Below are 42,935 nucleotides of genomic sequence, written 5' to 3'. Positions count from 1 at the left end.
CGCTGACGAGAAAGAAAAAATCGAAGCAGCAATTACAGCACTAGAAGGCGTTAAGTCTGGTAATGATAAGGAAGCAATCGATGCGAAAACTCAAGAGCTAATGCAAGCAGCACAAAAGCTAATGGAAATCGCTCAACAGAAAGCTCAAGCACAACAAGGTGCTGAAGCTGGAGCGCAACCTAAGCAAGAAGATGATGTGGTTGATGCAGAGTTTGAAGAGGTAAAATAATACCTCATTTACACGAATGAAGTATTAACAAGGTGATTTCGGGCGTATAGAGGAAACTCAATACGCCCTTTTTTATGTTTGCTCGTTAATATAGCATTTGCGTTATGCTGCTTTGCTATCAAGCTCATTTAATTTAAATTGATTCACCAATGATGCCAAGTTATTCGCAATATTCATAAGTGCTTCATTTTCATCATTCAAAATCGTAACATTCTCATTAGAACTCTCACACAAAATATTGATATTATGCATTTTTTTACTTATCTCATTTGTTGCTTCATTTTGTTCTTGAGTCGCAATTGAAATCTGTTTATTCAAATCACTGACCTGATTGATGGCCTCATTAATGCCTAGTAATGTGCTATTTGCTATCTGAGTTTGACTCAAAGTTTTGGCAGCTTGATTTTCACTTAACTTCATTAAATTAGATGCCGCATGAGCTTGTTCTGTTATGCCTGATGTTAAATTCATGATCTGCTGAATTGCAGACTGAGTTCTAATGGCTAAGCTTCTCACCTCATCTGCCACGACAGCAAAACCTCGGCCAGACTCTCCCGCTCTAGCGGCTTCTATTGCGGCATTTAATGCTAATAAATTCGTCTGACTTGCAATGCCCTCAATGACCTCTACGACATCACCAATTTCATTACTTTGCTCTACCAGTATTTGAATGACTTTAGCTGCGTCATTAACCTCATTTACTAATTCTCGTACATCATCACTGGCTTTTTGTGTGATTTGAGCACCGTTGTGCGCTTCGTTTAATGTCTTAATAGAAAAGTCTTCAGCTAGAGACACACTATTAACCACATCTGAGATCGATACATTCATTTGATTAATTGCACCTGACATCTGCAATATATCGTCTTTTTGACGTAAAGCACTGCTCTTTGTATCATCAACGGCTTTAGACATCTCTTCTGCCATATGGACCAACTCAAAGACCTGAGAAGAAACAAAACTCACAGTATGATTAATTTTACTCACAAAACGGTTAAAAGCTTTGCCAATTTGTGCTATTTCGTCTTGGCCTTTCTCATCCAAGCAAACACTTAAATCTCCATCTCCTTGTGAAATAGTGTGCATTGCTGAAACAATTTGCGATAAACGCCCAGAGATCCTATTCGATAAAAAGACGATCAATAAACCAAGCAGTATCACGATACTCATACCCATGAAACTAAGAATACGCTTAGCCTCTGCCACGACGACTAAAATAGTACTTTCCAAATACTCTGAGTTACTGCGTAGTTCCCCTTCTGTAATACCTATTGTTTTTCTTAATTCACCCACATTCCCTTCGTAATCGGATAATCCTTGCAAATGCGATAATTGAACCAATCTTCCAAATGATTCTTCATATTTTTCCAATACAATAAATGCATCAAGTAGAGAAAGTTTAGATAAATATGTTTTCAGATCAGCCATATTAGTATTGTGTGATAATACGTATTTATCGTCACCTCTCAACATGAAATCTTTTTCATTACGACGCAATTGCAGTACACCAGTCTCTAAAATGATATCATCGCTTTTATTGATTAGTATCTCTAGATTATGAGCATCTTCTCGCAGTTCACCATAAACCCCCTCTTTTTCGGTTAAACCAATATTTACCTCCATATCAACAACATTCATGAAACGAGTTTGGTATTCATCAAATGTATTTCTTAACAAGTCATAATCTGTAAAGGGGATCCCCGCACTATCTAACACTGCCGTTAACTGATTAAAGTTATTGTTAAATAAAGTAAACCTTTCATTAAAATTATCCACGTACTTCATATTCTTACGTGATAGAAAATCTTTTTCTTCTTTTCTAAGATTGAGCATGTCGATTTCAATCAGTGATACCAATTGCGATGCTGTCATGAGTGTTTCTACTTTATTGATCATATAAATTGATGACACAAGTAAAGAAGATATTGAGAAAACCACAAGAACAAGAATCAGTCGCATGAGTTTTTTTATTGTCATTTTTATTATCCACGATTAAGAAATATCCATATTTTCGAACGTTATACTATAAGGTGGATTAAGATCGTACTTGTATATATTTAACATAATGAAAATGCGACACGGTACAAATTTTTAATCTACACTGCCTCATTTTTATTCAGGCTGACTTAAAAATTATAAAGCAGTAACTATTTGTTTTTCTGTACTCAAATCGATACACTAGCACGGTCTTTTAACTAGTGATTTTTTCTCTACAATGTGTCGATTTTTCTTTCTCATTTTCACGCTATTCTCTCTCTCTGTTCATGCTGATCCTTTAGAAACAAAGGCAGAATTAGGCGATGCTCGCGCACAAGTAAAATTGGCAATGGAGTATGAATCTGGAACTAACCGCCCTATTAACATTGACCACGCTATTCAATGGTATAAACAAGCGGCAATACAAGACAATACAACGGCTCAATTTAACCTTGGCCAGATCTATAAAAATGGCTACGGAATTGCTCAAGATTCAAAACAAGCCATCTATTGGTTTACTCGAGCAGCCACACAAAACCACCCTCCTTCTCAATTCTATTTGGGTGAAATCTACGAATATGGTTTGTCTGGCAGTGTCGATTTATACAATGCCTCATTGTGGTACCAAATCGCGTCTCATAATGGTCATGGCGAAGCAATGCTTGGATACAAACGAGTATTGGCTTCCTTGGCTGAACAGCAACATAATTCTAGGCTGAAGCAAGAGCTTGAAGCATCTGAAAAAACCGACACACCTAAGGTTACTGAAATTACACCAGAGCCAAAAACCATCATCATTACGAAAATGGAAAAACCAACCGCTCTGATCACCTTTGGTAGCTATTTATTAATAGCGATTATGTGCACTATTTTGGTTTTCTTACTATTTAGATTACGAAAAACATTCAGTGAAAGTAAAAGTGGGAACACTCAATCAAGCTTTGCTAAATCACTGCAAAATGAAAAAATCAAACAACTGCAAGATTCGAATGATAAATTGAAAATAAGAGCCGATGCTCAAGAAGTTACAATAAAGCGTTTAAATATCGAGCTTGATGGCACAAGAAAATCATCACCACCACAATTTAGTCCTTACCAATTGCTTGGTATAACGGCGCAAAGTGATAACTCAGAAATTAAAAAACAATACAGAAAGCTTGTACAACTCCACCACCCTGATCATGGTACTGATGGTGTGATGTTGGCCGAGATAAATAAGGCCTATAATCAAATAAAATAGTGCTACTCGTCAAAGCTACTCGACAAAAAATTCAGAAGGCCTTTACAAATTATTGCATCTCTATATACTCGGCATCACTTTTATATGTTATGAAAATGTAACGATAATTATATAACGTGTAAACTCGAAGAATAAATAATAGAGAAAGTCATATGTTTAATTTAGAAGGTCACTGCGACTGGTGTAGAAAACCAGCGATGGTATTACAGCATCAATACTGTGATGGCGCAAAATACTACGCCTGCTCAAACTGTAATGATTACGCTAAAATCGATATCAGAGAATACGATTTAGCTGAGATGGAAAGCGTAAATCAAAAGTAATCTTAAAAAGAAATTAAATAAAAAATGCCGATGACGTCAATCATCGGCATTTTTGTTTGTATTCAAACTCTAAAAAATTATGACTCTTTTGCCATTACTTTGTAGATAAGTGCACCAAGTACGGCACCTACAATCGGAGCAACCCAGAACAACCAAAGTTGAGATGTTGCCCAATCACCTACATACACCGCAACCGCTGTACTACGAGCAGGGTTAACTGAAGTGTTAGTAACAGGGATACTGATTAAGTGGATTAGCGTTAAACACAGACCAATTGCGATTGGAGCAAAGCCCACAGGAGCACGGCTATCTGTTGCGCCCATAATGACAATTAAAAACATAGCTGTCAGCACAACTTCTGTAATCAATGCTGCAGTCATAGTGTAACCACCTGGAGAGTGCTCACCAAAACCATTTGATGCAAAACCACCAGCAAGATCAAAACCAGCTTGACCGCTTGCGATTAGGTATAAAATACCACCCGCTGCAATACCACCAAGAACTTGAGAGATGATGTATGGCACTAAATCTTTAACATCAAAACGACCACCCACCCATAGACCGATTGATACAGCTGGATTTAGATGACATCCTGAGATATGGCCAATAGCAAACGCCATTGTTAATACTGTTAGACCAAACGCAAGTGCTACGCCTACAAAACCTATACCTAGCTCAGGGAAGCCAGCGGCTAATACTGCACTACCACAACCGCCCAGCACCAACCAAAACGTACCTATAAACTCTGCCATGTATTTATTCATAATAATTCCTATATAATTTTTATCTCTTGATTTCGCTTTAATTTTTTATCCCGAATCAAGTTATTGTTCAAAAAGAATATAGGTGATAATTAACAAAATAGACACTTTTAGGCTTTCATTTATCTCTTATTTTCACTTTTAAGACACAATTCCAAAGGCTGTAACACTAATTTATACTGTAATTACAGATATTTGAAAGCATTACACAGATCAATTTAATCGCGAGATAATAAAAAAGCCTAGAAATATCCAGACTTTTTTATACTTAAGAAGTAAATCCTTATTTTTTAAATACTAATGCAAGGGAAACTGGAACTCTATCCGATATTTTTATTCCACCAACAGTTGCAGCAAGTTTCGTTAAGTTCTCACTAGGAAGTCCAAAATCTGAAGCGCCTACAATTACTGATGAAGACGAGCTCACCATTACATAGTTGTCATTTTTTAAGATTACAACAGGAAAGCCAATTGATTTTGTTTTGCCATACATTGTGACTTGCACAGGAATAACTAGCTTTTTAGGTCCATTAGATAGCGCAGCCAAGTCCACTTTACCGCTTACTTTAACGTCAGGGTATTTCACTGACTCAAAGAATATATCATTCAATCTAGTATCTCTAATAGGGATCCCAGTACTGATCCCTTTTAGATTTACATCGATAGAAAATTTCCCACTTTCACTTAATTCACCAGATAACGTGTTTATTGTGGCTGGTTCTACAACAAATTGGTTTTTAATTGTAGTAAAGCTGACTGAAGATAATTTAGATTCTAAAAGATAGTTATCAGCAGCTAAAGAGTGGGTGGACATCAGAGCAAGAGCAAGACTAAAAGAAGATAATATTTTTTTCATTATAGTTAACCTTATATTGAGTTATTGTTTTGAATCGATCGAATAATACTCCTAATAAAATGAATCAAATAAAGAATTAAATCGATTGATCTAAAGCATTTTTTCAATGAGATGTAGTCCACAATTCAATCAATGTAAATGAACTAAACTGCAGTAACACAGAATCAATTACACCCTCTCTTTCTAATCACTTAATTTTAACATCTAAACCAAGTGATACTAAGGTTCCGAGCAATGTAGTGATAACCACAGATAACATTGAACCAATCAATACATATTCAGTCATGCTTCGATCGTTTGATTTATTCAATTCACCAAATCTAAATATTGACTTAGCTGCTAATACAAAACCCACCGCTGAATAACTCCCTACGAGGGTAAAGGTCAATATTAAAACTCGTTCTAAATAACCAATCAACTCACCACCAGCGACAAGACCACTAATACTAGAATTACTCTCTCCACCTAATATTGGATACTTTCTTAAAATACTGCCAATAACAATTGAAGTCGGCTTGAGAATTATCAAGTAAGCAAAAATCACCATAACGCCATTTGAGAAGTTCTCATGTTGTATCACTGTATCAATAGTTAGACCATCTACCATGTGAAAAGCAATGATCGCTAGAACAGATACATGTAAAGCCTGATCAATAACAAAGTAGGAAAATTTATCACCATTCGGTGTTGTTACCTTCCACAAGTCGATAACAAAATGACTTATCGCTACGATAGCTACCAAGCAAACAGCTGATCGCAAATCAATACCTAACATTAATGCAGGAACTAATAATGCGATGCCGTGTAATAGAGAATGAAAATATAGCTCAGGTGAGCGGTAGGTGGATTCTTTCTTTGATTCTACCCATTGCTTTGGTTGTAGATAGAAATCGCAGATAATATGCATCAGCAAGAACTGTATTAGAATACCAAAAAAATCAAACATGCCTCAATCCCACCACTTTGTTTATAAATTTTCGATTTAACTCACTAATTAACGGCCAACCAGAAGCTTTAAGTGACTTACTGATAGTTGAGGTCGCAACACTAAGCTTTTCTGCTAGCTCACCAACCAGCAAACCTTCATTAGTTTGAAGCATAGGAAGAATCACTTCACACTGGCGCGAAGTTAATTCGGTGAGTTGTCTATCAAGATATTTAAAGAGTAAGTCAAAGTACTCTGTGAGATCGGAGCTGTCAGAATTAAAAAATAACCTCGCGTTTTTCAAGGTTTTTAACCCTCGACCAGAAAGAACAAATGCTTCACCCATTGATTCAGACACCGACTCGCGTAAATCGGCATTAGAGGCAATAGCAAAACTAATGCGGCTATCAAACTCATTACCAAGAGACTTAATACCAAGCCGATAAATAATGGTGTATCTCAGAGCGCTTTCGATATCATGTACTACAGACTGAAACTCATCACCACGCTCAATACTATGTGCGTTCGATGAATTTCCTTCGGTAATCCATTTCTGAATATCTTTGATTCGTTTAAGTAATTGTTCAAACTGCTCAGAGGTTAACTTAGTTGAATTGACAATATCGCCGCTAATCACTGCGATAGGTTGATAGGTATGCTCCACATTAAAATTCCTCTTTTGCATGAAAATGTAAATTTAGCCGTTTTTGGCTAATAATGCAAATTTAGCCACTTTTGGCTAATAACGTAAATTTAGCCATTTTTGACTAATAATTAAGAATCGGGAGATCTGCCGAAGACTTTCCCACATCCAATAAACGTTACGCATCACGCTAACTCAGAATGAAGTATTAAACAAACAAAGAGATTGAAGAAGAACTTAGGGTTGATTACCCAAAAGCATCAAAGCAGTTAATTTGCCATGATGAGGTTTTAGATATGTTTAGCCTTACCAGTAGAGCACTGTATATATGTCGTAAAAACCGAGGCTTTCTAGCGGAATCAGTGACAAGAACGCCACTTAGATAGTTATATTCTGCTGTTGAAAACTGGAAATTGAAGGTAGGGAGTTAGTACTTTTAGTATATAAAAAGGGAGCGCTATGTGTGCTGCTCCCTATATTCCATTACTTAACCAATATTAAGCTCTGAGTTAATTAGATCTTTAAAGCGAACTTGAATCATCTTACGGGCATCTGTAAGTGTTGTTTTTGAGGGTTCAAATAATGCTAATATACGCTCAAGCTCATCAATACATTGCTGGTAATTTAGATCTGGACGAACTTTATGCATATATAATATATAGAACACTTTTTGTTCGATTTTTTGTAACGTTTCTGTTGCTGAATCATAAGATTTTTTGATTTCAAAGTAACTTTCTATAATTAATGGCGCTTCTGAGATATTAAAGTTGTCCTCTGAAAAAATCTCATCGTAATACTTACCAAAGATATGTTGCTTTTGATTAGATGATTTTTCTGGATTACCTTGAATAGCAAATAAAATTTGACCAAATTGCTCCATACTAATCTTATAGCGATACTCTTTTGAATCATTCATACCTGTATCGCCATTTTTACGAGAATAGATGATGTCATGCTCATCTAGTAATTGTTCTAACTGTATTTGCAAAGTACTTAAGGACTTTAAGTCTACGTTTGAAATAGAGTTTTGACTGTTTGTATATTCTGCTATCTTATTTACTGCATCACTATTTGAGGCATTAAAAATACGAACTAATACTTCGCTTTTCGACAAGTAGTCAGTAATATTAAGTTCATCTAATGCATTGAAATTATGCAAAGTTCTTAATGTTTGACCACCATTTAGAACTTGAAAGTCATTAATTGTGATCCTAATTTTTTTATTCCCATTTACTGGTTCCGCTTTAATTCCCTCAGCAACAATCGTCATTCCATTGTTATACATGAAGAATTTACTCGGTTCTTCTTTCAATGATTTAGCTATAGCTTCATTATATTTAGACTTTTGAACAAAACCACGAACATTATCGAATAAAACACTGTAGTCGATGCGTTCTTTAGCCAAAACTTCAATTCGTTCACAATTATAGTTGTTACGCAATTCTGGATTCTTACAGGTTATACGAATAATATCAGCAGCATTAAGTCGTACAATATAAGACTTAGACGTAGAAATAGAGTTCTCAGAATAAGACATTAAAGCATCATTATCTATTATAAGCTCGGCAACGATAGGTTTAGGTCTTATTGACATCATTGTTTTAATTTGAGGCAAACAAACTGAAATCACTTCCATATCATAGAAGTCTTTAAGCTGTTGAATCGCGGTTTCATCTTCATTAATTGGAACTGGCTCATTACTCAGCATATAAAGAGACATTTTCCATACATCATTTGTATTTAACTTATCTATAGCCTGTTCGACTAAATGCTTCAGTTTTCCTTCCAGTCCTTCAGAATTACCATTCAAAATACAATTGACAAGTTTAGTTGATACAAATGCATCGTTTGAACTTTGCATCTGTCCCGGTTTAAATGCTTCTCTGAATTTAAAATTAAATAACATGATCTCTTTATTTTCATCATTAATATAAAGAGCATCAATACCTTGATCATTGTGGCGTTCGTTCATCAAGTATGCATTGTATTCAGTATCGGTAATGATGTCACTGATACGATCAAGATCCTTTTCGTCACACAAGCTTTCAAGCATAAAAAGATAAAAACCAAATCGCTCTTTTAGCTTATCTCTCTCTGGGACATTAACAAATTTTGCACCTTTAGAATAAAGGTCAAAATACTTTTTACACTTTATATTCAACAACTTAAAATCATTTAAACTAGCTACTTCTGACATGATACTTATAATTCCTTATTTTTTAAGAATATTATCACACAGACAAACTGATAGGATAGATTTTAATATATACATTGATTGATTCATTCCGCTTACGTTTTGCTTGAAATCAATGCTGGTTAAAAGTAATTTATAAACAAAAGTATAAATACTTTACTACATTCCCCCAATCAGCTTCTCCGCATAACACTCATATGACTTTAACTACTCATCCAGACAATCATGCTTATTGTATACGGATAAAACGCTACCGAATTTATGGCCTAGCATCTTCTCCAGTACGTGAGGCATAACACCAAGCTCTGAAGCGCCTGTTGATAACGAGCGTTTGAAGTCTTACTTTCGCCAATATTCGAGCTTTAAGTCGCACATAAATAAGAAATGTATTTGTTCGTCTCTGAGATGAGTATTAAGCAAAGATTGTCACTTAATAAATACCCTTTTTATTTTTCTTCACCTTCCCTTCCTAATCCCTTGCGATTATGTGATAGATCTCTGATAATTAATGTATTGCTCTTAATTGGACACACTTATGCCGCAGGATAACGCACCAAGTTTCTTCTTCTTTGATTATGAAACATGGGGAACTAGCCCATCTCTCGATCGCCCATGCCAATTTGCTGGGGTTCGTACCGATGAAGATTTCAATATCATTGGTGAGCCATTAGTTATTTACTGCCGCCCTCCCATTGATTATCTGCCCTCTCCTGAAGCGTGTTTAATTACGGGAATCACTCCGCAAACCGCAGTAAGCAAGGGCTTATCTGAGCCTGAGTTTATCGCCAAAATTCATCATGAGTTATCACAGCCAAATACGTGTTCATTAGGCTATAACAACATTCGTTTTGATGATGAAGTCTCTCGCTACACTTTATATCGTAACTTCTTCGAACCGTATGGTTGGAGCTGGCAGAACGGTAACTCACGTTGGGATCTACTTGATGTAATGCGTGCTGTTTATGCCCTACGTCCTGAAGGCATTGAATGGCCAAAAGACGAAGAAGGCAAACCAAGCTTTAAATTAGAAAAACTCTCTCAAAAAAATGGCATTGAACACACAAATGCCCACGATGCGATGGCCGATGTAATTGCCACCATCGAGTTAGCAAAAGTCGTTAAAAAAGCACAACCAAAAATGTTTAACTACTTGCTTTCTATGCGTAACAAGAAAAAAGCAGCGACATTAATCGACATAGTAGAAATGACGCCATTAATGCACGTGTCTGGCATGTTTGGCGTAGATAGAGGCAATATTAGCTGGATTGTTCCTGTTGCTTGGCATCCAACCAATAACAACGCTGTAATTACGATTGATTTAGCATTAGACCCAAGTGTATTCCTAGAATTAGATGCAGAGCAATTGCATCAACGCATGTATACCAAGCGAGCTGATCTTGCACCTGATGAATTGCCAGTTCCAGTTAAGCTAGTGCATTTAAACAAATGTCCTGTTCTTGCGCCGGCTAAAACACTGACTGCTGAGAATGCAGCGAACCTCAATGTGGACAGAGAAGCCTGCCTACGCAATCTTAAAGTGATCCGTGATAATCCAGAGATCAGACAAAAGCTAATTGCGCTTTACAGCATTGAACCTAATTACGAGAAATCGACCAATGTAGATACGCTTCTATATGATGGTTTCTTCTCTCATGCTGATAAAACGACGATTGATATGATCCGTCAATCAACGCCTGAACAGCTTATCGATTTTGAACCTAATGTCACTGACCCTCGCATTAAACCATTATTGTTCCGTTACCGTGCGCGTAATTTCCCGCATACACTTAATGAAGCTGAACAATTAAAGTGGCAGGCTCATCTGCAAGATTATTTCCAAACCCATTTACCTGATTACGAATCAAGTTTTGAAACTTTGTATTTGGAATCTGAAGGTAATGACAAGAAAACCGCTATTTTGCGGGCCGTTTATAATTACGTACAACAGTTAGTATCATGATTAAATACCTTTATTCTTTCGCATGGATTTTTGCTTCATTGTTTGCTGGAAACGGCATTCAATCGTGGTTAAATATTTCAGTACCGGGCAGTATTATTGGAATGCTGATTTTATTCACTGCAATGGTCATTGGTGTATGCAGGCCGGACTGGGCTGCGACAGGTTGCCAATTCTTCATGCGGAATATGTTGATTTTATTTATTCCAATCTCTGTTGGGTTAATGACGCATTTCGATTTATTAATCAACAATGCGATTCCAATCATTGTCAGTACCGCTGGTGGTTCATTATTGGTTTTAGTTTGCCTTTCATTACTTATTGATCGTCTTGATAGAGGAAACAAATAATGTGGGTCATTTTAACCGTTATTGTTTTTTATTCAGCACGTTGGTTCGCTAAACGTTTTCCTCACCCAATCAATAATCCATTATTGCTGAGTGTTTTTATCGTTATCCCGATCTTGATGGTATTACAGGTACCTTATGAAACTTACTATGCCGACAATGCATTTTTAAGTTACTTGCTGCAACCTGCTGTTGTTGCTCTGGCGTACCCGCTGTATGAGCAGTTACCGCATATTCGTGCAAACTGGAAAATCATCCTACTTGCTTGTAGTGTTGGCTCACTGTTCTCTATGCTGTCAGGTGCTTTCTTAGCGGTATGGATGGGGGCTGATATGCAATTGGTTGCGAGTATTTTACCAAAATCAGTGACCACACCAATTGCGATGGCTATCTCAAGTCAATTACAAGGTGAGGCGGCTATCGCGGCTATCTTAGTGTTATTAGCAGGCTTAATGGGCGCTATCTGTGCTTATCCTATTTATAATATGTTGGGAATTAAAAGCTCACTGGCAAGAGGATTAACCATGGGTAATGTCTCTCACGCCCTTGGCACTGCACAAGCTGCTGAAGTTAACTCTCAAGATGCGGCGTTTAGCTCTCTTGCCTTGGTTATTTGTGGGATCATCACTTCATTAGTTGCGCCACTTATTTATACATTATTGGTATTTATAAAAGGCTAATTGGTTAAAACCCCTTCAAATCAGTGTGACATCTCTCTCATTGATGTAAATAATGTATCTTTACATCAATGAGTGTGATATTGATCTATGTTTCTATGGCTATAGTCCCTAATAATGAGCCCAGAAGAAATTAAAAAGGATCACACTGATGACCACTCTACACTCTACAACAGTACAACAACGCTTAGAAAATGCCCTTTCTGTTCTGCCTGCAGATTTACAATCAGCGCTGTCTTCTTTCATTAACACCCAATTTAAAGGCATCATTACTAAAGCGCAGTTTCAAGGCCTACTTGCTGACAGCAAACTTAGTGACAAAGAATTACGTTTAGCCTTACTTCCTCTTGCCGCGGCTTTCTCTGTTGCCCCAATCTCTAACTTTTATGTTGGCGCGATTGTTCGTGGTAACTCAGGTGACCTTTATTTTGGTGCAAACATGGAGTTTAGTGGTGTTCAATTGGGCCAAACGGTTCATGCTGAGCAATCTGCGATTAGTCACGCTTGGATCAACGGTGAAACCGGAATATCTGACATTACTATCAATTTCAGTCCTTGTGGCCACTGTCGTCAATTCATGAACGAACTGACAACGGCTGATAGTTTAATGGTTCAACTGCCTGAGCGTGATGAGAAGTCATTGCAAGAGTATTTACCAGAATCATTTGGTCCTAAAGATCTGGGTATTGAAGGCGGTTTATTAGCGTCTGTATCGCATAATCTAACACTAGAGACGGATTCTGCTTTATTGATTAGTGCTGTAGAAGCAGCGAATCATAGCCATGCACCTTATTCACATAACATCAGTGGTATTGCGCTTGAAATGAAAAGCGGTCACATTTATCACGGCATGTACGCTGAGAATGCGGCGTTTAATCCAAGCTTACCTCCACTTCAAGTGGCCCTTATTCATGCCAATATGTCACGCGAGTGCTTATCTGAAATTAAAGCGGCAGCGCTAGTAGAGAGCCATAAAGGTGAGATAAGCCATTTAGCTATCACTCAAAGTACATTAGAAGCGCTGAACCCTGATGTAACATTAGAATACGCATCGATTTAATAAAGAATCACTACAAAAATAAGAGGAGGTTATTAATTTAACCTCCTCTTTTTTCTTCTATCTAATCACTATTATTGATTGCTTTTCCAACGAATAGCAGCATCAATCAGTTGTCTATCCATGCCTTGCTTACCCAATAAAGAAATCCCCCACGGTGAATTATTTACGGTAAACCACGGCAAATGCAACTGAGGCAAGTCAGCCAAGCTTGCTAACGATGTATATCTCAGTATCTTATCGTTCAAATTATACAGCTGCTCTGCTGAAGCAGAAATTGGTGGTGCCGTGTTGGCTGTTGTTGGCATCAATATGAGTGTTTTCTCATCCAAAAGAGAGTCCAACACTGAGAGAACCAGCTCTTTTTGCTCTAATGCAATGCGTTCATCTTTATATTTTAATGTACCAAGCCATTTTAATTGCAGCTTAATTTCATTGCTTAATTCTGGGCTATTTTGCTCAATCCATGGCTCGATATTTCGTAAACCCTTGGTTGCTGATATAACTTTAAAGCTTTCCGCCGCTTTAGTGGTAATGATTTTACTGATCGCTTTACTTCTTACCACATCGTATGGTGATGACGACAATAATTTCTCTAATTTATTTTTCGCTTCTTCAGGAACATCACTGAATAGACTGTCTAGCACCACAATTCGCTCAACGGTTACCAATGGTGACATTGGCGTTAATACGGTTGCTACTTTTCTAATATCTAATAAATTTCGAGCAACCCAACCTAATGCAGTCTCTTCTTGAGCGATAGAAAACACGCCGTCCATATTAATGGCGTTGACTGATGCTTTAAAGCCATATAAGCCAGCATATAGCGCTGGAATACGAATTCCACCATTTAAGTCTGTCCCTAAACCAAAGTCAGCAAAGCCATTAGCGACTGCTGCAACAGCACCACAAGAAGCTCCTCCTATGGTTCTATTCGGACTATTAGGATTTAAAATTGGATCGTAATGCGGGTTATTGCCATGTAGCCCAACCCCAAATTCATCGACTTGGGTTTTCCCAACAAATAGTGCTCCTTTTTGTAATATCAGATCAACTACTGGTGCATTTTCTTTTGCTTTTTTCTGTTGGGATAACCAAGTAGGGTTACCTAATCCATTTGGCGTATCTTTAATATTGATACAATCACTTACGACAAATTTTTTATTTTCTAAAGCGCCATAAAATGCACTTTGTTGTTGCTCTCCAGAGTGAGTTACGCAAGGCATCAAATTATCCATCATTTCATACAAGTACTTAATAACAAAGGAGCATACCTATCATTATAGTGATTACAAATAATCATATTCAGCAAACTTATCATTTAGTTAATAGTGTGATTAAGCTCTCATGAAGCTACAGATAGAAAGTGATGAAAAATAAAAGCAAACGTTTGCGTATTTGTCTAATTTTAGTATCATGCTCATATAACCACTCCCCACTATTACATGAGAATTAATTATGTTTGGTACTGCTCTATCCTCTTCTGCAACAAAAGTATTATTACTTGGTTCTGGTGAACTTGGCAAAGAAGTCGCTATTGAATGTCAACGCCTAGGTTTAGAAGTTATCGCTGTTGATCGCTACCTAAATGCGCCAGCGATGCAAGTCGCTCATCGTAGTTATGCTATTGATATGTTAGATGCAGACGCCCTTGAAGCTATTATTAAAAAAGAGCAGCCAGATTACGTCGTTCCTGAAATTGAGGCAATCGCAACCGATAAATTGGTAGAATTAGAAAAACAAGGGCTTAATGTCGTTCCTACAGCGAATGCAACAAAACTTACAATGAACCGTGAAGGTATTCGTCGCTTAGCCGCTGAAGAATTAGGGCTACCTACTTCTCCATATCGCTTTGTAGATACCTACGAAGAGCTAGTCGAAGCGGTTAAATTTGTCGGTATGCCTTGCGTTATTAAACCAGTGATGAGCTCTTCAGGTAAAGGTCAGAGTGTGATTAAAACTGAAGCGGACATTAAAGCCTCTTGGGATTACGCTCAAGATGGCGGACGATCTGGTGCCGGTCGCGTGATTATTGAAGGGTTTGTGGATTTTGATTATGAGATTTCATTATTAACCGTTCGCGCTGTTGATGGCGTTCATTTCTGTGCGCCAATTGGTCACCGACAAGAAGATGGAGATTATCGTGAATCATGGCAACCACAAGTAATGACAGAAGCGGCACTTAAACTGGCCCAAGGCGCTGCTGAAAAAGTCGTTAATGCCCTAGGTGGTTATGGCTTATTTGGTGTTGAGTTATTTATTAAAGGTGATCAAATTTACTTCAATGAAGTCTCTCCTCGCCCACACGACACAGGTTTAGTAACGCTAATATCTCAAGAAATGTCTGAATTTGCGCTTCATGTTCGCGCCTTTACTGGCATGCCAATTAATCAAATTACTCAATATGGCCCTTCGGCATCATCTGTAATTCTTGGCCAAGGATCTTCGGCTAATATTCGTTTTGATGGTTTAACTGACGCACTTTCTCAACCTCAAACTCAGATAAAGTTATTTGGTAAACCAGAGATTGATGGACGTCGACGTTTAGGTGTTGCTATTACACGTCGTGATAATTTAGAAACCGCTATTGAGGATGCAGTAACGGCTTCAAATAAAGTACAAGTGATCTATTAAGTTAAAAATATGTATAACAGAATGGTTTCAAATACCGTTCTGTTGTACTTTTTTAACCTTCTTATTCTTTTTTTACTGTTAAATCCATTTAATTTGCTTTTTTCGTTACCTAACCGTTGCAAACTTACAGGATTAACAGGTATAAATAAGCTAACTCTTTTATTTTACTTACACCATGGATGATGACTATGTTTGAAAAAATCGCTGCCGCTCCTGCTGACCCAATTCTTGGCTTAACAGATGAATTTAAAAATGACCCTCGCGCTGAAAAAATCAACCTTGGTGTTGGTATTTACAAAAACGAAGCGGGTCAAACTCCTGTTTTAACTACGGTTAAAAAAGCAGAAGCAGTATTGCTTGATACAGAAAAAACAAAGTCATACCTAACCATTCAAGGTACCGCAGAGTACGGCCTTGCAGTACAAAAACTACTGTTTGGCTCTGATGCACAAGTGATCACTGAAAAACGTGCACAAACAGCTCAAGCGCCTGGTGGTACTGGTGCACTACGTGTAGCTGGTGAATTCATCAAACGTCAACTTGGCGATGTGAAAATTTGGATCAGTAACCCTACATGGGCAAACCACATTGGTGTATTTACTGCTGCAGGTATTGAAACAGCGCAATACACTTACTACAACGCAGAAACGAAATCTAAAGACTTCGCTGCAATGCTAACGGATTTACAACAAGCGGAAGCCGGTGATGTGGTTCTTCTACACGGTTGTTGTCATAACCCTACAGGTATCGACCCAACGGCTGATGAGTGGGAAGAGCTAGCTAAGCTGTGTGCAAATAAAGGTCTACTTCCACTGTTTGATTTCGCATACCAAGGTTTTGCAAAAGGAGTTGAAGAAGATGCGGCTGGTTTACGTACTTTTGCTCAATACTGCCCAGAGCTGCTTGTAGCAAGTTCGTTCTCTAAGAACTTTGGTTTATATAACGAGCGTGTTGGTGCATTTACTCTTGTTGCTAAAGACGCGGCTGTTGCAGCAGATGCTTTTTCTCAAGTGAAAGCTATCATCCGTTCTATCTACTCTAATCCACCAGCTCACGGTGCTGCTGTTGTTACGCATATTCTTAATGACGATACGCTACGTGCAGAATGGGAGCAAGAAGTCGCTGAGATGCGTGACCGTATTCAAGAGATGCGTACTTTGTTTGTTACAACACTAAAAGAACAAGGTGTGGATGCAGACTTTAGCTTTATTGAACGTCAAAATGGTATGTTCTCTTTCTCTGGTCTTTCTAAAGAGCAAGTAAACCGCTTGAAAGATGAATTCGCCATTTACATCGTTGGTTCTGGCCGTATCAGTGTTGCTGGTATGACAAAAGACAATATGCTGCCTTTATGTAAAGGTATTGCAGCGGTTCTTTAAGAGTCAAAAGTAATCGTAATACATAGCAAAGGCGCTTTAGTTAGCGCCTTTTTTATGTTTGTTTCACGCTTTCTTAGCCTGAATGACAATATTTCTTGGGGTATCTTCTTTTAAACAAAACTCCCCGATACGAACATTATAGCCAGCCTCTTCTAGCAATAAGACTCGATCCAAACATAACCATACTTCCAATGGACGTTTAAATACTTGCTGCACTAAATCGCATTTTTCCATCACCACAAACGCTTCTTTTCCTTTGTTTAACCAATAGCAAAAATCAATATCGCCAGGCAATTGCAGCTTTTTATGTTCGCTAGCCCATTGGCAAAAAGCTTCAAAACCATCACTTAATAATGATTTTTTTATGCTTGGAACAGGGACATAGTTATCATTGCCAGTAACAAACTGCTGCAAGGCATTAAACCCTAATCGATATTGCATTTCTTGCTCTCGATGATGTTGTGTGCGTTTCCCTGCGGTTACTGTCTCTTGCAGTGGTAATCGTAAATCATCTTTAGATAAACGGATCTGTGCTTGTTTTGATAATGCAGACAGCCCTTCATAAACCGATGACTGAGTTAAATGAAAACAGCAAGGAGATAAAGTAACGGCATCTATCGACTTATCTATGCCCTTTTGAATTAGACTTACGTGAAGATCACCACAGGCATGCAACGCTATCGCATGTTGGTTAGATCTAATCAGTTCAGATGCACTAGTTGCCAACGCATCACCTTGGATAAACGTCATGTCTAATTGATGCTTGTCTGCGTATTCTTGACCACTATGACACAAAGCATCTTGCCACTCTAATGTGGTTACTGGTTTACCTGATGCCACATTAAGCACCCGACCTAAATATCCTTTGCCACCACACCACTCTAGCCACTGATCTTGAGGCTGTGAATATTGAATACCTAAAGCACTTAAATTGGTAATTTGTTGCCACTTACGGCCGTTAATTCCTGAATCTAATCCCTTTGGCATAACTAGCTTAGCCGCTTGTAGTTGCTCAAGCTGACTTAATTCATAAAGCTCATGAACTTCTGGAATAAAAACTGAGAGTGCTTGCGTTAGTTTTTCAGGGACTCGCTTTAATTCCTGCACTTCAACCAGAGTTAATCCATCAAGCCAATGGCTTAAATTTTCATGCGTGGTTCGCCATGGATAATCTGAACTATGAAAAGCAGAAAATTGCCAAAAAAAGACCGTCTGCGATAACAAACGGTCTATATTTAAAAACTGCTGAGAATGCATTATATGCCCCTGAGAATAATATCAGGGCGATCTTAACGGACAGGAAGGTTTATGTCTTTAAACATCTCTTCGATTTCATGATTATTTTTAAGCATGGTCGCTTGCTCTACTATTGGGCGAGTTAAATGGGGTGCAAAGCGCTCCATAAAATCAAACATATAGCTTTTTAAGAATGAACCACGTTTAAAGCCAATCGTTGTAGTACTTGCATCAAAGATATGACTGGCATCTAAAGCAACAAGATCCGTGTCTCTCTCTTGGTCCATAGCCATACTCGCAATCACACCAACACCAATACCCAAACGCACGTAAGTTTTAATGACATCGGCGTCTGTTGCTGTAAAGACTATTTTGGGTTTTAAGCCTGCTTTATTAAAGGCGCTATCTAACGCAGAGCGACCAGTAAAGCCAAAGACGTAAGTCACAAGATCATACGCGGCTAAATCTTCAATGGTGATATTCGATTTCTGTGCTAATGGATGATCTTTGGTGACTACAATCGAACGGTTCCAGTGATAGCAAGGTAGCATAATCGCATCTTGGTATAAATGAAGCGCTTCGGTAGCAATAGCAAAATCTGCCGTTCCTTTAGCAATAGCGTCGGACATTTGTGCCGGCGTGCCTTGATGCATATGTAAAGACACATCAGGATAGCGCGTTTTAAATCCTTTTATCACATCAGGCAATGCGTAACGAGCTTGAGTATGGGTTGTAGTAATATTAAGCGTGCCTTTTTCAGGATGAGTATGCTCTCCTGCAACCGATTTAATGCTTTCGACACGAGAAAGGATTTCACGCGATATTTTAATAATCTCTTCACCTGATGGGGTGACTCTTGTTAAATGTTTACCGCTTCGCTCAAAGATCTGAACACCTAGCTCATCTTCTAATAAACGCACTTGTTTACTGATCCCTGGTTGAGAGGTATAAAGCGACTCTGCCGTTGAGGAGACATTCAAACTGTGGTTTACCACTTCAACAATATATCTTAACTGTTGTAATTTCATTTTATTTACCTGTAATCCTTTACATCAAATTTTAATTTACTTATAAGTTACAGTTATATACTCATTCCTTTCCATTTTCAAAGCCTTAACGTCATATTTAATGAATTGTATATTTTTAACCCGAATAAATTAAAGAAATGTGAACAATTGTCGATAAGTATCATTAAGTTCTAGTAAGATACCCTTTCTTTCGGGTAATTTACACGGCACTTTAAGCCCTTGCTATTCATTTAGTTTACAAGGTGTTACACTAGAAATTATTACTACTGGATGTATGATATAAAATATGAATATTGCTCTCATTATCGGACTTTTTGCGATTTTACTTACCTTGATTATTGGCTATAACGTCATTGTTCAATATAGAACAAAGATTGAGTCTGCCAAAAAACAAGAGTCGGCTAAACATATGGTTATCATTGATTCAACAGAAGAATTGATTGGAAATGCTCATCACCTTCCTTACAGCAAAGAGCTGCTAGTGTGTTTGAACCAACGAATTCTTGATGCTTTGCGTTCTATCTATGAGCTCGAACCAAACGATCGTTCATACAGTTCTCGTATTGAAAATATGGAACAACAGCTTCAGCAATTAAAAACAAACTATACTGGTGGTGATAGTACTAACTTCAAAGTACCAAGTAATGATAAACAAGCACTTGTTATGCTTAAGTTAGTAAAACGCCTACGTGATACATTACGCGCTGAACATAAAAAAGGTCGAGTTAACACTCAAGTTTTTGTGGCTGAAAATGCACGTCTTGAATCAATGCAGATCCGCATTAATATTGAAAACGTAGTGAAGCGTGCTAAAGAAGCAACGCAACGCGGACAAGCAGGTACTGCTCGTCAATTACTTAAAAAAGGCATTGATGCCCTATCTAGTAAAAATGATGGTTACTCAAACAAAGCACGAACTCAACTGCAAGATATGCTTGATGAGTTAAACAATAAGACCAAAAAGAAACAAGACCAAGAATTACAAGATAAATTAGATAAAAACAAAGATGATGACATCGATGTGTTATTCCAACCTAAGAAAAAATGGTAATCTAATTTTCAACCTTACCTAAATAAAAAAGATCGCACAAAGCGATCTTTTTTTATGTCTGATAAGCAATTAAACTGATAATTATCCCTTCACAGGAACGCCACTGTGGAATTTAAAATCAGCATCTGGAGACTGGATAAGATCTGCTTCTATCTTCGCAAAATGAGCCACACGCTCACTTACATCACCACCAGCTACTTGCTCTGCTAATGTAAGGTAATCTTGGTAATGACGCGATTCAGAACGCAATAAAGAAATATAAAACTTTGCTAAATCTTCATCTAAGTATGGCGCTAACTTTGCAAATCGCTCACAAGAACGAGCTTCAATAAATGCACCAATGATGAGTTTATCAATTAATGTGCATGGCTCATGTGTGATGATATTGGTAAATAGGCCTTTTGCGTAACGACCTGCCCTAATGTTTTGATATGGAATATCACGCTGATCCATTATCTCAAGTACTTGATAAAAGTGATGCAGCTCTTCTTTGATCAGCAGCACCATTTTATCAATCAAATCTTGGCTGTATGGCGAATCTTTACGAGCCGTGATTTTTTTAGAGATATTACTTTTCCCTTTTAATGTCTCTAAACTACCGGTTTTTTTATACGCGAAATCTTCATAAGGCTTAAACCAATCAAGTAAGATATTGGTACTCTCTGCATCCACTGCGTATTTACGAATCAAATACAACGCACTTTGCGCTGCTTTCAATTCACACATCAAATGATCTCGTAATATTACTGATAGATTCTCTGGTTTTTTGGCTTCTTCAATCCACTCATCAGGGGTTTCGCACTGTAAAAATGAGTAGATTGGCTCTAATAATGATTTATCGTACATATCGCTTTTGATTTAAAAATTCTGTTTTCCATTATATCAAACCTCCAGCAAAGCTGTTTACTCTTAATCAATTTTATCTAATAAGCATTAATTTCAGATAGTTAGAATGAAGCATCTAAACTTAAAGAGTGCTTTATACTATATATAAAATAAAAAATAGCTTGATCAGTAACCAAAATAAAAGTACTGTATAAATACACACTGTATGGATGAACAGGTATTTTATTATGAACAGAGCAATATCATTAACTACGTACTCAAACTCATTTAATCACGCAATCTCTCAGCATATTACTAGTGCTGCAAGCTTAGTGAACACACAGTGTGAATCTCACTTCATACAGATCTTAAAAAGTTTATCGAAACAAAATAAGTGGATTTTTATTACTGCCAATACTTCTATACCAAGTACTGACGTTTTGCTCGCTCATGGGGTTGAATTAAATCGATTGGTGAGATTAAAGCCATCTCACCATTTATCTGAAAGTGAAACGATTGAAAAAGCAAAACAGTTTGGTACTGCGAGCGCGATTATCTGCAACTCTAATTGCTACTATTTTTCTGACTCTCAATGGTTAACACTAAATCGTAAATTAACGGTTATCCACTAAAAGATATAGGTCATTAGGTCATACAATTCATGCTGTTTTTGGGCACGAATGGTACGACTCTTACTTACGATTGCTTGAGCAAGTGAACATAAAGAAGATCAAATTCAGCATTTGATTGAGATATTTCAGTATGAGTATTATCTAGAATATATCGAACTTGCTCATCATCGAGTATATAAGGCAGTTTTACCTGTAAATCAGTAATACCTTCAATGCGAGCTAAACGGATAAGACGAATAATATTTGACTCATCATTAATATGTGACGAAAGGACTTGCAGCGCTTCTAAGCGTAGTCTTTCTTGTATTGGGGTTTTATCATGAACAGATGCATTCCACACGGTTCCAAAGGTTGGGATCATGCTTTTCAGTGCTTGTGAAAATGTCCATTTTTGTTTGCTTGAGTTAATTAAAAACGAACTGTAATCAAACTCGATCATATTAGCCATATTTGCCTCGATATTCCCACATCTACTTTCAACATCCTATTGAACAGCACAAATGTTTCATTTATGGCTATAAGTATCCTCAATATTAGAATCGTCGCAAGTTTTAAAATGGATGCAGATCACACTTAATAATTCTTAGCTCTTAACCTTATCATCGTACTAACAGACTGTTTACACTCATACATTTTGGCAACAAAAAACCGCTACAATGAGCGGTTTAAGTGGACTTAACTAAGGTGTGTTACCTAAGTATTAATCTGCAATCAAATTGGTATTTTTTGAGATGATTGGGTCAATTTTTATTTCATATTCATTGAAGTATATCTTACACGGGCTATGTTCACGTTTTGTTGTTACTTGCTCATCAGAGTATTGAATCGTGACTTTTGGATAAACTCTCTCAGTCACTTTAACTACGTTTTCTGTTAGTTGTTTTCTTAGCTCTTCTTCAGCAGATTGGAATCGATTCATTGAAAGTGCAATCTCTTTATTCGAGTCTTCTTTCATAGTTTGAACACGTTCAATTTGCTCTGGCGTTCGTTCAGATTTTGGAATTTTTGCTAAGTCCATTTCAGCTCGAACCACTTTCATTGTGTTCTCTTGAGCAGCTTTATATTTTGCATTCAAATCAGCAATGTTTTCTTTATACTTATCGAAGCGTGTAAAGGCTTTTACTAAGGTTTCTGTACCTGCTGTTGCACCTAAATTCACCGTTGTAATGGTTGAGCCTGCGTATACTTCCCCACCAACAATCGAACCATTTCGACCTGATTTGTCCATAACCGTAACGGAGCTTTTACTCTTAACAAAGCTCTGAATGGAATGTAGACCTAACTCAATATCACCTGACGCTTGCAGGTTAGCTGATTGCACAAATTTTGAGGTAATTTTACCACCTGCTTTAACAAAACAAGTATGTTCTTCACCATCTTCTACTTGGTGACCAATGATGCCTTTCATGGCAATTACATCACCATGCGCTTGCACATCAGCTGATTCAATAAAGCCACCGACAGTGACGCTGCCAGTTGCTTTTACGATCATGTCTGCGGCAATATCGCCACTAACAATAACACTGCCTTTAAATTTCACATGGCCGGTTGAGATATCGACATTATTTAAACACAGTGCATTATCAACATCTGCCCCATCTTGGTTAATCCAAGGCATGCCTGATGTTGCTGCTATCACTAACTCAGGATCATCTGGAGAAATGGTTGCGCCTTTACCAGCACGAAGCTTTGTATTTTTACCAGGCGTAGCAGGGATCACTTCACCTGTAACAGTAAAACCATCAGTGCCTGTTGTTGGAGGGATACGACGAATTAACTCATCACCTTCAACGACCGTGATCGTTTCACCCAAATCTCGCATATCGACTTTATCTTCTTCCCCTTCTTTTTCCTGAGGCTTTAATGCTTGCTCACGAAAATCTTCAACAAGAGGAACAAAGCTTGCGTTTACACCATCAATTGGCTCTTTACCTTTAGCAACAACAAGAGAAACTTTCTCACCTGCTGTTAGGTTACGGCTCAAAAACATAACTTTCTTTAGTGCATTCTTACTAATACCACGAGTGACTTCCATGTTTGTAAGTGCTGAGATGATATCGCTACTTTGAATATCACGCCCACCGTAAGCACCAATTACTGCCATCGTTGCTTTCATATCACGCTCTTCTAACGCAAGAAATACTTCCGCATCACGGCGCTCAGCAACTTGACGGTTTTGATGATTAGTGATCATTCCACTTTTCATATCATGAATAATTGAGGTAATGCTCTTCTCATCAAAAAAGAAGCCTGTTGCACCTATCTCTTCTAATGAATCTTTAAACCCTTTTAGAGTCGGTTCAGCATCCGGCTGAAAATTTTCAGGAAAACGCAAAACAACTGCATTATCATCCTGTATTAACGTTAGAAGAGAATCCCACATATCCATCACTCATAGTATTTATTACGCTTATAATTTTGACGTAAATATTAATTAGTTAACTGTATTCTACAGTTCAAAAGCATCGAGATCCATGTCAGTCTCTTGACGCTCATAAAACGCCACTAAATCGTCATGTCCACCGATGTATTTCCCATCCAAGTAAATTTGAGGGACGGTATTTACCGCAATCCCTTCTTTCTCTTGAATTAATGACACCATTTCATCTTTGCTTAAATCAACATCTAAGGTTAATACCTTATAAGCTATATTCTTATCGTCAAAGATCGCTTTGGCTTTAACGCAAAATGGACATACCGTTTTAGAAAATATAATGGTTTGAGTTGTATCGATCATTTTTTGTCTCTTTTTTTAAATTAAATGGTAAAAACTGGGTATGGTTGCAGTTCAGGGATCAATTGATGCAGCGTTTTTTCTTCTTCCGCTATCTCTTTTGCTGAATCACAGAGTTCTTGAGCGTCTTCTTTTATTTCTTTACTATGTTCACTCATTTTGGCTTTAATTGACGTTTGAACCTCAGAAAATTGCTGCTGTAACTCCGAAAAGTTAAGTTCACCATTTTGCATTTTGTCAGACAGTGAATTAAATACGCTAGCAAATAGTTCTTTATCCAAGCTTTGAATCATCACTTCGAAATCACTTTTCCATGTTGTATCGACTTCTTTAAAAAAGTCATGCTCAAGCACTAAGTCCTTTCCTTTGTAAAATTTTTGCTTTGCTGTTACACCATATTCATCAATTTTGTTCTTAACTGAATCAAAAGAGCCTTCAGCATCAAATGAGATCTCTATTTCGTTCACAAAATCGTTGGCAGCGGCGATACCTTTATCAGCAAAATCAACCACTGAAGGCATATAACTAACCACTTGTTGTTGATATTTTTCAATGGCTAATTTCTGCTCTTGTGTTAAGTCAAGTTCGTCACCATTAACAAAGACACGGCCGTTTTGATCAATTCTCAATTTATCTTGAGCTTTATCTACTTTTACTTCACCTGTTGGCGTTAGTAGCAGATCATTTTCTACTGTCACTGGACACATAGCCGCCCAAGTATTACTTGTTACAACTAACATACCTAAAGCAATGATTTTTTTACTTAGCATAAGCGCCCTATTGATTGATTTTTCCCTTTCGCTGAGTGTAACTGATTGACACTCATTAGCTCAACTCGGATTTTTAATACAAAAAATAGCAAACGTTTGCTTTTATTCTGGTAGTCATAAATAGTTCTGGTATGATGCTCCCTGTATTTAAATCGTTTATATAGGAATTCTATAATGAGTCTTTCCGAACAAGTACTTGCTGTTAATGATGATCTGCCGATCCGCACTGATAAACCAGTACACAGTGGTAAAGTACGCTCTGTATATTGGTTAACAGAAGAAGACAGTCGTCGCCTTATTAAAGAAAAAGGCTACAACGTTGCCGCAGATGCACCTCTTGCCATCATGGTTATCAGTGACCGTATTTCAGCATTCGATTGTATTTGGCACGGCGAAGGTGGACTTAAAGGAATTCCTGGTAAAGGTGCTGCATTAAATGCTATCTCTAACCATTGGTTCCAATTATTTAAAGATAACGGGCTTGCTGATAGCCATATTCTTGATATTCCTCATCCATTTGTGTGGATAGTGCAAAAAGCTAAGCCTGTTATGATTGAAGCGATTTGTCGCCAATATATTACTGGGTCAATGTGGCGTGCATATACAAATGGTGAGCGTGAATTCTGTGGTATTCAAATTCCTGAGCGTTTAGAAAAAGACGAACAATTACCTGAATTGCTACTAACACCATCAACCAAAGGTGTTTTAAAAGGCATTGATGACGTACCGGAAGTTGATGATGTAAATATCACTCGTAAAAACATCGAAGATAACTACGCTAAGTTTAATTTTTCTTGCGAAGAAGACATCGCATTATATGAGAAATTATTAAAAGAAGGCTTTGCCGTTATTTCAAAAGCATTAAACAAAATCGACCAAATCTTTGTCGATACTAAATTTGAATTTGGTTACGTTAACGATGCTGAAGGTAATGAAAAACTGATTTATATGGATGAAGTAGGTACGCCTGATTCTTCTCGTATTTGGGATAAAAACGCCTATCGCTCAGGGCACATTATCGAAAACTCTAAAGAAGGCTTCCGTCAGTTTTTATTAAATCATTTTGATGAGCCTGATATCTTATTAAATAAGAATCGTATGGAAGAACGCTCTGCATTAGCTCAAGATAACGCACTTCCTTTAGAAGCGATGATGGATTTATCTAAAACCTATTTAGAGATCGCAGCTAAAATAACTGGCGCACCAATTACGCTTAGTGATAATCCAAAAGCCGAAATTATCAAAGTATTGAAAGAAGAGTATCAATTAGTTGATTAACTTTTAGTTTCTCTATCTTATGAATAAAAAATGGCGACCGCATTGGTCGCCATTTTTGTATTTACTGTTCTAATAATCAGATGATTATAGGAAGTGCACTGTTAGGTTAACAGATGCGAAATCGATATTTTTATCGTCAACCGTAAAGTTGTTGTAACCTGCACCAACAGTGAACATTGGTAAGATATTGTATTCAACACCTAAACCAAAGAATGGATCAACGCCGTCATTTTTAAGGAAACCTTTAGATTCCCAGCTGTGCATGCCCGCTTTACCATAAACGTGTAATGGACCAAAGTCGATGCTTGGCTTAACTGCAAAGTTTACAGAAGTAACGTCTGTAGTTTGACCAGCAACGTCATAAGAACCTAAGTTCCAAGCACCCATTTCTAAACCAATGAACGGAAGGATACCAGTACCAATGTGTGCACCGTATACCGTTGAGCTATCACCAGCATAATCAGCAGAACCAACTTGTAGGCCACCGTAAATTAGAGAATCCGCAGCAGCAGTTACTGATACGCTTGCTAAAGCTAACGCTAAAAGTGTCTTTTTCATTTTCAATCCTATTTTTAAAAAAGGGAGCGGCAATCTTTGCCGCTCTTTTTAATCTTATTTATAGTAAAGCAATTAATATGCCGGAATTACCTATAGTCTAGGGGATACCTTAGCAATCAGCAATGGCATTTTTGACTCGTTTATCAGAAACTGGATACGGTGTCCCAAGTTGCTGTGCAAAATAGCTCACTCGCAGCTCTTCAATCATCCATCGAATCTCTTTGACTTTATCTGGAATTGGTTGCCCTTTAGGAATTTTATTTAATAACTCTTTATAATCATTATTAATCCCTTCCACTTTAAGTAGATGCATTCGATCTCGATTAGGGTCAATTGGTAATTTTTCCATTCGACGCTCAATCGCTTTCATATAACGATGAATATCTGCTAATCGCTTCCAACCACACTCTGTCGCGAATCCTTTAAAGATAAGGTTCTCGATTTGTGCTTTGATGTCAGAAAGTGCAAATGCCATGCTTAAATCAACACGACCTTTTAACTTTTTCTGGATCTGGAACGCTGTGGTCAAAATCGTTTCAACTTGTTTTGCTATCTCAACAACCGTATCGCCCAACTCAGCACGAATGTACTCTTTCATTTTCTCGAATGCTTCAGGCTCCCACGCAAGGCCACCCTTCTCTTCGATTAATTTATCAATACCGCAAGCAATACAGTCATCAATCAGGTCCATTACTCGACCATATTGGTTAAAGTACAGCCCTAGTTTTGACTTATTTGGTAAATTGCTATGCAAGTACTTAATTGGTGACGGTACATTAAGAAGGATTAAGCGACGCTGGCCTGCCTTCATTGCATTATGTTGTTCTTCTTCTGTTTCAAACAGTTTTATTTCAACACTGTCTTTACCATCAACAATCGCTGGATACGCTTTTACTTCAAAGCCACCACGTTTCTGCTTATAAAGCGTTGGCAGTTCACCAAAGCTCCATGTTTTAAGCCCTTTTTGTTCAATATCATCATCTGCAACTTGAGATAAGGTTTCTTGAACTTTGTCTTTTAAACCGTCTTTCAGCTCAAACAGATCGCGGCTTTCTTTTAATTTACGATTACGGTGATCAACCACTCGGTAAGTTACTTTTAAATGATCTGGAATTTGTTCTAACTTCCAATCTTCACGTAACACTTCTACCCCTGTCATACGACGTAGCTCTTTTTCAAGGCTGTCTAATAACGGTGCATCAAATGGCGTTGAACGAGATAAAAATGCATCTGCATAGTTTGGTGCTGGCACAAAATTACGACGAATCGTTTTTGGTAAGGACTTAATTAACGCAACAACCAATTCATGACGCAACCCTGGGATCTGCCAATCAAAGCCATCCATGGTTACTTGGTTTAAAATTGGCAATGGTACATGAACAGTGACACCGTCGCTGTCTTGCCCCGGCTCAAACTGATAACTAAGTTTCAGCTTTAAATTACCTTGATGCCAGAAATTTGGATAATCAAGATCCGTTACATGGCTTGCGTCACCACGGAACAACATCTCTTTTTCAAAATTAAGTAATTCAGGCGTCTCTTTTTGTGCTTTTTTCCACCACGTATCAAAGTGACGGCCAGAAACCACCTCTGTCCCTACGCGTTGATCGTAAAAATCGGCCAATTGATCATCATCGACCAAGATATCGCGACGACGAGACTTATGCTCTAACTCTTCAACTTCTTGCAATAGCTTGCGGTTGTCTTTAAAGAATTTATGATTGGTATTCCAATCCCCTTCAACGAGCGCTGAACGAATAAATATTTCACGACACACAGGCGCATCAATTGAACCGTAATTAATCTGGCGCTTAGGTACGATTGGAATGCCATAAATGGTCACTTTTTCGTAAGCCATTACTGCCGCTGATTTTTTCGACCAATGCGGTTCACTGTAGCTTCGCTTAATTAAATGACCGGCTAATGGTTCAATCCACTCAGGTTGAATTTTTGCAACAATTCGGCCCCAAAGCTTCGAGGTTTCTACTAGCTCTGCGACCATTACCCATTTCGGTTGTTTCTTAAATAAACCAGACGCTGGGAATATATGGAAACGCGCATTACGAGCACCTTGATACTCATTCTTCTCTTGATCTTTTTGACCAATATGAGAAAGCATACCGGCTAAAATTGCCGTATGAACTCCTTGGTAGCCTGCTGCTTCTTGATTCACTTTATAGTTAAGCTCTTTCATTACTTGGCTTAATTGATAGTGAACATCTTGCCATTCACGTACACGTAAATAGTTTAAGAAGTCTTTACGGCATTGCTTTCTAAACTGATTGCTTGAAAGGGCTTTTTGCTGCTCTTTTACATGCTGCCATACATTTACAAACGTTAAGAAATCAGAATCTTCATGGTTAAAGCGTTTATGCTTATCATCAGATTGTTGTTTTTTATCACTTGGGCGCTCGCGTGGATCTTGAATTGATAACGCAGCCGCAATGATCATGACCTCTTGTAAGGCATTGTATTTTGGTGCTTCTAATACCATACGAGCTAAACGTGGATCTATCGGTAAGCGAGCTAACTCTCGGCCTACTTTTGTTAGACGTTTTTTAGGATCTTTTGCATTAGCATTAATCGCACCTAGCTCTTCAAGCAGCTTTACACCATCTTGAATGTTACGATTATCTGGCGCTTCTACAAACGGGAAGGCTTGAATATCACCTAAACCAAGTGCTGTCATTTGTAAAATAACAGAGGCTAAGTTAGTACGTAAAATTTCAGGATCGGTAAACTCTGGGCGGGCAATAAAGTCTTCTTCTGAATACAGACGAATACACACACCTTCCGACACACGACCACAACGACCTTTACGCTGATTCGCACTCGCTTGTGAAATCGCTTCAATTGGTAGACGCTGCACTTTAGTACGGTAACTATAGCGACTAATACGTGCCGTACCCGGGTCGATGACGTATTTTATTCCCGGAACCGTTAGCGAGGTTTCAGCCACGTTGGTTGCCAGTACAATTCGACGACCTGCGTGAGGTTGGAAAACACGATTTTGCTCTTGAGATGATAAACGTGCGTATAAAGGCACAATCTCAGTGTCTCGTAAGTTACGTTTTTCTAATGCTTCTGCGGTATCACGAATTTCTCGCTCACCCGTCATAAACAACAGAATATCCCCTAACCCTTCTTCACATAGCTCATCGACTGCATCAAAAATGGCTTCAAGCTGATCTCTATCGGTATCATCGCCATCTTCAACAATTGGACGATAACGTGTTTCAACTGGGTAAGTTCGCCCTGATACTTCAATAATAGGTGCATTATTAAAGTGCTTTGAAAAACGTTCAGGATCGATGGTTGCCGAAGTAATGATGATTTTTAAATCTGGACGCTTTGGTAATAACTCACGCAAATACCCCATAATAAAATCGATATTTAGACTGCGTTCGTGCGCTTCATCGATAATAATGGTGTCGTATTGATTTAAGTATCTGTCGTTTTGGATCTCCGCAAGTAAGATACCATCCGTCATCAATTTAACTTGAGTGCGCTCAGAGACTTGATCATTAAATCGAACTTTGTAACCAACATGGCTACCTAGCTCGGTTTCCATCTCTTCGGCAATACGATCAGCAACAGAACGAGCAGCTAGACGACGTGGCTGTGTATGACCAATATTACCAAATTTACCTCGGCCTAATTCCAAACAAATTTTTGGTAGCTGTGTGGTTTTACCTGATCCCGTTTCACCTGCAACGATAACCACTTGGTTATTCGCAATTGCTTCTGCTATTTCGTCTTTCTTTTGACTAACAGGCAGATCTGGGTATTGAATTGTTGGACGATCGGCTTCACGGTTATTAGCAACCTGCATAGATTGTGCAATGTCTAATGCTATTTCATCAAACACGGCATTTCTTGATTCTTCTTTTTTAATTCGTGATGCGCCTTGAATGCGTTTACTTAGGCGAAAACGGTCACGCAGCATACATTCACTTAAGGCTTTTCTAAGTGTGGTTGCTGAATTTTGATTTGATTGACTCAAAATATATCCTACTGAATCTTTTATTATTCATTAACTATGGTAATTCTATCACATTCTTTGTGTTATCTGCCTTTGAGAGATAAAAATCTGTTTTACTTAAATGTAATAATTCTCGATTGCTCGAACTGATATCTGTTTGCTAAACTCAATAGATTAATCCTAACCATTAAGATAGTTGTATGGAATTTAACGGTAAGCATATTGAACGCGATGCTCAAGGGTATCTAATGAATCATACTGATTGGTGTGAAGAGTTAGTACCTATGTTAGCTGCGGAAGAAAATATTGAATTAACAGAAGCGCATTGGGAAGTGGTTCGTTTTGTTCGATCTTTTTATGAAGAGTTTAAAACATCCCCTGCGGTTCGCATGCTAGTCAAAGCAATGGAAAAAGAACACGGGCCAGAAAAAGGCAACAGCAAATATCTGTTTACGTTATTCAAATTAGGCCCTGCAAAACAAGCCACTAAATTAGCTGGCTTACCAAAACCTGCAAAATGCCTATAATTGTTTATTTAAAAGAGTCCGATGGTTTTAATACATTTTAAAATCAGATAACGCTTGCCACTGGGTTTCAACTTGCTCAAGTGAATTGACACGAGCCAATTGAGGCCCAGATCTTAGCCATTCAGCTAACGCATTTATCTTTTCTTCTTCTCCACAAGCCAGCACCTCAACCGATCCATCAGCTTGATTTCGAGCATAACCAGTTAACCCTAGTTTCAATGCTGTATGTGCGGTATGAAAACGAAAACCAACCCGCTGTACTTTTCCCTTTACAGTAAACTTAACTGATTTTTGCGACATAACTCACCTATAGCTGTAATTTATAATAAATAATTCTTAATTATGAGATATTATCAATTTTCCCCTCATATATACGGATCTCATATGAAAGAATCAGCGTTTCGTTGGATTGACAAATACCTTATCCATCTAAAAATTCAAGAAAAGTTCTATTTACTTTTCTTACTTCCTATTATCGCCCTTTTAAGTCTAACAGCAATTATGGATTCTGCTGCTGATAGCATGATGGCAGAAACATTAGAGCATGAAGTTCAATTTATTGCTTCTATGTTGGACCAACAACAAGTTTCTCGTCAAGATGCCGTCACCCTTTTGTCTCAATCTGCTGAGTTTTCTGTTGGCTCTGGTGAGCACAGTGCTGCTGTTAACTCTGGAAATTATAACATCAGTGCTAATTCAAATGTGACGCTTTGGTCTGCATTATCTGCGTTACAAGTCTCTTTAATCATCGTGGTTTTATTCGTCATGGCTATTAGTGTTTATTACATTATGACCTTCATTGGCGGTGCGATGTTTGCTATGAATAAGTCCCTAGAAACGCTTGAGTCTGGTGATTTAACACAGCGTATGAACTATTTTCCTGTACGAGATGAGTTCAGTACTATTGCGATTACCATTGATAAATTAGCAGACCGTGAACAACAATTAGTATTGGCTATGCAAGAGTCAGTGGCTCTTATTCAGCAAATGAGCTCGGAATTAAGTCAAAATAGCCATAGAAGCTCAGATGCTTCTGACAAACAGTTAGCACAACTTGACCTTCTATCTAGCGCAACAGAAGAGATGGCGACATCAATTCAAGAAGTGGCTAATTACACTCACGAAGCTTCTTCTCAATCTACAGATGCAATGGATTCGGCTCGCTTTGGCCAATCTCAGGTCGATTCTGCAGTACAAGCAATTCGTCATTTATCGGAAGAAATCAATCAAGCTGCACATGCGGTACAAGAGCTAGACAGCAATGCAGCCAAAATTGATGATGCAGTTGCAACCATCAATGGTATTTCACAACAGACAAATTTATTAGCCTTAAATGCTGCGATTGAAGCTGCACGAGCAGGTGAACAAGGTCGTGGATTTGCTGTCGTTGCAGATGAAGTTCGTACATTAGCAAGCCGAACTCAACAAGCAACGGTTGAGATCCAAGCAATGATAGAAGCACTGCAAACAAACAGTAAATCATTATTAACACTAACATCGAATACGGTGAGTAATGCTGAAACTGGCCAAGAGTTAATGCAGCAGGTAAATAACGATATTTCAAATATTGCCGATCGTAATAATACGATAGCTCAAAGTAATAATGAGATTGCAACCGCGGCAAGCCAGCAAGGTGAAGTAGCAATGAGTATTGCTTCTACCGTTGAAGACGTTCGTACTCAATCTAATCAAGTTCACCAAATGATTAAAGATTCTGAATCTAACATTGAGCAATTACGCTTAAAAGGCCAAGATCTAGAATTACTTCTTAATGGATTAAAAGCCTAAGTCGCTTAAAACTCAACATTTCAATCATTTAATTTTAACTTATGCAGTAATAATTTATTTTATTACTGCATTTTTTATAAAAATCAAAAAAACAATCTCATACAATTCATTCCCTTTTAACAAACCCAAAAGTGTCAACTTTTTTTTGACGATAATGTACATTTCGTTACAAATGCAAGACAGATCCGCAAAAAAAACTAGACGCAGATCACGTTTAATTTTTTTATTTACTATAAATTCACAGCCAAGTTATTTCAGAGTGAAATGCTTGCTATCTGTACAATCCGATGGCTATATAAACAATATTTTTGATTATGTGAAAAACAAATAAAGATCAACATATAATCAGGAGAGACCACGTGAACCAATCATTTTTAATTAAAACATCGCTCAACAAACCATTACTTACCTTATTATCAATTCCTGTTATCGTGTCCTTAGTACTTTTCGCTATTGTTGCTTTTCTCATCAACTCACGCAATGCGATAGTAGAAAATAACATTATACAAACAGGACAACGAGCAACATTAAGTTCCGAAATAGAGCAATTACGATTTTACTGGCAAGAAATCCGCGTACATAACCGAGATACTATGTCTGAAGCGGGTGATGAAATGCTTAAAGCCCAGATAGGCTTGCATGACGCTTTCGTAACTGCAGATCAGCATATTGAAACCTCAATTCTTACATCAAAGATGTTATCTCAAGATGGGAGAGCCGATCTTCAACGACTTCAAGCATTATTTTCCGATTATGAAAATAGTTTAAATATATCAATTGATCTATTAATTACACTGCATCAAGCCTACCTAGACACACCAGAATTCTGGCAACCATTAATTAGCATGCTTACTTCAGCAAGCCGTATTTATGGAAACACTGACCCAGAATGGGATACTCTCAGTCTTTCATTTTCTACCGATATCGAAAAATTCTATGATGCTTTAAGTAGAATTGTGAGCGGTCGAGACTTAGCAGAGCAAACGATAGCGAATACACATTTAACAAGTATTAATGCCTTTTTAACCAAATATAATCATATTGAAGCAATCAATAATTTTAAAACTCAAACTTTTAGTCAATATGAAAATTTATACTATTTAGCTATTGATACAATTACCAAAACAAAGAATGAATCAAAAATGCGCAGCGCTATTGTAGGTGATGCGACTAAGATCATCTCTGCCACTGGTTTACGACAAATTAAGCATACTCAAAACTTAAGTCAGCAATCATTAAATGCAAGCCAAAACGTGCAACATACTCAGATTTGGTCATGGTTTGGTGCGGCTTTGCTCTCATCGATTATTGCCTTCTTGCTAGCTCGTAGCCTTAATAGTGTACTTAGTCGTATATCAGCAACCATTTCAGCGATGGCTCAACAACATTTAGCCACTCCAACCCATTTATCTGGTAGTAATGAATTAGCTGTGCTTGCTATGAATTTAGATTCATCAATTAGTAATATGGCTAAAATGGTCAGCGCCGTAAGAGAGCAAAGTAACGATGTTGCTTCCTCTTCCACTGAGCTGGCTTGTGTTATGACACAAAGCTCGAGTAATGCCGAAGAGCAAAGCGCTCAAATTGAACAGATTGCGGCGGCAGTAACAGAGCTGTCTGCTTCTTCAAACTTAGTGGCAAGTTCTGCTAAAAATACTGAAGTGCAAGCAACCGACGCGGCGTCACTATGTCAATTAGGCCAAGAAATTGCAGAGCAAAACAAGAGCCGTGCGGATGATTTAACCGAGCAATTAACAGAGACTGCTCTGGTTGTTGAGAATTTACGAACTCACTGTGTAAGCATTGAAGAAGTTGCTACTGTAATTAATAATATTTCAGAGCAAACCAATTTATTAGCATTAAATGCAGCAATCGAAGCGGCACGTGCTGGCGAGATGGGCCGTGGCTTTGCTGTTGTTGCTGATGAAGTAAGAAACCTAGCAGGTAAAACACAGCAATCTACCGTTCATATTCAGAAAATCATTTCAGAACTGCAAGCGCATTCCGTCGATGCGAGTGAAAAAGTAGACCTATGCTTGGATACCATTACGGTAACTCGTGAAACTTCAATTCAATCTTATGAACACTTAACTGATATTAATACTGCAATTCAGTCTATTTATAGTAACTCGACTGAAATGGCATCGGCAGCATTACAACAATCTAATGCGGTTGAAGAGATCAGCGGTACTGTTGTTGGTATCAAAGATATTATTAATCAAAATGTAACGGGAATTGAGGAGTCGAGTAAAGCGTCGAACTTCTTATCTGAGTTGGCTGAGAAGCAACGCTCTCAGCTTGAGCTTTTTACAGTTAATTAATCACAAATAATTCACTTAGCATGGAGAGGTTAACCCCCTCTCCATTTTTCTGCCAATTCAATCTCTTCTTTTCAGTATACTTTCCATACCCTCTCTTATTATTCATTGCTTTTATGAGATAGTTCACAGAGAATAGTCTTCTATTTTTCGTAATCGAGCATCAAACATGACTGTTTCAATTTATTTAGCAAAAGGACGTGATAAATCATTACGTCGTCGTCACCCTTGGATCTTCTCTCGCGGTATTGACCGCATTGATGGGAAAGCAGAGCTAGGTGAAACAGTTGAGATCTATTCAAACAGCGGTGAATGGCTTGCTCGTGGTGCATTTTCTCCACAATCTCAAATTCGTGCTCGTGTTTGGACATTTGATAAAAATGAAGCGATTGATAAAGATTTCTTTGTTCGTCGTTTAAATCAAGCACAAGGCTTACGTGATGTTCTTGCTGAGCGTGAAGGTCTGACTGGCTATCGTCTAATCGCTGCTGAATCTGATGGTTTACCAGGCATTACAATTGATCGTTACCAAAATTACTTTGTGTGTCAGCTTTTGAGTGCTGGTGCTGAAGCGACTAAAGATTTATTAGTTGAAGCGTTAATCGAGTGCTATCCTGATTGCAATATTTATGAACGTTCTGATGTTTCTGTTCGTAAAAAAGAAGGTCTAAAACAACGTACTGGCGTTCTACACGGTGAAGAGCCACCAGAGTCTGTAATCATTGAAGAGAATGGCGTTAAAATTAGCGTTGATATCGTCAATGGCCACAAAACAGGCTTCTATCTTGATCAACGTGATAGCCGTGAGCGTTCATGCAAATACGTAAAAGACAAAACAGTACTTAACTGTTTCTCTTACACGGGTGGTTTTGGTTTGTATTCGCTTAAAGGTGGCGCTAAACACGTTATTAATGCGGATGTTTCTCAACTAGCACTTGATAATGCGAAGAACAACACTGAAATTAATGGTTTTGATTTATCTAAAGCTGAATTCTTAAACGCTGACGTATTTAAGCTATTACGTGAATACCGTGATAACGGCACTAAATTTGATGTTGTTATCATGGATCCACCAAAATTCGCTGAATCTAAAAACCAGCTAACTGGTGCATGTCGTGGCTATAAAGACATCAATATGCTTGCAATGCAAATTCTTAATCCAGGTGGCACGTTACTAACATATTCTTGTTCTGGTTTAATGGATGCTGGCTTATTCCAAAAAATCATTGCCGATGCGGCACTAGATGCACACCGCACGGTACAATTTGTTGAACGTTTTGAGCAAGCAGCGGATCACCCTCTTGATTCAGCTTACCCTGAAGGTTTCTACCTTAAAGGTTTTGCTTGTCGCGTAGTGTAATTGCTCTGTAACGACAAGCAACTAAGAACATTATTGATTAAAAAAGGCGAGATAGGTAACCCCTTCTCGCCTTTTTATTTACATCAACTAAACGCTATCAATCTACTTTAAACATGTTGAAGTCATTATAGATCGTACTCAAAATATCTTGATCACTCATTGAACCTAAATCCGAAATTCCAAGTGTTGTACTATCAACACCTTGTAAGGTTATGTCGGTTTGATTTCCTAGCTCATCAGTCACCGATAATACGGTTTGCGAATTACCATCATCAATATTTACATTAATGTGCTGCAACATATCATCCATTGTTGAGTTTGCTTGAATTGAATCTGGAAGTAACTCTGCTAAATCGAGAATATCAGCTTCATTATTAGCAGCTACTCCTTCAACGGCAAAATCAGCAATCGATGTTTGAGCAGGCGAAACCGAACTGCCTGCAATTTCATCTGCGAAATAGAATATATCGTTACCGCCACCACCAGTTAAAATATCATTTTGACCTGAAGCGTATAATACATTGTCTGCATCGTTACCATAGTTATCAGAAACGACTAGATGACCTGAATTTGTCAGAGCGTTAAGTTTTTCTTCATCTGTCATTGAGCCTGTTGGCTCTCCTGCTAATTCATCTAAAGTAATACCATCCACTACAATCGTTTGAACCGTATTGCCACTTTCATTTATGTATATCTCTGTATTACCATCAACTTCTGTAATCTGAATTTGAGAGGCTAATAAAGAGAGATCCCATACCGTTGTAATATCAGCAATATCACTTAAATCAATTTTGTCACTATTAAGGTCAAAATCTTTAATTACATCTCTTGCTAAATCACCACCAATAGATGCATTAGTCCAAGTAAATGTATCTGCGGTGCCTACATCAGATAAGTCTAATGGATTACCAAATAAGAATTCATCATTAGCAGTCCCTGTTAATATATCTGATCCCGATACACCTTGAATTACATTAGGGACAGCGACGACAATAGTGATGACTTGTTGGGTAATCCCACCTTTTCCATCCGATGCTTCTACGATAAACTCTTCTGTCGTATCAGCAACTAGTGCCAATGTGCTGTCTTCAAGCAATACATATGTCCATAGCCCAGCAGCATTTATATTTAACGTTCCATAAGTACCTGTTGCTGATGAGGTAGAGGCAATTTGCCATGTGATTGGATCACTCTCTATGTCGGTTGCATTTAATTGGCCTGTAACCGTTTCAACAACGCCTTCTTTTACATCTGCAGTACTGGTTCCAGTAATTACTGGTAAGTCATTTTCACCGGTAATATTAATGGTTATTACTTGCTGGGTTACCTGACCTGTTGCATCAGTTACATCAATAATTAAAGACTCTTGTGCCCCATCAGCACCAATGGCTTGTGCTAATGTATTGTCTAAGTCGTATTCCCATTTTCCTGATGTTGGATTAACACTAAATGTTCCATAGGTAGGTACAGATGAAGTTGAAACACTATAACCAACATCCGTTCCCTCAGGGTCTAGATATTTAATTGTACCTTCAACATGCAATTCGCCATCTTCGACAACCGTTCCTGTCGTTTCTTGCGTTGCTCCGGCATCAACAATAGGTTGATCATCATGACCAGTCACACTAACGGTAATATCTTGAGTTACCGTTCCACCATTACCATCTGAAATTTCGATTGTGAATATTTCTTTTGCAATCGTATCACCTAGTACTTGTGCCTTATCGTTATCAAGTAAATAGATCCACTCACCATTACCATCAACAGTTAAAGCGCCATATAAACCTACAATATTACCTGGTGTTGTCGCTGTATTTGGACCCGATATAACCGTGTAAGAAAAGTTGGTATCAGTTAAATCAATATCTGACACATCTAATTGACCAATAGCCGTTGCGGTACCATCTTCTTCAACACTTCCAATGATTACGCTCGATGCATTAATCGTTGGTGCATCATTTTCACCTGTTATATTGATAGTAATGACTTGCTGTATTGTTCCACCAGTTTGATCGGTTACTTCAATAGTATACGTTTCTTGAGTCCCTGCTGCGCCAATCTCTTGAGCTAACGTATTATCTAACTCATACGTCCATACGCCATTTTCATCTACAGCAAAGGTTCCATAAGGTGAAGTCGGTGGATTAATCACATTGTAATTGATTAGATCCCCTTCAGGATCCACATAAGAAACTTGACCTGTTGCTGTCAAGGTTCCATCTTCTACAACAGTGCCTTCCGTTACTTGAGTTATGTCTGTATTGATAATCGGATCATCATCTGTACCAGTAATATTCACGGTAACGTCTTGTGTAATTACACCGCCATTCCCATCATCGATTTGAATAGTGTACGTTTCTGTTATGGTTTCATCACCGATATCTTGTGCTTTATCGTTATCTAATACGTAAGTCCATTTACCATTTGCATCAACAGTCACCGCCCCATAAGCATTTGCTGGAGAAGTAATGACATCAAACTCAAACGTTGTATCTGAAATATCAATATCCGTAATATCTAATTGGCCTGATTTACTTAATGTTCCATCTTCTGCGACATCCACAGAAAGAATGCTGGTATTAACCACCTCTGGATCATCATTTGTCCCATTAACAGTAAAGGTAATATCTTGCGTACTGCTTAAGCCATGTTCATCAGTAACTTTAACCGTATAAGTTAATTCTAGTTTTTCACCGACACCTAACTGCTGGATCTCTAACGCGGTATTATCAACAACGAATTTATAATCACCATTTGGTTCAAAGGTTAATGTACCTAAAGCATCACCGCTCAACACTTGCCATGAGTGTGTATCTAGTGTGTCTGGATCACCATTATCCCAATTACCTGTTACTTCAATAGTTGCTGGCGTTGTTGCTCCAACATCTTCAGTTAATTCAGGTGGTGTCGTTACGACTAGATTTGGCGCATCATTTTCACCATTAATGGTAATGGTAATGGTCATTTCAGAGCTAGCACCAAGTTTATCGGTGGCAATTATAGTGATGGTGTCAGTAAGGGTCTCACCTTTTGATAAGCTGTCTACCGTTGGATTTGTGCCATCAACCGTATAAGTCCATTTACCTGTTGCGTTATCAACAGAAACACTACCATAAGAACCTTGAGTTCCAGCAGATGCCGTAACAATATCACCCACATCAACATCTGATGTTACGAAGTTTCCAGAAGTAGAACTGCCGTCAGCCTCTTCAACTGAACCTGTGTCCATGCCCGAAATTTTAGGGATATCGTTTGTGCCGGTAATATTAACCGTCACTTGTTGAGATGTTTTTGCGCCATGAACATCTACTGCGAATACGGTAAATACTTCAGAAACAACCTCTCCTTCATTAAGCCCCTGAATATGTGCTGCATCATTGTCTAAGGTGTAAGTCCAAACACCATTAGCATCAACGGTAAAAGTACCGTAAGTACCCGTTAATGTTTTCGCATCAAAAGTAACATCGTCACCATTTGGATCGGTTACGATTAAGGTTTTAGAATCGGTTATTGTTCCATCTTCTTTTAGCTCCATGATAATTTGATCATCTTGAGCTATTTCTGGCGGTAAATTCGACCCGTCAATGGTTACTGTCACGGTTTCTGTAGACATTTCACCAGCGGCATCCTTAACTGTCACTTCAAAAGTATCCGTTAATGTTTCTCCGATACCTAACACTTTGACAGCATCTAAACTGGTGTCTAAGGTATATGTCCATTGCCCATTAATTAATACAAGACGCCCATAATCACCTTGGTTATCAGTTACACTCCAAGTGTGAGTATCACCGGTATCTACATCACCATCATTAAGGTTTCCTGATATTTTGCTATCGGAATCTATATTAGAGATAGTTCCATTCAACTGACCTGATATCTCTGGCGCATCATTTGTGCCTGTAACCTCCACTTTGAAGATCATTTCTACCGGGTCGCCATTTTCATCAACAACCGTTTTACCAAACTTATCGACAACGGTAACGCTAAAGGTATCAGTAACCTTTTCGCCTTCATTTAGCTGTTGAACAGCTAACGAATCATTGTCTAAAATATAGGTCCAATTACCGTTGCTATCTAACGTTAAATGTCCATATGAACCATCACCTGTAACAAGGTTCCAAGTGAGATCTGGTGTTAAACCTGCAACATCATCTAACACCCCAGTTTGAGTTAATGGGCTTCCATCTTCTTTGAAATCAATATCTTCAATAATAGCAACCGCAGGAACGTCATCCGCTACACCAATTACATTAATATTTATTGTTGAATCTGCACTAACGGCACCTTTATCGTCTTCAACTACAACACGTACATACTCTTTTTCAATTTGATCTGGCGTTAAGGCTTGTACTAGTGGGTTATCATTATCAAGTACATACGTCCAGTCGCCTGTTGCTTGATTCAGTGTTAGCTCTCCATAAGTACCTTGGATTACTATGTTTTCACCACTTGAGTCTAAAGCTCCAATCTTATTTCCGTCGACATCAACTAAATACCATGTATGACTATCACATGTATCAGGATCAACGACTTCTAACTGACCAGAAACTTCAAGGATACTATCTTCAACCACCTCTCCTAACTCACCTGTTGGTGTGTCAGCAATAATCACAGGGATATCATTAGAGCCTGTAATAGTAACGTTAACTAAAATGGTTTTTGGCCCGCAGTCTGTCTGTACTGTCACCGCCCACTTCTCTGTAATCTTCTGGCCTTCACATAACGAATCTACATACGATTTATCATCAGCAACGTCATAAACCCAATTACCATCGTTATCAACGGTTAATGAACCAAATAATCCACCATCAACCGAGGAGGTTCCATCGACACTGATAATTTCACAGCCACTAGGAAGATCTATCGTGCCGGAACTACCACCGCCGATTACATCTCCATCGCCATCAACACCTTCTTCTATTGAATCGATATTAATCGTTTCATCATAAGAGCCACCACCGCCGCCGCCTGGATCTGTGTTGCCTTCGATCGTAATTGTTACGTCGAACGGTTCAGAGACGCCACCATGTTTATCTGTTGCCGTAACCTGGAATGTTTCTGTTTTTATATCACCAAAATTCAATGTATTCGTATCTGGATCAGTGTTATCTAATAAGTAAGTCCATTGACCGTTGGCATCAATGGTAAAGATCCCATAAACACCGCTGCCATTACTTACTTGCCAACTGACAACGTCGTCACCTAAATCAATATCATCAGCAATCACATTACCTGTAACTTTAGTAAATTGACCATTAAACGTCTCACCATCAGGAAGAAAGTCTTGAGCATCTTCAATCACGGTTGCTGAATTATCACCTGACACAACAGGTAAATCATTAGTACCTATAATGGTGAAATCTATCTGTTCACTCGTAAATCCACCGTTAGAATCATGGACAACAGCAGTAAACGTTTCAGAAATCTTTTCACCTTCATTTAATGATTGAATAGCAGCAGAGTCAGTATCTATTACATACTTCCATGAGCCATCAGCTTCAAGATAAAACGTACCATAGTTACCTACATAAGTTCGGTCTTCAAATGAGGTTGTATCTCCAGCATCTACATCGGTTGCCACAAGCTGACCAGAAACGGTGCCAGGTATTTGATCTGTTGTATTATCTTCAATGTACTCGCCTGTTGTCC

General features: G+C 38.1%; 33 protein-coding genes and 1 pseudogene (1 of these 34 cut by a window edge). 16 read left to right on the top strand and 18 right to left on the bottom strand.

Annotated elements, in window-relative coordinates:
• A pseudogene (gene dnaK, locus PVK63_RS15215) lies at positions 1–229 on the top strand (molecular chaperone DnaK); the annotation flags it as partial.
• 102 nt (positions 230–331) lie between these two features.
• Here the strand turns inward: dnaK and PVK63_RS15210 are convergent.
• Positions 332–2,206: a methyl-accepting chemotaxis protein gene (locus tag PVK63_RS15210; protein ID WP_274440720.1), complete on the bottom strand. Its 1,875-nt coding sequence runs from the start codon at positions 2,204–2,206 to the stop codon at positions 332–334.
• A 238-nt stretch (positions 2,207–2,444) separates the two neighbouring features.
• Here PVK63_RS15210 and PVK63_RS15205 point away from each other — a divergent pair, with 238 nt between their 5' ends.
• Together PVK63_RS15205 and PVK63_RS15200 are read left to right on the top strand one after the other, a co-directional pair.
• Complete coding sequence (locus PVK63_RS15205; protein ID WP_130087738.1) at positions 2,445–3,446, top strand: J domain-containing protein; 1,002 nt, start codon at positions 2,445–2,447, stop codon at positions 3,444–3,446.
• 152 nt (positions 3,447–3,598) lie between these two features.
• Entirely contained in the window at positions 3,599–3,769 is a 171-nt protein-coding gene (locus PVK63_RS15200; RefSeq protein ID WP_130046256.1) for a hypothetical protein, read from the top strand.
• A gap of 77 nt (positions 3,770–3,846) precedes the next feature.
• Here PVK63_RS15200 and aqpZ read toward each other — a convergent pair whose 3' ends face one another.
• The 5 genes from aqpZ to PVK63_RS15175 form a co-directional block, all read right to left on the bottom strand.
• Positions 3,847–4,533, bottom strand: a complete 687-nt coding sequence (aqpZ, locus tag PVK63_RS15195; protein WP_130087737.1) for an aquaporin Z — start codon at positions 4,531–4,533, stop codon at positions 3,847–3,849.
• A 280-nt stretch (positions 4,534–4,813) separates the two neighbouring features.
• Complete coding sequence (locus PVK63_RS15190; RefSeq protein WP_130046254.1) at positions 4,814–5,386, bottom strand: YceI family protein; 573 nt, start codon at positions 5,384–5,386, stop codon at positions 4,814–4,816.
• Positions 5,387–5,573: 187 nt separating this feature from the next.
• Positions 5,574–6,332: a DUF3307 domain-containing protein gene (locus tag PVK63_RS15185; protein WP_130087736.1), complete on the bottom strand. Its 759-nt coding sequence runs from the start codon at positions 6,330–6,332 to the stop codon at positions 5,574–5,576.
• Positions 6,325–6,975: a hypothetical protein gene (locus PVK63_RS15180; RefSeq protein WP_130087735.1), complete on the bottom strand. Its 651-nt coding sequence runs from the start codon at positions 6,973–6,975 to the stop codon at positions 6,325–6,327. The genes PVK63_RS15185 and PVK63_RS15180 overlap by 8 nt, the downstream gene beginning before the upstream one ends.
• A gap of 466 nt (positions 6,976–7,441) precedes the next feature.
• The gene (locus tag PVK63_RS15175; RefSeq protein WP_130087734.1) at positions 7,442–9,151 is read right to left on the bottom strand and encodes an AIPR family protein; all 1,710 of its coding nucleotides are present in this window, start codon (positions 9,149–9,151) and stop codon (positions 7,442–7,444) included.
• Between the two features lie 532 nt (positions 9,152–9,683).
• Between PVK63_RS15175 and sbcB the strand changes: the two genes are divergently transcribed.
• From sbcB to cdd, 4 genes are all read left to right on the top strand, one after another.
• Positions 9,684–11,108, top strand: a complete 1,425-nt coding sequence (gene sbcB / locus PVK63_RS15170; RefSeq protein WP_130046251.1) for an exodeoxyribonuclease I — start codon at positions 9,684–9,686, stop codon at positions 11,106–11,108.
• Positions 11,105–11,455: a CidA/LrgA family protein gene (locus PVK63_RS15165; RefSeq protein WP_130046250.1), complete on the top strand. Its 351-nt coding sequence runs from the start codon at positions 11,105–11,107 to the stop codon at positions 11,453–11,455. The genes sbcB and PVK63_RS15165 overlap by 4 nt, the downstream gene beginning before the upstream one ends.
• Positions 11,455–12,132, top strand: coding sequence for a CidB/LrgB family autolysis modulator (locus PVK63_RS15160; RefSeq protein WP_130047939.1), 678 nt, complete (start codon positions 11,455–11,457; stop codon positions 12,130–12,132). The genes PVK63_RS15165 and PVK63_RS15160 overlap by 1 nt, the downstream gene beginning before the upstream one ends.
• Before the next feature lie 148 nt (positions 12,133–12,280).
• Positions 12,281–13,189: a cytidine deaminase gene (cdd, locus tag PVK63_RS15155; RefSeq protein ID WP_130087733.1), complete on the top strand. Its 909-nt coding sequence runs from the start codon at positions 12,281–12,283 to the stop codon at positions 13,187–13,189.
• Between the two features lie 71 nt (positions 13,190–13,260).
• Here the strand turns inward: cdd and PVK63_RS15150 are convergent, their stop codons facing one another.
• The gene (locus PVK63_RS15150) at positions 13,261–14,412 is read right to left on the bottom strand and encodes an amidase family protein (RefSeq protein WP_242511083.1); all 1,152 of its coding nucleotides are present in this window, start codon (positions 14,410–14,412) and stop codon (positions 13,261–13,263) included.
• 232 nt (positions 14,413–14,644) lie between these two features.
• On the opposite strand from PVK63_RS15150, the gene purT reads away from it, so the two are divergent.
• On the top strand, positions 14,645–15,820 hold the full coding sequence (gene purT, locus PVK63_RS15145; RefSeq protein WP_130046247.1) for a formate-dependent phosphoribosylglycinamide formyltransferase: 1,176 nt from the start codon (positions 14,645–14,647) through the stop codon (positions 15,818–15,820).
• Positions 15,821–16,008: 188 nt separating this feature from the next.
• Complete coding sequence (locus tag PVK63_RS15140) at positions 16,009–17,199, top strand: amino acid aminotransferase (RefSeq protein WP_130087731.1); 1,191 nt, start codon at positions 16,009–16,011, stop codon at positions 17,197–17,199.
• Between the two features lie 63 nt (positions 17,200–17,262).
• On the opposite strand, the gene PVK63_RS15135 is transcribed toward PVK63_RS15140, so the two are convergent.
• Positions 17,263–18,456: a methyltransferase gene (locus tag PVK63_RS15135; protein WP_130087730.1), complete on the bottom strand. Its 1,194-nt coding sequence runs from the start codon at positions 18,454–18,456 to the stop codon at positions 17,263–17,265.
• 32 nt (positions 18,457–18,488) lie between these two features.
• Positions 18,489–19,463 carry an HTH-type transcriptional regulator CysB gene (gene cysB / locus PVK63_RS15130; RefSeq protein WP_130047931.1) on the bottom strand — a complete coding sequence of 325 codons (975 nt, stop codon included), beginning with the start codon at positions 19,461–19,463 and terminating at the stop codon, positions 18,489–18,491.
• A gap of 286 nt (positions 19,464–19,749) precedes the next feature.
• On the opposite strand from cysB, the gene PVK63_RS15125 reads away from it, so the two are divergent.
• Positions 19,750–20,514: a DNA repair protein gene (locus PVK63_RS15125; RefSeq protein ID WP_130047930.1), complete on the top strand. Its 765-nt coding sequence runs from the start codon at positions 19,750–19,752 to the stop codon at positions 20,512–20,514.
• An 81-nt stretch (positions 20,515–20,595) separates the two neighbouring features.
• On the opposite strand, the gene miaE is transcribed toward PVK63_RS15125, so the two are convergent.
• Positions 20,596–21,360, bottom strand: coding sequence for a tRNA isopentenyl-2-thiomethyl-A-37 hydroxylase MiaE (miaE, locus tag PVK63_RS15120; RefSeq protein ID WP_130087729.1), 765 nt, complete (start codon positions 21,358–21,360; stop codon positions 20,596–20,598).
• Between the two features lie 227 nt (positions 21,361–21,587).
• Between miaE and PVK63_RS15115 the strand changes: the two genes are divergently transcribed.
• A complete protein-coding gene (locus PVK63_RS15115; RefSeq protein ID WP_274440723.1) occupies positions 21,588–21,971 on the top strand; it encodes a hypothetical protein in 384 nt (127 codons plus the stop codon).
• Positions 21,972–22,035: 64 nt separating this feature from the next.
• Here the strand turns inward: PVK63_RS15115 and PVK63_RS15110 are convergent, their stop codons facing one another.
• From PVK63_RS15110 to PVK63_RS15095, 4 genes are all read right to left on the bottom strand, one after another.
• A complete protein-coding gene (locus PVK63_RS15110) occupies positions 22,036–22,419 on the bottom strand; it encodes a transporter (RefSeq protein WP_130087728.1) in 384 nt (127 codons plus the stop codon).
• Positions 22,420–22,671: 252 nt separating this feature from the next.
• Positions 22,672–24,354, bottom strand: a complete 1,683-nt coding sequence (locus PVK63_RS15105; protein ID WP_130087727.1) for a DUF342 domain-containing protein — start codon at positions 24,352–24,354, stop codon at positions 22,672–22,674.
• A gap of 66 nt (positions 24,355–24,420) precedes the next feature.
• Entirely contained in the window at positions 24,421–24,708 is a 288-nt protein-coding gene (locus tag PVK63_RS15100; RefSeq protein ID WP_130047926.1) for a glutaredoxin domain-containing protein, read from the bottom strand.
• A gap of 20 nt (positions 24,709–24,728) precedes the next feature.
• Complete coding sequence (locus tag PVK63_RS15095) at positions 24,729–25,475, bottom strand: YggN family protein (RefSeq protein ID WP_130087726.1); 747 nt, start codon at positions 25,473–25,475, stop codon at positions 24,729–24,731.
• Between the two features lie 174 nt (positions 25,476–25,649).
• Between PVK63_RS15095 and PVK63_RS15090 the strand changes: the two genes are divergently transcribed.
• Positions 25,650–26,753 carry a phosphoribosylaminoimidazolesuccinocarboxamide synthase gene (locus PVK63_RS15090; protein ID WP_130087725.1) on the top strand — a complete coding sequence of 368 codons (1,104 nt, stop codon included), beginning with the start codon at positions 25,650–25,652 and terminating at the stop codon, positions 26,751–26,753.
• Between the two features lie 84 nt (positions 26,754–26,837).
• Here PVK63_RS15090 and PVK63_RS15085 read toward each other — a convergent pair whose 3' ends face one another.
• Both PVK63_RS15085 and hrpA read right to left on the bottom strand, forming a co-directional pair.
• Positions 26,838–27,311: an outer membrane beta-barrel protein gene (locus PVK63_RS15085; protein WP_130087724.1), complete on the bottom strand. Its 474-nt coding sequence runs from the start codon at positions 27,309–27,311 to the stop codon at positions 26,838–26,840.
• A gap of 109 nt (positions 27,312–27,420) precedes the next feature.
• Positions 27,421–31,257 (bottom strand): ATP-dependent RNA helicase HrpA, encoded by a 3,837-nt coding sequence (hrpA, locus tag PVK63_RS15080; RefSeq protein WP_242511085.1) that lies wholly within the window; start codon positions 31,255–31,257, stop codon positions 27,421–27,423.
• Positions 31,258–31,493: 236 nt separating this feature from the next.
• On the opposite strand from hrpA, the gene PVK63_RS15075 reads away from it, so the two are divergent.
• Positions 31,494–31,820, top strand: a complete 327-nt coding sequence (locus PVK63_RS15075; protein ID WP_130087722.1) for a TusE/DsrC/DsvC family sulfur relay protein — start codon at positions 31,494–31,496, stop codon at positions 31,818–31,820.
• 27 nt (positions 31,821–31,847) lie between these two features.
• Here PVK63_RS15075 and yccX read toward each other — a convergent pair whose 3' ends face one another.
• A complete protein-coding gene (gene yccX, locus PVK63_RS15070) occupies positions 31,848–32,120 on the bottom strand; it encodes an acylphosphatase (protein ID WP_130047921.1) in 273 nt (90 codons plus the stop codon).
• A gap of 84 nt (positions 32,121–32,204) precedes the next feature.
• Between yccX and PVK63_RS15065 the strand changes: the two genes are divergently transcribed.
• From PVK63_RS15065 to PVK63_RS15055, 3 genes are all read left to right on the top strand, one after another.
• Positions 32,205–33,608 (top strand): methyl-accepting chemotaxis protein, encoded by a 1,404-nt coding sequence (locus PVK63_RS15065; RefSeq protein WP_130087721.1) that lies wholly within the window; start codon positions 32,205–32,207, stop codon positions 33,606–33,608.
• A gap of 359 nt (positions 33,609–33,967) precedes the next feature.
• Positions 33,968–35,929, top strand: a complete 1,962-nt coding sequence (locus PVK63_RS15060; RefSeq protein WP_130087720.1) for a methyl-accepting chemotaxis protein — start codon at positions 33,968–33,970, stop codon at positions 35,927–35,929.
• Positions 35,930–36,095: 166 nt separating this feature from the next.
• Positions 36,096–37,286, top strand: a complete 1,191-nt coding sequence (locus PVK63_RS15055) for a class I SAM-dependent methyltransferase (RefSeq protein WP_130087719.1) — start codon at positions 36,096–36,098, stop codon at positions 37,284–37,286.
• Positions 37,287–37,383: 97 nt separating this feature from the next.
• Here PVK63_RS15055 and PVK63_RS15050 read toward each other — a convergent pair whose 3' ends face one another.
• Positions 37,384–42,935, bottom strand: partial view of a retention module-containing protein gene (locus PVK63_RS15050; protein ID WP_130087718.1) — the 3' end only. It continues 7,015 nt past the right edge of the window; only the last 5,552 of its 12,567 coding nucleotides appear in the window; the start codon falls outside the window, past its right edge — the gene reads right to left on this strand; its stop codon occupies positions 37,384–37,386.

The sequence above is a fragment of the Aliivibrio sp. S2TY2 genome (genome assembly GCF_028765525.1).
Lineage (GTDB): Bacteria > Pseudomonadota > Gammaproteobacteria > Enterobacterales > Vibrionaceae > Aliivibrio > Aliivibrio finisterrensis_A.
The sequence above is the reverse complement of the archived record's forward strand: the minus strand, read 5'-3'. Positions and strand labels throughout refer to the sequence as shown.

Coding starts and splice junctions, on each gene's coding strand:
- PVK63_RS15210 (WP_274440720.1), bottom strand. CDS start 2,206: ATGACAATAAAAAAACTCATGCGACTGATTCTTGTTCTTGTGGTTTTC.
- PVK63_RS15205 (WP_130087738.1), top strand. CDS start 2,445: ATGTGTCGATTTTTCTTTCTCATTTTCACGCTATTCTCTCTCTCTGTT.
- PVK63_RS15200 (WP_130046256.1), top strand. CDS start 3,599: ATGTTTAATTTAGAAGGTCACTGCGACTGGTGTAGAAAACCAGCGATG.
- aqpZ (WP_130087737.1), bottom strand. CDS start 4,533: ATGAATAAATACATGGCAGAGTTTATAGGTACGTTTTGGTTGGTGCTG.
- PVK63_RS15190 (WP_130046254.1), bottom strand. CDS start 5,386: ATGAAAAAAATATTATCTTCTTTTAGTCTTGCTCTTGCTCTGATGTCC.
- PVK63_RS15185 (WP_130087736.1), bottom strand. CDS start 6,332: ATGTTTGATTTTTTTGGTATTCTAATACAGTTCTTGCTGATGCATATT.
- PVK63_RS15175 (WP_130087734.1), bottom strand. CDS start 9,151: ATGTCAGAAGTAGCTAGTTTAAATGATTTTAAGTTGTTGAATATAAAG.
- sbcB (WP_130046251.1), top strand. CDS start 9,684: ATGCCGCAGGATAACGCACCAAGTTTCTTCTTCTTTGATTATGAAACA.
- PVK63_RS15165 (WP_130046250.1), top strand. CDS start 11,105: ATGATTAAATACCTTTATTCTTTCGCATGGATTTTTGCTTCATTGTTT.
- PVK63_RS15160 (WP_130047939.1), top strand. CDS start 11,455: ATGTGGGTCATTTTAACCGTTATTGTTTTTTATTCAGCACGTTGGTTC.
- cdd (WP_130087733.1), top strand. CDS start 12,281: ATGACCACTCTACACTCTACAACAGTACAACAACGCTTAGAAAATGCC.
- PVK63_RS15150 (WP_242511083.1), bottom strand. CDS start 14,412: ATGCCTTGCGTAACTCACTCTGGAGAGCAACAACAAAGTGCATTTTAT.
- purT (WP_130046247.1), top strand. CDS start 14,645: ATGTTTGGTACTGCTCTATCCTCTTCTGCAACAAAAGTATTATTACTT.
- PVK63_RS15140 (WP_130087731.1), top strand. CDS start 16,009: ATGTTTGAAAAAATCGCTGCCGCTCCTGCTGACCCAATTCTTGGCTTA.
- PVK63_RS15135 (WP_130087730.1), bottom strand. CDS start 18,456: ATGCATTCTCAGCAGTTTTTAAATATAGACCGTTTGTTATCGCAGACG.
- cysB (WP_130047931.1), bottom strand. CDS start 19,463: ATGAAATTACAACAGTTAAGATATATTGTTGAAGTGGTAAACCACAGT.
- PVK63_RS15125 (WP_130047930.1), top strand. CDS start 19,750: ATGAATATTGCTCTCATTATCGGACTTTTTGCGATTTTACTTACCTTG.
- miaE (WP_130087729.1), bottom strand. CDS start 21,360: ATGTACGATAAATCATTATTAGAGCCAATCTACTCATTTTTACAGTGC.
- PVK63_RS15115 (WP_274440723.1), top strand. CDS start 21,588: ATGAACAGAGCAATATCATTAACTACGTACTCAAACTCATTTAATCAC.
- PVK63_RS15110 (WP_130087728.1), bottom strand. CDS start 22,419: ATGGCTAATATGATCGAGTTTGATTACAGTTCGTTTTTAATTAACTCA.
- PVK63_RS15105 (WP_130087727.1), bottom strand. CDS start 24,354: ATGTGGGATTCTCTTCTAACGTTAATACAGGATGATAATGCAGTTGTT.
- PVK63_RS15100 (WP_130047926.1), bottom strand. CDS start 24,708: ATGATCGATACAACTCAAACCATTATATTTTCTAAAACGGTATGTCCA.
- PVK63_RS15095 (WP_130087726.1), bottom strand. CDS start 25,475: ATGCTAAGTAAAAAAATCATTGCTTTAGGTATGTTAGTTGTAACAAGT.
- PVK63_RS15090 (WP_130087725.1), top strand. CDS start 25,650: ATGAGTCTTTCCGAACAAGTACTTGCTGTTAATGATGATCTGCCGATC.
- PVK63_RS15085 (WP_130087724.1), bottom strand. CDS start 27,311: ATGAAAAAGACACTTTTAGCGTTAGCTTTAGCAAGCGTATCAGTAACT.
- hrpA (WP_242511085.1), bottom strand. CDS start 31,257: ATGCTGCGTGACCGTTTTCGCCTAAGTAAACGCATTCAAGGCGCATCA.
- PVK63_RS15075 (WP_130087722.1), top strand. CDS start 31,494: ATGGAATTTAACGGTAAGCATATTGAACGCGATGCTCAAGGGTATCTA.
- yccX (WP_130047921.1), bottom strand. CDS start 32,120: ATGTCGCAAAAATCAGTTAAGTTTACTGTAAAGGGAAAAGTACAGCGG.
- PVK63_RS15065 (WP_130087721.1), top strand. CDS start 32,205: ATGAAAGAATCAGCGTTTCGTTGGATTGACAAATACCTTATCCATCTA.
- PVK63_RS15055 (WP_130087719.1), top strand. CDS start 36,096: ATGACTGTTTCAATTTATTTAGCAAAAGGACGTGATAAATCATTACGT.